Raw genomic sequence first — 41,997 nt, forward strand, 5'->3', positions numbered from 1 at the left:
CTGGCACTCCGCTTTCGCGAGCAAGCCCGCTCCCACATTTTTGACCGCGTTCGCCGTTTGATTATTTCAGGAGTTCACCATGCCCCAACTCGCTAACCGCCGTGCCGTGATCACCGGTGCCGGCAGCGGCATCGGCGCCGCCATCGCCCGTGCCTACGCCGTCGAAGGCGCGCGCCTGTTGCTGGCCGACCGCGATGCCGCCACCCTCGCCGAAACCGCCATCACCTGCCGCAACCTCGGCGCCGAAGTCCTCGAGTGCGTGGCCGATGTCGGCACCGTCGACGGCGCCCGGGCCAGCGTCGATGCCTGCGTCACCCACTACGGCGGCATCGACATCCTGGTCAACAACGCCGGCATGCTGACCCAGGCCCGTTGCGTCGACCTGACCCTGGACATGTGGAACGACATGCTGCGCGTCGACCTCACCAGCGTGTTCGTCGCCAGCCAGCGCGCCTTGCCTCACATGATCGCCCAGCGCTGGGGCCGGATCATCAACGTCGCCTCGCAACTGGGGATCAAGGGCGGCGCCGAGTTGACGCACTATGCGGCGGCCAAGGCCGGCGTGATCGGCTTCACTAAATCCCTGGCCCTGGAAGTGGCCAAGGACAACGTACTGGTCAACGCCATCGCACCCGGGCCCATCGAAACGCCATTGGTAGGCGGCATCAGCGACACCTGGAAACGCGCCAAGGCCGCCGAGTTGCCCCTGGGTCGTTTCGGCCTGGCGGACGAAGTCGCGCCGACTGCCGTGCTGCTGGCCAGCGAGCCGGGCGGCAATCTGTTCGTCGGCCAGACCCTTGGCCCGAACTCCGGCGACGTCATGCCATGAGCGGGTACTAAGCATGTGCGGACTTTGCGGCCTGCTGGGCGAAGACCTGCACTGGAGCGACCCTTTGGGCGATGAATTGCCGCGCCGACGCGAACGTCTGCGCCGCATCGCGGCGATCAACCAGGTGCTGGCGGTGTTCCGGCTCAAGGTCGAAGACTTCCAGGGCGCGTCCTATCTGCTGCTGGGCGCCACCGGCAAACAGGAACTGGCCAGCGGCCTGGATCAATTGTGGCGGGCGGCAGAGACCATGCTCGGTCGACCGCTGGACCCGTTGGACCCGCGCCTGCTCGATCATCTGGAACTGTAGGAGCCCGGCTTGCCGGCGATGGCGTCCTTGATATCGCCATCGCCGGCAAGCCGGACTCCTGCAGGGGCATCATTGAGGTAGAACTATGAGCATCGCGCTAAACGTCATCACCGGCTTCCTCGGCAGCGGCAAGACCACCTTGCTCAAGCGCCTGCTGCAAGGTGAAAGCCTCGGCGACACAGCGTTGCTGATCAATGAGTTCGGCGACGTCGGCATCGACCACCTGCTGGTGGAGGAAGTCGCGCCCGACACCGTACTGCTGCCCAGCGGCTGCGTGTGCTGTTCGATTCGCGGCGAGTTGAAAGACGCCTTGCTCGGCCTGTTGCAGCGTCGTGAGCGGGGCGAGATTCCGCCCTTCAAGCGGGTGATCCTGGAAACCACCGGCCTGGCCGACCCGGCGCCAATCCTCGCCACGTTGAACAACGACGTGCAACTGCGCGGGCGCTTTCATATCGGCCTGGTGGTGACGCTGGTGGACGCCAGCCACGCCGCCCTGCAAGAGCGCCTGCACCCGGAATGGCTGGCGCAAGTGGCCGCTGCCGATCGCCTGCTGTTGAGCAAGACCGACCTCGTCGAAGACTGTGGCCCGTTGCGCTTGCACTTGCAGGCACTGAACGCCGGCACGCCGATCCTCAATACCTGCGATATCGACAGCGGTGAACAACTGCTGCTTGGCGAAGGCCTGCGCAGTGCCGAGCCCGCTGCAGAAGTCCGCCGCTGGAAACTCCATCAAACCACCGCCGCCAACCACGGCGCTGCGCAAGTCTGTTGCCTGACCTTCGATCAGCCACTGGATTGGGTCGGTTTCGGGGTCTGGTTATCGATGCTGTTAAGATGCCACGGCGAACGTATTCTTCGCGTCAAAGGACTGCTCAACGTGAACGCCAGTAACGCTCCCATCGTCATTCATGGCGTGCAGCATTGCCTGCATGCCCCGGTTCACCTGCCTGCCTGGCCGGGGACCGATCGGCAATCGCGCCTGGTGTTTATCCTGCGCGGGCTCGACCCGACTCTGCTGCGGCGCTCCTTTGAAGTGTTCTCCAGAAGGTTCGCCGCATGATCACGCTTCGCGTCCTCGGCACCTCGGTGACCTTGCTCGAAACCTTGCGTGTGCGAGCGGAAAAAGAGCTGGGCATTCGCCTGGTGTACCAGGTGCATGATGTCGAGCAGGCCCAGCGCATTGCGGTGATGCAGCCTGACAGCTACGACCTCTACGACCAGTGGTTTCACAACGTCGACTTCGTGTGGCCGGCGCGGGCGATCCAGCCGATCGACACCCGGCGCATTGCGCTGTGGCACGAGATCAACGACCTGCCCAAGCGCGGACGCTTGTCCGCCAACGACCGTCTGGGCAGCGGCAGTGTGCCCAGCGAGCGCCTCTTCGTGCAGCACGACGGCAGCCTCGGCAGCACCGTCACCGAACGCATCAGCATGCTGCCCCTGACCCACAACGCCGACAGTTTCGCCTACCGCCCCGAGCGCTTGCCCGAAGGGTTCAACCGCGGCAACGAGAGTTGGGGCTGGTTGCTGGACCCGGCCTGGGGCGCACGCACTGCGTTGCAGAGCGACGCCGCCATCGGCGCCCTGGACGCGGCGCTGGCCGTGCAAGGCGCGGGCCTCGCGAGCTTCAAGGACATCGGCAACATGAGCATCGAAGAGATCGATGTACTGGCCGATATCCTGGTGCGTAAACAGAAGGAAGGCCACTTCGCGGCGTTCTGGTCCGATGACGAGGAAGCCGCGCAACTGATGCTCAGCCCGAGCATCGATATCCAGAGCCTGTGGTCACCGACCCTGATGCGCCTGCATCGGGCCGGGGTCAAATACCGCCTGGCGGTGCCCCGTGAAGGCTATCGCGCCTGGTTCGGCGGGTTGTCGCTGTCGCGCCATGCCAAGGGCCCGGTGCTGGATGCGGCCTATGCCTACCTCAACTGGTGGCTGTCCGGCTGGCCGGGTGCGGTGATGGCGCGCCAGGGTTATTACATCGGCAACCCGGCTCGCAGCCGTGATCACCTGAGCAGTGCCGAATGGGACTACTGGTACGCCGGGCTGCCCGCTCGGGAAGAGCTGTTGGGCAGCGATGGCTTACCGCTGATCGATGTGGGTGACGTGCGCGACGGCGGTTCCTATGAACAGCGCATGGGGCATATCGCGGTGTGGAACTCGGTGATGGATGAGCACAACTATCTCGTGCGGCGTTGGGGGGACTTCATGCGGGCGCGAACGTCGTAACGGCACCCTGTCGCCAAATTAATGACATATAAACTCCCGTATTTATTGGGTGCACTTCTTCTCTTGCGCAGCTAATCTGGATAATTCAAATATCCCTGTAAAAAGGATATTTATTTGACGCCGGTTCAGCTGTCGCGAGGGACGCGTATGACGAAGGGACGTTTCGGCTGGAGGGGGCAGGCGCTGCCAGAGGGCAACAGAATGAGGTGGCGCCATACGTTTCAAACCCGGATTGCCGGGGTGCTGGCGCTGCTGTTGCTGGTGGTCGTGGCGGCGGTGTATTTCGCGGTGAAGACCGCCACCAATCGCGCCGTGGAAAACCAGGCCCAGGTGCAGCTGGAAACCGGCAGCCAGGTGTTCGAACGCCTGCTCGACCTGCGTGGCCGGCGCCTGCAATACGGCTTGAACTGGCTGACGGCGGACCTGCCGTTTCGCCAGGCTGTCGCCGATGGCGAACCCGACGCGATTCTCGCGACCCTGCGCCGGCATGGCACCGGCCTGAGTTCCAGCGAGGTATTTGTGCTGGGGCTCGACGGCCGCGTGATGGTCAGCACGTTACCGGCGCTGACGTCCGGCCAGGCCTTTCCCTATAACGATGCCTTGCGCCAGGCCCGGCGCAGCGGCCTGCAAATGTTGATCGTGGCCCTGGATGGCCGGCCTTTCCTGCTGGTGCAACAGGAAGTCGTCGACCCCGCGCCGATCGCCCGTGTCGCCATGGGCTTTCCGATGGACGAAATCTTTGCCAGTGAATTGCGCTCCATGAGCAACCTGGAAGTGTCGTTCATCAGCGCGCAGCATGGTCAGCCCGGCGAATTGTTCAGTACTCAGCCCGAGGCGCTACAGGCGTCGATTGCCAGCGACCTGCAGGGCGCGTACATCACTCCGGTGGCGCAATTGAACCTGTTCCACGGCCAGCGCTATCTCAGCCAGGTGCTGCCGTTGGGCAACACGGCAGACGGTGGCGAGGTCCGGGTGCTGCTGCAAAGCCCGCTGGACCACGCCCTTGAATCCTTCGCGCCGCTGGACCGGCAATTTCTCGCGATCGCCCTGGTGGTGCTGCTGGTGTCGCTCGCGGGTGCGTTGTTTCTGGCGCGGCGGGTTTCACGCCCACTCAATGCGTTGGTGCAGGCGGCCGAACGCATCGGGGCCGGTGACTACCGCACACCGGTACAGGTGCGCAGCCACGATGAGTTCGGCCTGCTGGCCCAGGCCTTCAACGCCATGCAAACCGGGATCGCGGTACGCGAGCGACAACTGGCCCACAACGCCCTGCACGACCCGCTCACCGGCCTGCCTAACCGCGCGCTGGCCATGGAGCGCCTGGGCAGCGCCATCAGCGCTGGCCGGCCGGTGGTGTTGCTGTACCTGGGGATTGAAAACTACCGGGTGATCAACGAAGGCTACGGCCCGGAAGGCGTGGAAGAAATGCTCCGCGAAGCCAGCCGCTGCCTGCTGTCGAGCCTGTCGGCCAGCGACACCGCCGCGCGCATCACCGGCAGCGAGTTTTTGCTGCTGCTGGAAAACACTGCGATCGACCGCGCGGTGGCCCTGGCTGACCGCTTGTATGGGCTGCTCACCGAACCCCAGCGCATTGGTGGCGATGAATTGCGCCACGAAGTGAGCATCGGCATCGCCGCCTACCCGGCCGACGGCCAGCAGGTTGAAGAGCTGATCAGCCGCGCCGCGATTGCCCGCCACGATGCGGCAGCGTTCCCGGGTTACTTACAGATCTACCAGCAGGACCGCGACCTCGCCCATCAACGCCAGATCAGCCTGATTCGTGACCTGCGCCGGGCGCCGACGGAGGGCGAGTTGTACCTGTGTTACCAGCCCAAGCTCGACCTGCACCATGGCCATGTGCGCCAGGCCGAAGCGCTGTTGCGCTGGCAGCACCCGACCCTGGGCCTGGTGTCGCCGGCCGAGTTCATTCCCCTGGCCGAGCGCACCGGCAGCATGGGCAGCCTGACCCAGTGGGTGATCGAAGAAGCCATTCGCCAACTGGCCGAGTGGGCGGTGCGCGGGTTGGAGGTGCAGTTGTCGGTGAACATCTCGGTGGATGACCTCGCCGATGACGGCCTGGCCCCGCGGGTGACCGAGTTGCTGGCGCACTACCGGGTATCGGCCCGGCAACTGATTTTCGAAATCACCGAAAGCGCGATCATGCACAACCCGGCCCAGGCCCTCAGCGTGCTGGAGCAACTGCGCGCTTGTGGCATCAGCCTGTCGGTGGATGACTTCGGCACCGGCTATTCATCCCTGGCGCAACTGCAACGCCTGCCGGTGCAGGAATTGAAGATCGACCAGTCGTTTGTGCGCAACCTCGACAGCACTTCCGGCGACGGCGTGATCGTGCGCTCGACCATCGAAATGAGCCACAACCTGGGGCTCAAGGTGGTGGCCGAAGGGGTGGAGTTCGAGCCCAGCCTCAAGCTGCTCAAGCTCTGGAAGTGCGACACGGCCCAGGGCTATTTGATCAGCCGGCCGTTGAATGCCATGGCGTTTGAGATGTGGATGCGCCGCGAGCGCGTGCCGGTCTAGGGCGTCGGTGGCTGCACCGACGCCGGTCTTTCAGTGTTCCACCGTTGCATCGACCAGGCTTTGCAACCGTTCCCACAAGCCTTCGACGTGGTGGCGCTCCGTCCCCAGCGCGCCAATGGACACGCGTACCATCCAGCGCTCGTCGAGCACGGCGGGAGTGACGTAGGCGCTGCCTGAATGGTTGAGCTTTTCCGCCCAGGCCCGGGTGTAGTTATCCAGCGCCTCACCATCAAGGCCTGGTGGCTCGTGGCGAATGCACAAGGTTTGCAGGGTGACGGCGGCTACCAGTTTCCAGTGTTTGCTGCCTTCAATCTGTTCTGCCAGCCAGCGGGCATTCGCCAGGTCACGCCGCAGCCGGGCCTGCAGGCCGCTGACGCCTTGCTCGCGGATCAGGAACCACAGCTTCAGCGCGCGGAACCGGCTGCCCAGGGAGATCCGCCAGTCGCGGTAGTTCCTGACCTGGCCGTCAGCCTTGGACTGTAGATAGCTGGGGTTGGTGGTCATGATGCGAATCAAGTGCTCGGGGTCGCGTACAAAGTACACCGAGCAATCAAACGCCGCCCCCAGCCATTTGTGAGGGTTGAGGACCAGCGAGTCGGCGTTCTCGATGCCGTGCCACAGCGCGCGGCATTCCGGGAGGATCATCGCGGCCCCGGCCATGGCTGAGTCGACATGCAACCACAGGCCGTGGCGTTGCGTCAGGGCGCCGATGGCTTCCAGGGGGTCGATGGCCATGGCTGCCGTTGTGCCGGTGGTCGCAATCACCACACAGGGTCTGTTCCCGGCAGCCAGGTCTTGTTCGATTGCCCGCTCCAATGCATGCGGTGACATTGCATTGTGTTCGTCGGTTGCCACGGTACGGATATTGTTCTGGCCGAACCCCGCCAGGATCGCGGCCTTGTTCACTGAACTATGGGCGTGGGCCGAGGTGTAGACGATCAAGGGGGCGCCGCTGTTTTGCAGGCCATCGTGCATCAGCGCGTAGTAGGAGCTGCGTTCGCGGGCGCTGATCAGCGCCACCAGGGTGGAGGTCGAGGCCGAGTCCTGGATCACTCCGCTCCAGTTGGCGCTCAGGCCGATCATGTCGCGCAGCCAATCGGTGGTGACTTCCTCGATTTCGGTCAGGGCCGGGCTCGATTGCCACGACAATCCCACCACGCCCAGGCCGGTACTCAAGCAATCGCCGAGGACGGAGGACAGTTCCACATTCGACGGGAAGAACCCGAAGAAACTTGGATGCTGCCAATGCAACAGACCGGGCATGATCAGTGTTTCGACGTCGCCCATGATCTGTTCGAACGGTTCGGCTGTCTCAGGCGGGCTGGCCGGCAATGCGGACCTGATTTCTCCCGGGGCCGTGGTGGGTTGCACACCGCGTTGCTCGATGTTTTGTCGATAGTCTGCAATCAGGTCGATCATGGCGTGGCCATGTCGGCGGAATTCTTCAGGTGTCATATCAGGGTGTCCGTCAGGAAGAGAAATAAAGGCGTTAGCACCAGAAGTAAAACGGCTGGCCAGTGGTATAGCCGATAAACGACTGGATGCTGATGCGCTTGCCTGAATCGAAACCGCAAATGGCATGGGGACGGCGAGTATTGATAATCACCAGTTCGTTTTTCTGCGGCTGGATGCGCAGCGGTTTTTGCAAACGATCTTCGGGCAGTTCCGCCCCTTCGAAACGGATGACCTCGTCGTAGGTAAACGCCTCGGTATCCCAAATGACCAGTTCACCTCCGGAAGGGGGTACTTCGAGGTAAATATTCGCGCTGAATTGATGTTCCAGTTCGGCAATCGACAAGGGCAGGCAATCGACATGGGGGACTGTTTCGGAGAGGTGGGCTGTCTCCGGGAACATGGCGCGGATAATGCCGCAGAACATCGGCTGGCCCTGGAACGCCGCGGTTGTCGCGCCTTCTGGCCACACCTGCCGGATATGCTCCATCAGTAGATGGATGGGTGGTTTGCGCGGGGCACAGAGGTCATCGATCACGCAGCGCATGTGGTTGGCGTCTGCGTAGTATTTCTGTTGCGAATAGCTGTCTGCGGCCTTGCCGTAGGTGGAGTTGAACGGTGTTCCCCAGCGATGGACACCATAGAAATGCTGGACAACTTTTCCGTGCTCATAGGTCTCGTGGTTATATTCCTGGAGCGTCGCCGTTTCGTTGATATGTTTATTTAGTACTTCGCTGGTTTGTTCATTCGCGTAGTCAGGTACCCGGATGGCAAGTATTTCTCCGCGAATAAGTTTTTCCAGGCTGAGTGTGTCGAGTTGCTCAAGTGCCAGGATCCCGGGCGCCTGGCTATGCGGGACTGCAGGTATTGATTCAACGCTGTTGAGGTCCGTCATGATGAAAACTCCATGTTAGTTACAGCACGTCATATAGATAACGTTTGTTTGGCTGGGGATTTACTGGCGACAGTGAGCGTCGGATGGCGCAGGGCCAAAGTTGAGGGAAAGACTTTTGGGGAGGTATAGGACTTTTCCGAGTAAACTTTTAAATACATCGGCGCTATCGGATCGCTTTATTTCACGCATAAAAAAAGGCGGCTACCCACTTAGGTAGCCGCCTTTTTCTTACTGCCGGTTTTGCTTAATCCGGCAGTTTGAACGCCATCACATAGTCACCCTGCTTGGTGCCCAGGGAACCATGACCGCCGGCCATGACCAGCACGTACTGCTTGCCGTCCTTGCCGGTGTAGGTCATTGGTGTGGTTTGCGCGCCTGCTGGCAGGCGGCCTTCCCACAACTGCTTGCCGTTTTTCACGTCATAGGCACGCAGGTACTGGTCAAGGGTACCGCTGAGGAAGGACACGCCACCGGCGGTGGTGAAAGTCCCGCCCAGGCTTGGCACGCCCATGGTCAGTGGAATCGGAACCGGCGAGCTGTCACGCACGGTGCCGTTCTTGTGCATCCAGATGGTCTGGTGGTTGGTCAGGTCGACCGCGGCCACATAACCCCACGCCGGCGCCTGGCACGGCAGGCCCAGTGGCGACAGCATGGCTTCGAGGATCACGCCGTATGGCGCGCCTTTGTTTGGCTGCACGCCTTCGGTTTCGCTGACCCGTGGGCCTTGCTTGGCAATATCGGCAGCCGGGATCAGTTTCGATTTGAACGCCATGTAGCTTGGGTTCACGAACGCGATCTGGCGAACCGGGTCGACGGAAATGCCACCCCAGTCGAACACGCCGAAGTTACCTGGGTAAACGATCGAGCCCTGCAGCGATGGCGGGGTGAACGGACCGTCGTAGCGCATGGATTTGAAGTCAATCCGGCACAGCATCTGGTCGAACGGCGTCACGCCCCACATGTCACGCTCCTTGAGGGGCGGTGGCATGAAGTTCAGGTCGGACTTCGGTTGGGTCGGTGCGGTGTGATCGCCGGCCACTGCGCCTTGCGGTACAGGGATTTCATTGATCGGCACTACAGGCTGACCGTTCGAGCGGTCGATCACGTAGATGCTGCCTTGCTTGGTCGACGCCATCACCGCTTGCTTCACGCCGTCAGCGGTCTTGATGTCGATCAGCGAAGGCTGGCCGCCCACGTCCATGTCCCACAGGTCATGGTGAGTGAACTGGAAGGTCCACTTCACGTGGCCGCTGTCGATGTCCAGGGCAGTCAGGCCGGCGCTGTACTTCTCGGAGTCCGGAGTCCGGTCGCCGCCGTACTGGTCGGGCATCTGGTTACCCATCGGCAGGTAGAGCATGCCGAGTTTTTCGTCCACCGCGAACATCGACCACATGTTTGGCGAGTTGCGGGTGTAAGTCTTGCCCTCGGCCAACGGGGTGGTGTCGTCCGGGTTGCCGCTGTCCCAGTTCCACACCAGCTTGCCGGTGTGCACGTCGAACGCACGGATCACGCCGCTAGGCTCGTCGGTGGAGACGTTGTCGGTCACGTGACCGCCGATTACCACCAGGTTCTTGGTGACGGCCGGTGGCGAGGTGGAGTAGTAACCGCCCGGGGCGAAGGTGCCGATGTTGGCACGCAAGTCGATCTGGCCTTTGTCACCGAAGTCTTCGCACATCTTGCCGGTGTCGGCGTTCAGGGCGATCAGACGGGTGTCGGCGGTAGGGACGAAGATGCGTTTCGGGCAGGCATTCGGCGCGGCGGCCGGGCTGGCGCTGCCAGTCGGGCTCTGTTCCGAGGCATACACGGCATCATCGTGATACGACACGCCACGGCAGGTCATGTGCGCCCAACCCTTGAAGTTGGCAGCACCTTCGCTGCTGATCTTCGGGTCGAAACGCCAGATTTCCTTGCCGGTGTCCGGGTCCAGGGCAATCACCTGGCTGTGAGGCGTGCACACGTAGAGCATGCCGTTGACTTTCAGCGGGGTGTTTTCCGCGGTGGTTTCACCGGGATCGCCTGGGCCAGGGATGTCGCCAGTACGGAAGGTCCAGGCTGGAACCAGCTTGTGGGCGTTTTCCGGAGTGATCTGTGCGAGTGGCGAGTAACGATCACCGAAGGCCGAACGGCCATAGGAGTTCCAGTCACCATCAGCCTGGGCTGGCGCAGTGCTGGCCATGCCCGGTACCGCATCGCGGTCCAGCTGGCCTTTCTTGACCATGGCGCCCGGGTCGGTGAATTGGCTGGCCAATGCAGCGGCGCCGGCCAGTACGACCGCGACGCTCAGCGCGCCAGTGCCCAGCGGCGAGGCTTGGCCACGCAGCAACGGACGGCGGAACCACGGGAGCAGCATGACGATGCCGAGGGCAAACAGCAGGGCCAGGCGCGGTACCAGTTGCCACCAGTCCAGGCCGACTTCCCACAGCGCCCATACGGTGCTGGCAAACAGCACCAGTGCGTACAAGCCCAGCGCCGCACGGCGTGTAGCCAGCAGCAACAGGCCTGTGACGGTGATGCCGAGACCGGCCAGCAGGTAATACAGCGACCCGCCGAGCATGCTCAGCTTGATCCCCCCGGCCAACAAGGCCAGGCCCATTATCAGCAGCAAGATCCCCAGCAGCCTGGGCAGCAGGCGACTTGGACTTGAAGCACCATCAGTGCTCATAGTGTGGTTCTCCGTTACGTTTTGAATTGATTGCGCACAGTTCACTGTAGATGACGTTCCGGCGCAGGCTTGGTTCAGGGCTAATTCGTTTTCTTCAGAATTTACTTACAACGTCAGAATGAGCTTTGCAGCTTGATCCCGCCGATGAGTGCGTCATCCACCTGGGCCACGGCTCCGGGGTGACGGATGTATTGCAGGTTCGGGCGCACCGTCAGCCACTGGGTGACATGGATGCCGTAATAGAGCTCAGCGCTGTATTCCGTGTGTTGAATCGGCAGGTAGGACGGGTCATCGAAGTCGTATACCGCGTGGGCCTGGTTGCTTGCCTCGGCATTCTTGCGGTAGGCCGGGTTGACGTGCACCCGGGCCACGGCGAAACCGATATCGTCCTTGGCGCGGGCGTCGAACAGGCCCTTGTAGACCACGCCGGCTTGCACGTAGTTATCCACAGCGTTGGTTTTCTTGTCGTGCATCGTGCCGTTGGCGAACACGTTCAAGCCCCGCGAATGGTCGCTGGCCAGGCTGGTGACTTGCTGCTGCACCCCCAGCCACACCCCGTGCTTGCTGGAGGCGCTGCGATAGGCCTCGCCGCTGAGGGCTGCCGGCTGGTCGTTGCGGTCTTTATACACATCGCTGGCCTTGGCGCTGCTGTAGTAGTAGCCGGCGCGGTATTCGCCGGGCAGGCCGTTCAGCGTAGGCGTCCACACCAGCTCAACCGGGAGCAGGGCGCCTTGGGTGCCGCTGCCGCTGAGCTTGAAGCCGTTGCCGCGATCGAGGTTGGACGGGTTCTGTTCGTAGGCGCCGACCTGGGCGTACAACTCGGGCGTCAGGTGATATTTGACCCGCAACGCCCACTGGCTCACCGGCCAGTTGTACCAGATGCTGCCAACCCAGTTACCGACCTGCGAGCCGCAGAATGCGAGGTTCTGGAAGTCGCAGGGGAAGCTGTTGAAGTCTTCACCTTCGCCAAAGCGCCCGGCCTTGATGTCGAGCTTTTGGTCGAAGAATTTCTGCTGGTACCACATCTGCGTCAGGCGCCAGGTCTGGCCACGGCCCCAGACTTCCTGGGACGAGGTAAAACCGCCCACACGCGGATCGTTGACCCGGTCATTGGTGATGTTGTTGCCGCTGCGCTCGGTTACCGTCAACTGGAACTCGGCGTCGTGCCAGCCGAGGATCTTCTGCAGATCCAGGTGCGTGCCCAGGCCGAATTGGTCGCTGTAGCGCGCAGTGCGGTCGTGATCCGAGCCGCCGTGCAGGTTGCTGCCCATTTCGCCGGTGTAGTCGAATTTGAAGTCGTAGCCTTGTTGAGACAGCGCTGTCCGAGTGCCGCCGAAATCACCCAGCATCCACGGTGATTCAGCGTCAAAGGCAGGTGCGGCCTGGGCACAGTTGATCAGGCCGAACGGTAACAGCGCAGCGCACAGGCGCAGGTTTGGGAAAGCAGGCATAGGCAAAATGGGGTCTTAATATTTTATGGTTTTGAAACGCAAACAGCGGCCTGGCGCGTTCGCACAAGGGCGTTGAACACGGGCGGTCGATGGTTTGGTGGAATGATGAAACGTTTCAGTTTGTTGCTGACAAGGATAAAGCCCTGGCGCGGGGAGAGAAAGGGCTAAACGGAAGATGGATTCTTTCGGATTTGGTAATAGTGCGCTGGATCGTCGGATTTGGTAGCAATCTGTGCGTTGGTTTGTGTTTGAGGGCGTGGTTATCTGCGTCACCAAAACAGATGGGGGGTCGACATGGAAGGCGACGATAACGTGGGTGAGGCAAAGGCCGTAACAGCCGGGGAACTAGTCATTATTCTCGGTCAGTATCACAGTGCAATGTCCAGACTGGGCTCCGGGATCATCAGTTTGTCCGGTGCTCTGAAACACAGTGAAAATGCCGAAGTGAAAGAGGCGGCAGATGAGGCTTGGTTAAAACTGAATGAGTTTATCGATTACATGGACAGCGTCGCTGATGATTTAAACGCGTTGGCCAAGGAAAAAGGCATCCCAAATGGCGAATGACCTCAAGAATAATGTGAGTTATCTTCGACACGAGTATCGTCAAGCCTCTTCACTCGAGAGTACCCGCAAAAGTGGTGGAGGCAGCGGAGGAGGAAACGACTTGGAAAAGCGTATTGATACGATTGAAAAAGCACTTCCTGATATACGCGATCGGCTTTCGCGAGTAGAGACGAAGCTCGATGGCATAAAAGAACAGATGGTGACCAAGGCTGACCTGATCGCCACAAGGGCCGAGTTTCGTGAAGACACATCAGGGCTGCGTCTTGAGATCGCCAATTTCAGGACAGACATGCAATCAATGGAAACCCGTATCCTGAAATGGTTTGTTGGAACTGCGGGCGTTCTGTCTGCCATCGCCTTTGGCGTCGCCCGACTCGTCCACTGACGTTTTCCGTTCGAAGCCCGGCTTCCCGCCGGGCTTTCTGGTTTTTAAGCCAACTTCGCCAAACACTCTTCAAGAATATCCAGCCCTTCCTCCAGCACCGCCGCTTCAATCGTCAACGGCGCCAGCAGGCGGATGATATGCCGCGATTTGCCGCTGGGCATCAGCAACAAACCCGCCTCGCGGGCCAGTGCCAGCAGCTGGGTCAGTTGTTGTGGCGCCGGGCTGCCGTCGGCGTTGGCCAGTTCGATGCCACGCATGGCGCCCACGCCGGTCAAGCGGCCGAGGTAGGGGGAGAGCCTTTTCGAACACCATGATTCATAGCGACTGACGATCGCTTCTTCCTGCTGCGCGCCCCAACCTTGCAGGTGCTCGTCCGTCATTTCATCCAGGGTGGCCAAGGCCGCCGCGCAGGCAATCGGGTTACCGGAGTAGGTGCCGCCGAGGCCGCCTTTGGGCAGGTTGTCGAGCAATGTCTTGCGACCCACCACCGCACCCAACGGCACACCGCCGGCGATGCTTTTGCCCAGCAGGATCAGGTCCGGTTCGATGCCCAGGCGTGAGAAGGCGAAGCGCTGGCCGGTGCGGCCGAAGCCGGACTGGATTTCATCGGCAATCAACAGGATGTTTTTCTCATCGCAGAAGCGTCGCAGGGCCTGGGCAAATTCCACGTCCAGCGCCAGGAAACCACCTTCGCCCTGCACGGGTTCGATGATGAAACAGGCCACGTCGTCGACGTCGATTTCCACGCTGAACAGGCGGTCCATCGCCTTGAGTGCTTCGCCGCAGGTCACACCGTTGTCGCGGCTGGGGTAGGGCAGGTGGAACACCGGCCCCGGCAATACGCCGACTTTTTGCTTGTATGGCGCGACCTTGCCGTTGAGATTGAGCGTCGCCAGCGTGCGCCCATGAAACGCACCGTCAAAGGCGATGACGGCGGTGCGGCCAGTGGCGCCGCGGACAATTTTCAGGGCGTTTTCCGCCGCTTCCGCGCCACTGTTGGTGAGCATGCCACTGACCGGGTAATCCACCGGGATGAATGCGGTAAGACGGTCCATCAGTTCGATGTAGGGCGCGTGAGGCGCAGCATTGAAGGCGTAGTGGGTGAGCCTGGTGGCCTGGTCGCGGATCGCCTCCACCACACGCGGGTGGCAGTGGCCCAGGTTGAGCACGCCGATGCCGCCGACGAAATCGATGAAGCGCTTGCCGGTGGTGTCCCAGACTTCGGCGTTCCGGCCATGGCTGAGGCTGATGGGGTGGACGATGGAAATCGACTGGCTGATGGTTTCGCGGCTCATGGATCCGGGACTCAAGAATAGGATGCGTCCTTTTATCTAAGCCGTGAGCCGCCTTGCCCCGCAAACGAAATAAAGTCGCCGGGTCATTATTAAAAGTCGGGATGTGCTATGGCGAGGGAGCAAGCTCCTTCGCCACATCCACCATCCAGTTCAGGAACGCCTTCACTTTCGGGATCTCCCCGGCATGTTCGGCATGGGCGATAAAGTGCGCGCCGGCACTCGGCATTCTGTAATCCCAGGGGATCATCAGGCTGGCGTTCGCCAATTCCTCGGCCACCAGATACTGTGGCACCAACGCCACGCCGTACCCCGATTGCGCGGCGCGGATGCACATGTAGAACGTGTCGAAACGCGGCCCGTGGTAGCTGTTTTGCGAGTGCAGGCCCTGTTCCAGAAACCACTCGTGCCAGGCTTCCGGGCGCGAGGTGCATTGCAGCAAGGTGTGGCGGGACGAGGCGTCGCTGCCAGCGGCAACAAACCCGGGGGCACAGACCGGCACCACGGCTTCGCGAAACAACTCGATGCAAGTTGCCCCCGGCCACGCTCCCTGGCCGAAGAAAAACGCGATATCCGCCTTGGCCTGCAACACGTCGAACGGCTCCAGTTCGTTGCGCACGTCCAGGTGGATATTGGGATGGCGCGCGGCAAAATCCTTGAGCTTGGGCACCAGCCAGCGGTCACCGAAGGTCGGCTGGGTGGCGATGCGCAGCACTTCGGTCTCGCCACCGTAGGTGAGGATGTAGCGGCTGGAAATATCCACCTGGTTGAGGATCTTGCGTACTTCCTCCAGGTACAGCGAGCCCGCCGGCGACAGGTACAAGCGCTGGCGCACTCGCTGGAACAGCGGGTGGCAGAGCATCTCTTCGAGCTGTGCCACCTGCTTGCTCACCGCGCTCTGGGTCAGGTGCAGTTCTTCGGCAGCGCGGGTGAAACTCAGGTGGCGGGCGGCGGCTTCGAAGCACTGCAGGGCGGTCATCGAAGGGGTCAAGCGTTTCGAGATCATGAGAAGTTCATTCCAAATCGGAAGGAGCCTTTGCCTAAACGTCGTTTGTGGCCAAGGTGTAAAGCCGTTGATACTGACCGGCAACACTATAAACGGCGCGGGTTTGTGGCGCCGAATAATAAAGACCGACAGGGAGCGCCTTGCATGAAGCACATGAAATCCACGTTGGCGGCATTCACCGCCGCAGCACTATTGGGGCTGGCCGCAAGCGCACACGCGGGGGCGACCCTGGATGCGATCCAGAAGAAGGGTTTTATCCAGTGTGGGGTCAGTGATGGGTTACCGGGTTTTGGCGTGCCGGACGCCAACGGCAAGATGACCGGCATTGATGTGGACGTGTGCCACGCCGTCGCCGCAGCACTCTTTGGTGACGCGTCGAAAGTGAAGTTCAGCCAGTTGACCGCCAAGGAGCGTTTCACTGCGTTGCAATCCGGCGAGATCGACCTGATTTCCCGCAACACCACCTGGACCAGTTCCCGTGACGCGGGCATGGGCATGGTGTTCACCGGCGTGACCTACTACGACGGCATCGGGTTCCTGGTGAACACCAAGCTCGGTGTGAAGAGCGCCAAGGACCTGGACGGCGCGACCATCTGCATCCAGGCCGGCACCACCACCGAGCTGAACGTCTCGGATTACTTCCGCGCCAACGGCCTGAAGTACACGCCGATTACCTTCGACACTGCTGACGAAAGTGCCAAGGGCCTCGAAGCGGGCCGCTGCGACGTGCTCACCACCGACCAGTCGGGGCTGTACGCCCAGCGGATCAAGATGGCTCACCCGGATGAGTTCGTCGTATTGCCTGAAGTCATTTCCAAGGAGCCATTGGGCCCGCTGGTGCGCAAGGGCGACGACGAGTGGTTCAGCATCGTCAAGTGGACGCTGTTCGCCATGCTCAATGCCGAGGAAATGGGCATCACTTCGCAGAACGTTGAAGAGCAAGCCAAGTCCAGCAAGAACCCGGACGTCGCCCGTTTGCTCGGCGCAGACGGTGACTACGGCAAGGACCTGAAACTGCGCAAGGACTGGGTCGTGCAGATCGTCAAGCAAGTGGGCAACTACAGCGAGGTGTTCGAGCGCAACATCGGCCAGGGCAGCGTGCTGAAGATCAAGCGCGGCCTTAATGCCCTGTGGAGCAACGGCGGGATCCAATACGCGCCGCCGGTTCGCTGAGGTTTCACGAAGAAACCGTGTCCTTGCCCGCCGCCTTGGAGCGATACAACGCCTGATCGGCCCTGGCCATCAGGCAGGCGGGTGACTCATCGTTGCGTCGCTCTACCACGCCGAGGCTCAACGTCACCTTGAAACTGCCCACGGCGGGCAAGTCCTTGAGCGCACAGCGCATCCGCTCGGCCAATTCCCGCGCGGTCTCCAACGTGCTTTTGGGCACGATGACCATGAATTCATCGCCGCCCCAGCGGGCCAGCAAGTCGCCGTGGCGAATGCAGGCCTCCAGGCATTCCACCACGCGCACCAGGGTTTCATCGCCTACGGCATGGCCGTGCTGATCGTTGATGGGCTTGAAGTCGTCAATGTCCATGGCGATCAGCGACAGCGGCAGGCGAAACCGTTGGGCGCGAGCGCACTCTTCCAGCAGGACGCGTTCAAGGCGGTAACGATTGGCCACGCGAGTCAAGGCGTCGCGTTCGGCCAGGGAGCGATTCTCGTCCAGTTGCAACTGCAGTTGTTGATTGACCCGCGACAGCTCGCGGGTGCGCTCGGCCACCAGGGCTTCAAGGGATTGATTGCGGCGCTCCAGCTGTTCGATGGACTGTTTGCGCGCCTGGATACTGCGGTGGGCGCCGACCATGCGTGCCACCGAGCCGTCGTCGTTACGTGCGATCACGTAGCCGCGGTCTTCGATCCACAGGTAGGAGCCGTCTTTCTTGCGGCAGCGGTATTCGGCTTGATAGTGAGTGGTGCGGCGGTTGATGTAGTTATCAAACAGCACCATCACTTGGGGATAGTCATCGGGATGAATCACGTTTTCCCAGGTGAATACGCTGTTTTCCAGGGAGTGATGGGCATAGCCGAGCATTTCGTACCAGCCGGGGTTGCGGTAGACGAACCCGGTGTTGGCGTTCCAGTCCCAGATCCCGTCGCTGACCAGCTCCATGATGGCATGCAGCATGTCGGCGTTAAGGTCGCAAAAGTCCTTCCTTGACGGTTCGCTGCCGGATGTATCGTCCATTGCGCACTCCCTGCGTGGACTGGCTCCTGGGGCCAGCCAAAATTGATGCCGATACTCCGTGGCTGGCGGTACTGTACAACGGCGCCTTGGCGCTTAGAAGGGGGTCTTTGGTCTAGTGGGGATGTGGCTAAAAGCCACTACTTGCTTGGGTTCAGCTTCTGATCAGGCGCCGCCATCCTGGTCCTGGGCGCCCCATTGGCATTGTGCTGATAAATCGCCTCAGGCTGCCCCTGCCGGTTAAAAAACACCTGCCCGATCCCGGCAGAATTCCAGAGCCGTTCGCCCGCTTCAGCGTGTTCCGGAATATGCGGCACTACCTGCATGAGTCGGCGACGGGTGAACCAGTTCAGCGGTGAGCGCGGTGAGTAGAGCCATCGATTGAGACGGTCGAACCATTCCAGCAAGCGCGGCGGGAATTCGTTCTTGATGCCGCTGCTGGTGATCTGCCAGATTTTTGGACCGGCATTGCGGTGGCGAATCAGCACTTCATAGACGAACGAGTAGTGCACGTCTCCCGAGAGGATCACGTAGTTGCCCGGTGTGCGGGAGTGACGAAAGATGTTGAGGATCACCTGTGCCGCGCCGCGGTGGGCCATCCAGTTTTCCGCGTCCACCAGCAGCGGGTAGCCGCACCAGCTGAAGGCCTTCTGTACGGTTTCGATCAGCTTGACGCCGAAGATCGGCGCCGGTGAAACGATGATCGCGCAAGGGTGATCCAGCAGCTCCTGTTGCAGTTCGCTCAGCGCTTCCCAGTCCAGCAGGCCGGAGGGTTGCTTGAGGTTGAACTCGCTGCGCCAGCGCCGGGTACGGGTGTCGAGCACTACCAGTGCGGGGGTGGTGGGCAGCACGTAATGCCATTGCTGGAACTTCAGCAGGTCATCCACCAGCTCATCTTGAGCGACAGGCTGCAGGTAGTTGTCGTGGGCCTGTGTGGTGAGCGCCAGGGTTTTGCCGATCACCGTATCGAACGCATCCGGGTTATTGCCCCAGCCCTGGCACAGCATGTAGGCCAGCAGTGCGTTGCCGATGATGCGCTTGGAGAACGGATGCCCGTAGGCGGTTTCTTCCCATTGGGCGCTGAGGTTCCAGTCGTCGGTGATGTCGTGATCGTCGAAGATCATCAGGCAGGAGAGGTGGGCGAACACCCTGGCCACGCCACCCAGGCCGTCACGGAACGTGTCGATCTGCACTTGCTCGTGCCCATAGCGTACGTGCCCTTCGGCGCGCAGTTGCGGCGCTTGCGGTGTGATCAGCTGCCACGGTACGGGCGACCACGCCAGCAGGTACATCGCCATGACTTCGGCAAAAGTCACCAGGTGGTTGTCGGCGCTGCTGCTGGTGAAAATAGGCTTCTTCACCCCGCCAAAAAAACGCTCGCGCAGGGTCTCGTTGCTCTTCAGGGCGGGCAACAGGTCGGCTCGATGGTAGTAGCTGGCGGCATGCTCATAAAGCGCGGCGCTGTTGTCGACGACGGCACCGTCGAGGTGTTCGTCGAACAGGCCGAGGCGCGTGATCAGCGCATGAATGGCCCGCAGCATCGGCCCCGCGACATCGTCGGCGTAGACCTGGTCGCCACTCATCATCAACAAGGCCGGGCGTTCCTCCAGGGTGTTCGATTCGGCCAGCAGCCGGTCGACACACAGCAAACCGTCGGCTGCGCTGTGATGGGGCTTGCGGCAGGAACCGTGGACCAATTGGTGGATGCGGCTGTGCAGGACGAAATGCGGGCCTTGTGCGCCCGGGTAGAGCAGGTGCGGCGCCCATTCGGCGATACCGGCACGGTTTACCAGCAGGTCGTAGCCGATGCTCACGTCCTGGGGCAGGGCTTCCGCCAGCGGTACGTCGATCAGATGGATAAAGGCCTGGCGCCCGACGGGCACCACCTTGCATTGGCTGGCGTCCAACTCGATATCGAGCGCCGCGCCTTGGGCGACTTGCAGCCTCAGGGTCAATGCCAGGGGACGACTTCCCACCAGCCACATCACCAGGCGCCGCGGTTCCAGGCGTCGCAGCAACGGGCCGGCGAGTACAGCGGGAAGTGTGTCGGGGTGAGGCATCAAGGCAACGGCTCTGGGCAAGGTTGGGCCGAAAAGGTAACGCATTGAATGTCAGCGTTTTGTTAAGGCGCGATACCCGGGCGAGCGGCAAATTACCCGGCGCCCAATGGCCCGGCTATAAACCTTTCATCTCAAATCATGACTGCGTGGCGCAGGCCTCGCCTTCGGCGATCATCCAGCGCAGCACTTCGGCCAGGGCCACACTGTGCTGGCGCTCGACCCAGCGCACACCCTGCGGGCTGTACTGTTCGACATAGCGGCTCAGCACCAGGCGGCCCTGCTCCGACGACAGGCTCAGGCGGGTCTCCCGGCAGAGCAGGGCGCTGGTCCCGCGTTTACGAACCTGACGTTGCAGGACCAGTGAGCTTGATTCAGAAATCATCGCCGGCTCCCTGTGCACAATTATCGGCCTGAGGCGACGTCGCCCCCTGCTTGCCCTCCAGCACAAAGGCCGCGCGGTGTTCGGCCACCACGTTACGCAAGGCACTGTAGTAGTCCGGCAGCTTTTGCAGGCTGTCGGTCAGCGGCAGCAACGAGGCGCGCGTGTCCACTGTGCCACCCACCAGGCTGATGGTGCCCAGGGTTTGCGCGGTATCGCTGTCGCCCAGCGGCGCCACCAGGAAGTTCAGGACCTTGCCCGCCGCATCGCGGCTGTTGCCGGTGCCCAGCAACGGCAGTTCGACAATCGGCCCGTTGCCAATCCCCCACACGCCAAAGGTCTGGCCGAAGTCGGCGGTGTGGCGAGGGATGCCCAGCGGGTCCGAGACATCAATCAAGCCGACGATCCCCACGGTGGTGTTCACCGCAAAACGTCCCAGGGTGTTGATCGAGCGCCGTGGGTTGCCTTGCAGCAGGTCGTTGATGAAGACCTTGGGTTCGCTGAAGTTGCTGGCGAAGTTATGCACACCCTGCTGGAAAAACTCCGGCATGTATCGGTAGCCTCGGGCTACAGGCGCCAGGGCGTAGTCATCCACCGCGCGGTTGAAGGCGAACACGCCCCGGTTGACTGGTTCGGCGGGGTCATACACCGGGTAGGAAACCTGTGCGCAGCGTGTGGTACTCGTTACGTTGGCCGGGCTCGCGCAGCCTGTGAGGTAAGACACAGTCAGCAACAACACCGCCTGGCGAGCCAGGTGCTGGGGGTACGTCAGCGAGCGCATGGGGTCAGTCTCCGGGAAAAGGAAGCCGATGCTGGCAGCCGCAGCTTGCGCAAAGATGTCTGCTTTATTGCGCCGTTGACGCTTTATTGCACGATTGAAATATATGACGGGCCGCGTCGAATGGTTTTAGATGGCGCATCGACAAGACCAAGTGATGCCCATCGGTGAGCCATCTTTTAATCGTGGACGATGACCTCGAGGTCCTCGCCCTGCTGAAGAAATTCTTCCTGCAACATGGCTACACGGTCGAGACCGCCGCCAATGGCGCCGAGCTGTGGGCGGCCATGGAGCGTACACCTGCCGACCTGATCATCCTCGACCTGATGCTGCCGGGGGATAACGGCCTGTTGCTGTGCCAGCGCCTGCGCCAGCAATACGCAACACCGGTGATCATGCTGACCGCCATGGGCGAACTGAGTGATCGCGTGGTGGGCCTGGAAATGGGCGCCGATGATTACCTGAGCAAACCTTTCGATGCCCGTGAATTACTTGCCCGGGTGCGCGCCGTACTGCGTCGGGCGGGTGAAAACCGGCCGACGTTGGGCGACGTGTCGCGCCCGCTGATTCGTTTCGCCGGCTGGCAACTGGACCTGACGCGCCGTGAGTTGCGCTCGCCGGACCAGGTGATGATCCCGTTGTCGTCCGGGGAGTTCGACCTGCTGCTGGTGTTCGTCGAACACCCGCAGCGCGTGCTCACCCGCGAGCAATTGCTGAACCTGGCGCGGGGCCATAGCCACGACGCGTTCGACCGCAGCATCGACGTGCAGGTCAGCCGCCTGCGACGCAAGCTGGAGTTCGACACCAAGCGCCCGGCGATGATTCGTACCGTGCGCAACGGTGGTTACCAGTTCACCGTCGCGGTGACCCGCCCATGAGCCGCTTCAAACCTCGGGACACCGTGGCCCGCTGGATTGCCCTGACCATCCTGATTGCGATGCTCACAGCGCTGGCCTTCAATGCGCTGTTTGTGCAACTGGCTGGCGTTTGGGCCAGGCCGCCGTTGGGTGAAACCGGCCTGTTGGAGAAGGTCGCGGTGATCGTGCGGATGATCGAAGCGGCAGAGCCGTCCCAGCGCGCGCAACTGACTCGGGCAGTGGCCGATGACAGCTTCAATGTGAGTTGGTCGGCCACCCGCACAGGCATTGATGTGCCGGTTCTGGAAGACCCGGGGTTTCACTCCGACCAGGTGTTCAAGCAGTTGCTCAAGGGGCCGGAGCGGCGGATGGAAGCCTACGAACCGTCCGACTGGCCTGGCCCCGGCGGGCGCTATGCGCTGGTGGTGCAACTGGTGGATGAATCCTGGCTGATGTTCAGCGCGCCGTCGCGCAGCTGGGGCCTGGCGGAAGGCCCGCGAAGCCTGATCGTGCTGATGCTGGTACTGATTTCCACCGCGCTGGTCACGCTGATCGCCACCCGGCGCCTGGCCCGGCCGCTGCAGTATTTCGCCCAGGGTGTGCGACGTTTCGGCGCCGACTTTCGTGCGCCGCCTATCGAGCCGGTCGGCCCCCAGGAAATCCGCCAGGCGATTCTCGCGTTCAACGGCATGCAGGCGCAGTTGCAGCACTTCATCCAGGACCGCACCCAGATGCTCGCCGCGATTTCCCATGACCTGCGTGCGCCGCTGACCCGCCTGCGTCTGCGGGGGGAATTCATCGAAGATGCCGACCAGCAGCACCGCCTGTTCCGGGATGTCGACGAGATGCAGGCGATGATCAACACCGCGCTGGAATTCTTTCGCGACGATGCGCGTCTGGAACAGGCTACCCAACTTGACCTCGCTGAGTTGCTGCAAACGCTGATTGACGATTACCGCGACCAGTCCATCGACATCACCTTCAATGGCCCGCCACGGCTGGTGTATTTCGGTCGCCCGCTGGGGCTCAAGCGAGTGATGACCAACCTGATGGACAATGCGATCCACTACGGGCGGGCGCCGGAAATCGAACTGCAACCGAGTCCGGGCGTGGTGACGATACGGGTACTGGACCGTGGCCCGGGCATCCCGCAGGAGCAGCATGAGCAGGTGTTCCTGCCGTTCTTTCGGCTGGAAGGCTCACGCAATAAAAGTACCGGCGGGGTCGGTTTGGGCCTTTCCACGGCACGGGCGATTGTCCTGGAACACGGTGGAACGCTGACGTTGGAGAATCGCCCGTGTGGCGGGTTGGCCGCCGTGGTGGTGTTGCCGGTTTAGGAAGGCTTAAACCCTCACGGCAAATTGCCTTTTCCCAGATCAGTCAGATTACCGCTATTCGACTGAAAAATTTGCTGGTTGGAGCTGCTACGCGAGGGCTCATCGTTTGGTTTGAGGGCCGGCTGAACAGGTTGGACGGGTTGAGTGGCTTGAGGCGAATGAGTGGGTTGATTGAAGGATTGGATATGGAAAGCGCTGCCAATGATTGGAAAGGACATAGATGTTGGCTCTCATTAGAAAGGACGTGAAGTGTGCGCATTCACCTCCCTTTGAGTGCGTCCTGATCAGTGGCCCTGGCCCGGTCCGGCGTTCCGGGCCTTTGGGTTTCCATATGCTTCGCCGTCTCGATGAGGCGCCGTTTCAAGCCGGCTTGGGCACCGTAAACCGAAACTCGCTGCCTCGCCCCAACTCACTCTCAGCCTCGATCCGCCCGCCGTGGGCCTGCACGATGCCTTGGGTGATGTACAAGCCCAGGCCGCTGCCGGTGGGATTGTTTTCGGTTTGCGTCCAGTAGCGATCAAACACGTGAGGCAACTGATCAGGGGCGATCCCTTCGCCGGAGTCACGCACCGAAAACACGATCTCTTCGCCATTGCTCAACGCACTGATGCCGATATTGCCCTGGCGCGGGGTGAACTTGATGGCGTTGCCGATCAGGTTCGACAGCACCTGGAACAACCGTTCCGGGTCGGCATGGATTTGCAGCCCGGGTTCGGCATTGAAGGACAGGTCGATGCCCTTTTCCATCGCCAGGGGCGCGAGCAGTGAATAGGCCTCCTCGAACATCTGGCTCACGTCCAGGGCCACCGGCTTGACGGTGTAGCGCCCGGCTTCGATCTTCGAGGTGTCGAGCAAATCTTCCAGCAGCACATTCATGCGCCCGGCGGCTTGTTGCATGGTATCGATGGCCGAGGAAATCCGTCGCGAGGTGTGTGGGCCATCGGAACTGAAGGCCTTTTGCATCATGCCGCAGAGCATCGAGATCACCGTCATCGGGTTGCGCAGGTCGTGGGAAACCACCGCCACCAGTTCATCCCGGGCGCGCACCGCCTGTTGTTCACGCAGCACCTGGCGGGCCAGGTCATTTTCCAGGGCCGAGCGGCGCAGGTCGTTGGCGGCGAAGCGGTCACCGTGGCTCCATTTGGTGGAAATGCCGGCCATCTCCACCTTCCAGATTTCAAACGAGGTGCGTGGGCGAAGGTGCAGGCCCGCGTCGGTGCTTTCCAGGTCCAGGGGTTTGTTCGGGTCGCCGCTCCAGTTGATGTTTTCCTTCACTTCGGGACGAAACCACAACACGCCGTTGTCCACCGGCTTGGGCAAGCTCATGGCCAGCACGCCACTGGCTACGTGCTGGTATTCAGCCGCCGGCGGGTAAACCGAGGCCAGGTTATGGCTGGCAAACACCGACTGCCCGGCCTCTTGCAGCCACTTGTGCAGGGCGCGAATCTGCGCAGGTTCCGGGCAATTGCCGTAACGGTGCAGTTGCTTGTCTTCGATGATCGCCACACCGCCTGCGAGGGTCAGGTCCATCAGCAATTGCGGACGCTGCGCCAGGCCATCGAAGACGTTTGCGGGCGAGGCCTGCATGGCCTGGCTGAGCAAGGCCAGGGCCTCGACTTTTTCTTCGCGCTGGCGGCTTAGGTCCAGGGCCTCCATGGCGCTGATCTGCAACGACAGCACCTGGCCGATGGTCTGGCACGCGGTGCGCAAATCATTGGGCACCAGCAGCGGCTGGCGGTTGCCGCAACTGATCAGGCCCCAGAGTTTGTCGCCGGCCATCAGGGAGATGCTCATGGACGACAGCACCCCCATGTTTTTCATGTACTGGCAGTGAATCGGCGACACGCTGCGCAGGGTGGCGAAGCTCAGGTCCAGGGGCTGGCCGGTGTCCGGGCGCAGCCTGGGCACCAGCGGCACTGCCTCGTAATCGGCATTGGGGATGATCCGCAGCCAATTGGTGCGGTACAGCTCCCGGGCTTGTTCGGGGATGTCAGACGCCGGGAAGAACAGGCCGTTGAACAATTCCATCGACGGGGCGGACGCTTCGGCGATCACCTGGCCGTGGCCTTCCTCTTCGAAACGATAAATCAGCACCCGGTCGTAGCCGGTCATGGCCTGGATTTCGTTGACGCTGATTTCATACAAGGCTTGCAGGGTTTTCGCCGCCTGCAGGCGTTGAAGCATCTTGCCCAGGTTGCTGGTCCGGCCATTGAATGCCCGCGGCTGGAAGTCCTTGAGCCGTGGTTCGAACTCCAGCACCAGCACATCCTGATGGCGGTGCAGCAAGCCTTCGAACTCGGCGCCGTTGAGGGTCATGTGCAGCGGTGCGGCGTCGAAAAAGCTGTTTTGCGTGACCATGGCCCGGACGGCTTCGGCATGTTCAATGCCGATCAATGTGTGCAGCGGCTGGCCCAGCAGGGATTCCGGTGAGTGGTTGAACAGTTCGGCTACGTTGGCGCTCACCTGCACGATATGCAGGTCTGGCTCGGACAGGGTCAGCAGCGCACCGTGGGGCTGGATGGCCCCCGGGAAGCGGATGGGCTCGTCTGCACAGTTGGCAAGCAACTCTTCAAAATCTTCGGGTTTCATAGCAGTACCTCCTGGCTGTCGAGCCATTGCTCAAAGCAGCTGAATGTCGAGCGGGCCGCGTTCACGGCGCGCAGTTTGGCGTGCGCATCGAGGGGCACATGGCTCAGGTAGTCGAGAAAGTCTTTCCAGCGCCGCCCGGTTTCAGCGCCGTACACGTTGAGAAACGCGCCGCCGTTGTCGGCATCCAGTCCCAGGCGCTGGGCCATTTCCCGGCGCAGGATCTGCCCGCCCAGGGTGGCACCTTCCAACACATACAGCGCGCCCAGGCAGGCGGCCGGCGTGTCGAGGAGCGGTAGCGACAGGCAATGGGGAAGGGCGGCGATGGCTCGGGCGTCCAGGCCCAGGGCGTGGAGATCCGTCAGCAAGGTGGGAGTTTTGCGACGCAGCACCTGATCAAACCCCACGGGTATCAAGCCGCTGTCGTTCAGCGTCGTTTCCAGAGGGTTGTAGAACCCGTAATAGGCCTGGAGCAGGCGTTTATACCGAGTGTGATCGAGCTGCGGGGAGAAAAACGGCAAGCGCTTTTCCAGGGCGACGTGCAGTAAAGCGGTACCCGAGCGCAGGGCTTCAAGTACAGGGGGCGCACCAACGTCATGGGCCTGTGAATGCATTCAGTAAACTCGAACTGGGGGCCTGCTGGCCATGTAAGGTTGCTTAATAACTGACCGCAGGAGTCGCCGTGAAGTTCGCCTTGGCTGATATCGCGATGCTATCAGTGCATGGGCGAACCCTGCACCAGGGCCGACTGCACGCAGTCGATCAGGCGCTTGGTGGTCCACGGCTTGGGCAGGAACCGCACGGTGCTGCCCAACTGCGAGGCCATTGCGGTGTTGCCCGAGGTCAGCACCACCGGCAGCGTCGGCCAGCGATGGGCGACGACCTTGCTCAAGTCGTAGCCATTGAGCAGGCCGGGCATCTGGATATCGCTGACAATCAAGTCTACCGGATCACTGGCTCGTTCAAGAAAAATCATTCCTTCGTCTGCGGACGGGAACGAGGTCACCACCGCGCCGAAATCCTCCAGTACATCTACCATCAACGAGCGAATGATTTCGTCGTCTTCCAGCACCAATATCGATGGCTGAGCCATGATCCTTACTCCACCATCCGGGTTAAGTAAGGTGGAGTGGGGCGCCGTCGATTAGGTTCGATTGGATGTTTTTTTTGCGATGGGTGGTCATTTGGTTGTCTTTGAATTGCGTCAGGGCAGGGCGCTCCACTGGCGAAACCTGCTAGAAGCGTTCATCCAGCAGCGCCGGCAACGTCAGCTCCTTGACGAAACTGGCGCCGGACAGGCTCAAGACCATACGCACCACCTGCACCACGTCATGCACCGGAATCAATTGGCCCTCACCGCGCTGTTCGGCCTGGGTGCGTGAGGTGCTCAAGGAATCTTCGGTATTCAGATAGCCCAGGTTCAGGCAAGTGACACCCAGGCGTTGCTGGCGATAGCCTTCACGCAGCGCATCGGCGATGCCGCGCAAGGCGAATTTCGAGGCGCCGAACGCCACTTCGGGCCGGCCGCTCTGGGGCAGTCCCGAGGTCGAGCCTGTGAGGATGATGCGCGGCTGTGGGCTCTTCAATAACACCGGCAGCAGCCGCTTGATCAACAACAGCGGTGCGGTGATGTTGCAACTGACGATGGCTTCCAGTTGCGTGTCCTCGTCGGTGAGATAGCTGTACGCCGGATCAAACGCCCGCGCCTCCCAGATGCCCAGGTTATAGATCAGTGTGTCCAGCCCGCCTGCCTCCACCGCCTGCTCGATGACGTGCGCCGCTTGGCCAGGCACGCCAAGGTCTGCTTCCACCCAGCGCACCTCGGCGCCAGTGCTGCACGTCAAGGGATCAGGGCGACTGCGGGACACCCCGATCAGCGTATCCCCAACCCCGCCCAGCCCTTCCATCAAGGCCCTGCCCAATCCTTTGCTTGCACCGACCACCATGGTTTTCATCGCTTGTCTCCTGAACCGCTGTGCCGAGAGGAGCGGGCATGCAAGCAGAGTGGTGGGGTGATATCAATTGAGTGGCTGTTCCAGATGTTAATCTCAGTTGTTTCAACGATCCCGGGTTGCCTCATGCTGACTGTTATCCGACTTGCCGCCGCACCCGACGCAGTGTGTTTACCTGCAATAGAGCGCAGTGCGGCCCAGTCCTTTCGTGCGATCGAATCCTTGAGCTGGCTGGCCGATGCCGAGGTCATGAGTGTTGAACGTCATCTGCAGTTGATCGCGTGGGGTACGTGTTGGGTGGCGGTGGATGCTGCTGGCCAGGTCCAGGGTTTTCTCAGTGCACAGATGCTTGATGACGACCTGCACATCCATGAACTGTCGGTGGCGCAGGTCATGCAGGGCCGTGGCGCAGGGCGGCAATTGCTTGAGGTCGTGATGAATGAGGCTCGCTCGCGCCGGTTGCGGGCAGTCACCTTGACCACATTTTGCGACGTGCCCTGGAACAGCCCGTTTTATCAGCGGCTGGGATTTGAGCAAGCACATTCGCTGGCGCCGGATCATCGTTTGGCAGAGGCTCTGCGTGAGGAGTATCGTCACGGTTTTGCGCCGGGCAGTCGCTGTGCCATGTCATGGCAAGTCCCCAGCTGAACCGGCACAACGGATGGAAAGTTACCCATGAAGTACGTCGTATTATTCAGCCTCGCCCTGATTGCCGGTCTCGTCAGCCTGCCGGCAGCGGCGGCGGGAGACGCCGAAGCCGGTGGAAAGTTATTCAGCAAAACCTGCGGCGGTTGCCATAGCGTCGGCGAAAATGCCCGGGGCGGTTTCGGGCCGCAGCTCAACGGCATCATTGGCCGCCCGGCCGGCACGACCACTGATTACCAGTATTCAGATGCGATGAAGAATTCAGGCGTGGTCTGGACGCGGGACAAGCTGGCCGCCTACATCGAGGCACCGAAAAAGGTCGTGAGCGGCACCCGGATGATTTTCTGGGGGATCAGCGACCAGGAGAAGATCGATAACCTGCTGGCGTACCTTGCGACGTTCCAGGCGCAGTAATTCACATTGATTGACGGCACGCGTCCCGATAATGCCTCGGGGCCTTTCCTGTCACTCGCTTGAAGGCGTTGCTGAACGCACTTTCAGAACCGTACCCCAACGACTGCGCTAACACGCCCACTGACAGATTCCCCTCGCGCAACGCTCGTTGCGCAAGGCGCATGCGCCACTCGGTCAGGTACGCCAACGGTGGTACCCCGGCAACGCTCTTGAAGTAGTGCGAAAAGGTGGTGCGCGACATCGCAGCCGCCGTAGCCAGGTCTTCCAGTGTCCAGGCACGCCCCGGCTCGCTGTGTATCAAGCGCAGCGCGGGGGCCAGGCGCTTGTCGCTGACCGTGCGCAGCCAGCCTTCGGGTAATACGCCCGAGGTCTCGACATAGGCCCGCAGGATCTGGATAAACATCAACTGCGCCAGTTGCGCCGACGCCAAGCTTGCCCCGAGCAAATTGGCTTGCCCCTCATGTGCCAACTGGCCGAGTAGCCATTGCACGATTGTCGCTTGCGGCGACGTGGCCCGCACGTGGATCAGGGGCGGCAGCGCGTTGGCCAGCAGGCCGCCACTCTCCGGGTCCAGTTGCACGTAGCCGCCGATTTGCACACAGCCCTGGCCGTCACCGATTTGCGGGAAGCGGCCGGCGTCAGCGAATAATTGCCGCGCTTCCAAAGGCGCGACCGACACATCGCCTGCAAGCACAAACGAGCGTTGCGCACACAGCAGGAACACATCGCCCGCCTCAATCAACACCGGCGCCAGTTCGCCATCCATCCACAACCAGCACTGCCCCTTCACCACCCCGAAAAACTTGATCTTGTCCGGCGCGGGAAAACGCAGGGCCCAGGCGCCGCCCGCGCTGAAGCCGCCGGTCATCACCGATTGGGCATTCACGAACGTGAGAATCTCGGAAAACGGGTCGCTGGGCATATTCGTACTTTTACGCATGTAAATGGGATAATCGAGTATTCAGAGTACGGCTTTCGAGGGGTAGCGTGTTAACCACACGTCCAATTGGAGACTCTGTCATGCCCACAGTACAAAAACCGATCCACAGCGGCTATGGAGCAGCAACCACCGCCGCCGAAGTCATCCGGGGCGTCGATCTCTCGGGCAAGGTGGCGATTGTCACGGGCGGCTACTCCGGCATTGGCCTGGTCACCGCCCGTACCCTGGCTGCCGCGGGCGCCCGCGTGATCGTCCCGGCCCGTGACCTGGCCAAGGCACGCGCCGCACTCAAACCTTACCCACAGCTGCAACTTGAACCCCTGGACTTGATGGACGCCCAGTCCATCGAACAGTTTGCCGTGCGCTTTCTGGCGACAGGCTGCCCGCTGCACCTGCTGATCAATAACGCGGGCATCATGGCGCCGCCGCTGAGCCGCAATGCCCAGGGCTACGAATCTCAGTTCGCGACCAACCATCTCGGGCATTTCCTGCTTACCCAGCGCCTGTGGCCGGCCTTGCAGCGCGCCGAAGGTGCACGGGTGGTGACGCTGTCCTCACGGGGGCATGTGCACGGCGCCGTCGACTTTGACGACTGGAATTTCGAGCGCCAGGCCTACGATCCATGGAGGGCCTACGGTCAGTCCAAGACTGCCAATGCGCTGTTCGCCGTGCATCTGGATACGCTCGGTGCGGCGAGTGGGGTAAGGGCTTTTGCGGTGCATCCCGGTGGAATCATTACCGATCTGGTGCGGCACATGAAGCCTGAAGTCTTGCAGGCATCAGGCTATGTCGACGAGCACGGGAAACCGGTGATCGACCCTGAGCGGAACATGAAAACCCCGGAGCAAGGCGCGGCCACCAGTGTGTGGTGCGCGGTGAGTGGGCAGTTGGCGGGAATGGGCGGGGTCTATTGCGAGAACTGTGATGTGGCGGCGGCAGTGAGTGCGGAATCGGAAGAGCAGTTGGGTGTCAGGCCGTGGGCGGTGGATACCGGGTTGGCGCAGCGGCTGTGGATACTTAGCGAGCAGCTTGTCGCAGGGCGATAGGCCGCAGTGTGGGGTCAGCTCACTGACCCCATCGGCCCATCAAGAACCCTGCGGCGTTTCTCCGCGCGCCAAACGCGCATTGATATCGTCGATCACCGCCGGCAGTTCGACGATGGTGTCGATCAGGTAATGCGGCCGCGAGCCCTCGAATATCTGTGTAATGCGCGCACGCTCCAGCGCCAGCTCAGCAGCAGGCAGCGCCTCGTATTGCTCGTAGGTCAAACCCAGTGCGTTGCCGGAACAGGTCAACGCCACCGTCCACATGCCGGCGCTACGGCCTTCCAGGATCCCCGGCCAGGTGTCGTCGACCTTTACGCACGCGGCCACATCGCTGACCCCCAGGGCAATCACGTTGGCCAGTGCCTGCGCCGGATGCGGGCGCCCGTTGGGCACTTCGTCGGTCGCCACCACATGGTCGGCGACGTAGCCGTTCTGTCGCGCCAGCTCGACCACCTTGGCCATCACCACCGCCGGGTACCCGGAGCAGGAGCCAATCTTCAAGCCCTGCCCGCGCAGGGTGTTGATCGCCTCAAGGGCGCCGGGAATGACCGCCGAATGCAGCGCGATTTTCTCGATCTGCAACGGCATGAAGCGCTCATACAGTGCGGTGACATCCTCGTCAGTCGGCAAGCGATCAAATACCGCCCGATAACGCTCGGCAATCTGTGGCAGGTTGCACAAGGTGCGGATGTGATCCCACTTGCCCATGCCCATCGGGCCGCGGGCTTCCTCCAGGGAAACGGCGACGCCGAACTCGCCGAACGCCTCGACAAAAATCTGCGTGGGGGCGAAGGAACCGAAGTCGACGACGGTGCCGGCCCAGTCCAGGACCACGGCTTGCAGCTTGGAAGGTTGTTGGTAGTGCATGGCAAGTCTCCATTTTCAGGTGTGAGCAGGCCGTCCCTCTCTCAAAGAAGAGGTAAGCGCCTGGTGAGGGTTTAAACGGTCAAGACGATCAGGTGGCCGGGATCGGGCTGGCCTCGAATAGCTCGGCGATCATCGGTCGGTTGCGGCGGATGCCCAGGCAACACAAGTGGTAGTCGATGAAAAACGGATGGTCGACGAAGGTGATCGGCGTGGTGCCCGGGGTTTCGGCGTATTCCACGGCAGACACAAAGCCGATGCCGATGCCCTTGGTGATCGCGTGCACAATGGCTTCGCGACTGTTCAGCTGCATCACGCAGTTCACGGCGATGCCCTGGCGCTTGCAGCTTTCTTCAACCAGTTGCCGGGTGCGTGAGCTTTTCTCGCGCATCACCCACTTTTCGCGGCTGATCTGTTCCACGTGCACCTCTTTCTGCCGGGCCCACGGGTGGTCATCGCGCACCACCGCAATAATCGGATAGCGCCGGTACAGCTGGGTATCGAAGCGCTGGTCGAACTCCGAAAGGGCCAGGATCGCCACGTCGATATCGAAGTTGAAGAGCCGGTCCAGGGTTTCCTTTTCCGGGGAAAACGAGGTTTCCAGTTCGATGTCCGGGTGGCGCTGCATCAGCTCGTAGGTCAGGTTCATCGCGATCGGCGGCGACACCGCGCCCAGGCGCAGCAGCCCGGTCTTGCGCTGCTTGAAACTCTGCAACAGTTGCATGGCTTCATCCTCCTGGCCGAACAGCCCCTGGGTGATCCCGTAAAGGGCGTGCCCGGCGGCACTCATCTCGATAAACCGCCCGCGACGGTGGAACAGCTCCACCGAGAACTGCTTCTCCAGCCCGTTGACCTGCTCGCTGACCGTCGGCTGGCCGACGCTCAGGTATTCGGCGGCGAGGGTGAAACTGCCGGTCTTCGCCACCGCATGAAACGAGCGTAGCCACTTGTGGTACTGGTACATAACGAGTCCTGTTCCTGAGGTCCGCCGGGCCGGTCATCAACGTCGGATAAACAACGCCACCGCTGCGCTGCACAGGCAGGCCGAGGTCACGACGATGAAGATCAGCGAGGTATTGCCGGTACTGTCGAGCATACTGCCGATCAGCGGTTCCGCCAGGCCGGCGAACAGATAGGATGAGAAATTCATCACGCCCGTGGCCGTACCCGCACGCTTGGCGCCGACCAGGTCCGGGCACAGCGCCCAGAAACTCGACGCCGGGCCATACACGAAGAACCCGCAGAGGAACAACGCTACCAGGCCGATTGCGCTGTGGGGCGGCAAACTCCACATCCACAGGCTGGTGGCGGCGCCGAGGAACATGTAGAGCATGATCGCCAGGTAGCGTTTGGAGCCGAACAGCTTGTCCGAGACCCAGCCGTTGCTCAGGGCGCCGATGGCCATGCCCACCGGCAGGGCCACGGTGATCCACTTGGGGTCGATCATGCTGTCGCCGCTTTTCCAGTTGGCCCCGAGGAAGTGCACCGGCACCCAGACGATCAGGCCGTAGCGGGCGGCGTTCTGGAAACCCAGGGAGATCGCGGCGATGATCAGCCGCGGATTTTTCAGCACCGCCTTGTAGCGCTGCGCCGAGGATTCGACTTCGCCGTGGGCCACTTCATGATTCTTGTCTTCGGCATTCGCCACGCCGGTATCGGCCAGGGGCTCGAAGCCCATGTCTTGAGGCCGCTCGCGGGCCACCAGGTAGAAAATAATGCCGCCCGCCAACATCAACAGCACCGGCAGGCGGAAGATCCAGCGCCATTCCAGTTGGAACACTTCCAGCACCACGATGGAGGTGACGTACGACAGGACCGAGGCGCACCCGGCCGCGAACACATAAAAGCCATACACCTTGCCGCGCTCGCCGGCGCTCCACCAATTGGAAATCAGCCGGCTGCCGGGTGCCCAGCCGAGGGCCTGGAAGTAACCGTTGATGCCCCACGGCAGGATCAGCCCGGCAAAGCCGCTGGCGAAACTGGTGACCCAGTTGGCCGCGCAGGACAGCACCGCGCCCAGGGTCATGATGCGGCGGCCGCCGAACTTGTCGGCGAGGTTGCCGTTGATCGCCTGGCCAATCGCGTAGGCCCAAAGCATCGCCGCGGAGGCCCAGCCGAGGGTTTCCTTGGTCAGGCCGAACTCGGCCTGGATCCCGGGGATGGCAAAGCCGAAGGTCTGGCGGCCGGTGTAGAAAAACAGATAACAAAACATCGCCGCCAGCAGCATGCGCCACTGGGCTACGCGAAACGATGAGGTACGGACGGCAGGAACAGGCAGCACGTGTGCACGATTCATGATGTTTTCCTTATTGTTATTCGCCCCGGCGACCGCAGCCGCTGGGGGGCACTCTTGATAGGTGCAACAGGAAACGACTGAATTACGGTGAGTCTAGGCCGCTTGCGCGCCGATGAAATTCTTGCCGCGTGCGCCTTGCAGGGCGAAGCGGATCATCGCCTCGGCCTCGGTGGCATTCACGCCGTAGTCGGCAAATTCGGTCTTCACGTCCAGGCTGTGGAGGAAGTCGCGCAACTGCGCCTGGGCCTGCTGCAGGTCGGTGCCGAATACCCGTTGCAGGGTGCGGTCCCGCGCGGCGTCGTGCCCCCATGCCAGGCCCAGTACCAGCGGCAAAGTGAAGGAACAGGCGATGCCATGGGGCAGGCCGTGGTGCAGAGTCATCTCATAAGAGATGGAGTGGGCGAGGGCGGTCTTGGTGTTGGAAAAAGCCAGGCCGGCTTTCAGCGCCGCCAAGGCCATGCGCGAGCGCAATTCCTGGTTGCCGAGGTCACGCCGCAAGCGCGGCAGGCATTCCAGGATGTCTTCGATGGCGGAGATGGCGAAGGTGTCCGAGACTGGGTTGGCGTTGACGTTCCAGATCGATTCCAGCGCATGGGACAAGGCATCCAGCCCGGTGGACACCGTGACCCCGGCCGGCACCGTCAGCATCAACTGCGGGTCGATGATCGCCACTGTCGGCCAGGTGCAGTCCAGGTGCAGCGAATACTTCTTGAGGCTGGCGGAGTCCCAGATCGTCGCCCATGGCGTGACTTCGCTGCCGGTGCCGGCGGTGGTCGGTGCGGCAATCAACAGCTTGTGGCGGGCCGGCGCGAAAGGTTTACCGGTGGCCAGCAACGCCAGCAGCTCGTCGAAATCCCCGGACTCGGTCCCGACGATCAGGGCCTTTGCCGTATCAATTGCACTGCCACCGCCGACGGCGACCACCACCTGGCAGTCACCGGCCTGCAGCCAGAAACGCTCGTAGGTGTCGCGCAGTTGGGCCACGTCAGGGTTGGGCTGTACGTCTTCAATGACGTACACCAGGCGCTCACCCAGCAGGTCCTGGATGCGGTCTACCAAACCGAGCCCGCGGGCTTCGGGAAAGGTCACGAGGGCGACGGTCTGGCCTTCGGTAAGAGCGGCGAGTTCTTGCAGGCAGCCCCAGCCGAAGCGGGTGTCTACCGGGTTGTGGAAGCGGGCAGTCATGGCGGGTTCCTGGTTTTTGTTATTGGAAGTGCCGCCATAGTCGGGGGAGGGTGAGGTGGACCTCAAATCGATAGATTGTGGGGATGGATTGGCTGGGCCGATAGTACAGCCCAACCGTCAGGTGACTTCAGCGCACGTTCCGGAACAACATCAATCGCGCACTCTCATGCAGGCCACGGGTCAGCCCCTGCAACCGCTCAAACTCCTCGGGATACTGCTGAGCCACATTGTCCCTCGGCGTTTGCGACGCCAGGTCATGCAGGGTCGGCGAGCTGCCGTCGTGCTCCATTTGCAGCAGGAAGTCCTTGGTCACGCCGCCGATCAGCGGGAACGTGCCCTCGCGCAATACCAGCGGCACCACGCGCTCGCCTTCCGGCGCAGGTTGCTGAATATCCCGGCCCATCGCGCCATTGCGGAACGGTATGCCCGCCATGCCGGCCACGGTCGGCAGCAGGTCCGCCAGGCCGACGGCTTCTTCGATCACCCGGGGTTGCAGGCCGGGCGCGTGGATCATCATCGGCACGTTGTTGCTTTCCAGCCCAAGCTGCTCGAATGCCGGCGCCATGTGCGGAATCTGGCTGATTCGGGTGTTGTGGTCGCCGAAAAACACGAAGATGGTGTTGTCGTAGTAACCGCCAGCCTTGGCGATTTCCATCAGGCGGCCGATGTTGAAGTCCAGCAGGCGCACGGCGTTGTACTGCTCGACGCTGCGGCTGCCTGCGGCCTGGACTTGTTCCACGGTGAGGTCATGCACCTTGAAGCCATCGTTGGTCTTGGGGATGGTGAACGGGCGGTGATTGCCGGAGGTTTGCAGGTAGGCGAAGAACGGTTGGTCCTTGGGGATGGCCCGCAGCAGTTCGTCGCCTTCCTTGAACAGGTCCAGATCCGAAACGCCCCACACGTCCACCCGTGGCGAGCGCCAGTGGCTTTCGTCATACAGCTTCACGCCGTCGATGCTCTGGCGGATCAAGGCGTTGATATTCGCCCAGCCGGCATTGCCGCCGATCATGTAGAGCTTCTGGTAGTCCTCGAACGCATTGATCAAGGTGTGTTGCCGGGTGATCAGCGGGTTGCGGGTTGCCGTCTCCTGGCGGGTAACGTCGGGCACGCCGGTGATGCTCGCCCACACGGTTTTGGCGGTGCCGGTGACGGGCACGTAGAAGTGTTTGAAGAACCAGCTTTCCTTCGCCAGCTTGTCGAGGTTCGGCGTGGGGTTCAGCGGGTTGCCATAGGCGCCCACGGCGCTGGTGCCGAGGGACTCGAGCATCACGAAGATCACGTTCGGCGGGCGCTCGCCCTTGAGCCGATAAGGCTGCACGGCTTGTTCACGGGCGAAGTTCAACTGCTCGGGGTCGGGCTGGCTGACCCCCAGATAATTCGCGACTTGCGGGTAATGCTCTCGCACCCGCGCCTCATCGAATTGCGACTGGCCGACCTTGAGGGTGTCGTACAGAAACAGCACCGGGTTGAGGCCCACGGCGGCGATCTGGTTGTTGCCGGAAAAGAACGCGTCGCTCCAGCGCAGGGGCACCGGGTTTTCGATATTGAGGTTGGCGACGCGGCCGAGCAGGGCCAGCAATACCGCGATCACGCCGACGGTGGCCACGGATGCGATGGCCAACTTGCCAATGGGTTTGCGTTCGCCATCCAGGGTGATGCGTTCAAGGCGAACCAGGGCGTAGGTCCATAGGCCGACGGCGGCAAGCCAGCTCAAGGTTATCCACAGCACCGGGTAGGTTTCCCACACCATCTGTTGTGAAATCTGCGCGTCTTCCAGGTAACGCAGCACCGTGGCGTTGATGCGCACACCGAGGTAGGCGTAGTGGCCGAAGTCGATGATGTACACCAGCCCGACGATGGCCAGCGCCAGCAGCAGATAACCCCGTGCCAGCCAGCGCAGGGCGGGGACAGTCACCAGGTTCCAGCGTGGCAGCCAGGCGAGCAGTGCCAGGGGCAACAGGATCAGCACCGCCAGGCGCAGGTCGAAACGCAGGCCGATGCCCACGGTTTCCAGCAGTGCGGGCTCCCTCAGGCCGACCCCGGAAAATCCCCATACAAACACCAGCCGCAGTGCCGCCAGCAACGCAAATACCAAACCGATCGCGCCCACGCCGTAGCGCAGGCGGCGCGAGTGCAACCATCCCATCATTGACCTCTGTGCAATTTTAAAAGAGGGCGCCAGGCAGCCATCGCCAGCATCCACAACCCGGCCACCAGGCAGTAGCCCGTCAGCAGTGGGTCGATCAGATAGTCCCAGTAGTTTTCCGAGGCCTTGAGCCGCAGCGCGAACGCCAGGGTGCCCGCCGCGAGCATCCACACCGCCAGCGTATTACGCAGCCAGAGCATCAACAGTGCTGCCGCGCCTATCAGCACGATCATCGGCCGAGGGTTGAAACCCCAGCGGTAGGGGTCGAAATACGTAAGGCCCATCGTTGCCGGGTACAGCACCAGGCTCAGGATGCCAAACAGCAGCAGCACCTGGACCTTCAGCGGGCGCTGGAGCGGCTGCACCACACCCAACCGGCACAGGCTGACCCACGCCAGCAACACCAGGGTGCTGATGGCCAGGTCATCGGTGAAGCTGCGCACATACGCCGCCAACGGCAGTTCGTTGACCGGGATAAAACTTACCACCACCAACACCGGCAGCAGCCAGGGGCGCCAGGGTGTTGTGACGCGCAACAGGCTGAGCAGCACAAAACCCAACAGCACAAAACTCAAATGCGCTTGCCATACAGAAACCATCACAGGCGCTCCGACAGCCAGGCTTCGTTGAAGCTGACATGTTTGATAAAGGTGTTATTCCACGAGTACACCAGGTGGTACATGCCGTCCGGGCTGCGGCTGAAGTACGGGTACTCGTATTCGAAATCGCAGCCACGGGGCTTGCACACCCGGTAATCCAGGTTGCTGAGGAAGCGTTGCTCCAGGGGCAGGCGCAGCGCACCGCTGGAGGCGCGGAAGCCTTCGCCGATGATTTCCTTGTAGGCCTCGGGGGAGAACGGTTGGCCCAAGGGGTCGGGGGATTGATCCAGTTCCACCACGGTGCGCCACTGATTGAGCTTGGCATCGGTGCCGTACAGGCTGAGCTTGAAGCGGCCGTCCTGCAGGTCGTTGAGGGCCACGAGCAAACCGTCGCCTTCAGTGCTAACGGCTGCCAGCGAGGAGTTGGGATTGGACGGTTCCAATGGGTAAGGCTCGCTCCAGGTTTGGCCGGCGTCTTCGGTGCGACTGGCGAGGACTCGGTGATGGGTTTCGCCGGCGTAACGCAACATGGCGATGGCGCGTTGGCCGTCCTGCGGGACGATGGTCGGCTGCAGCGAGTTCTTCCCACGGCTGATACGGAATTTGTCGACCACCGCACCGTCGGGGCTCAAGTACAGGTACTCGGCGAATTTGCCCATGAACTCGTGGTACACCGGCACGCCGATGGAACCGTCGGCGTGGAATACCGGTGCGGCGCGCACCAGCGTGCTGATATTGAAGAAAGGCGAGGTGATCAGTTGCCGAGGGGCCGACCAGTTCGTCCCCAGGTCATCCGAGACCATCACGTTGATCGCGCTGGTGGCCCAGCCGCCTACCGACACCGAAACGTAGAACATCCACAGGCGATTGTCCGGTGCCAGGGCGATCACCGGGTTGCCCAGCTTGCGGATGTAGCGGTGCGTGCCGTCGCGCGTGCTTTCGCGGGTGGCCAATACGTGCTCCGGGCCCCACTCGGCGCTTTTCGCGTCAAAGCGCGCGGTGCGCACCTGCACATCGGCGGCGCCCTCGCGGGACCCGGCAAACCACACGGCCATCAGGTCGCCGCCGGGCAGGGCGGTGACCGAGGAGGAATGCACAAAGTCATTGAGCTGCGAGGAGACAAAGCGGCTGCTGTATTGCGGGGCGGCCTCTGTTGGCGAGCTGTCCTTGGGGCCTTGGGCAAACGGCGCCAATACGTGGGGCGGATGACTTTGCCAGGCAGCGAAAAACACCACCAGCAGACTGCAGATCATTAAAAGCGGGCGCATAGAGAACCTGTCGGGAAAAAGGATTACTGCGCACGGTCATCCGGCAGGCGCCTCCTGCGGCCGGTGAGCATGGATAACGGCAGGTTGTCCCGCACCTGGATACTTTCAAACAACGCCGCCAGCACATGCACGCCTACCAGGCCGGCCAGTACATTGGCGGCAGTTTCGTGCAACAGCAGCGGCCAATCGGCGCCCCACAGGGCGTCGACTTCCTGCATCAAAAAGCCACTGGCACCGATAGCCAGCAGCGCCAGCAACATCAGAATCATCACCAGCGCGCCAATGGGCGAATGGCCCAGGCGGTGCTGCGGCCGGCGGTTGAGCAGTGAACGCACATGGCCCATGAGCCGTTCCGGTGTTGGCCAGAAGTCCGCCCAGCGCGCGCTGCGCGGACCGACAAATCCCCACACCAACCGCACCAGCAACCAGGCCATGGCGTAATAGCCCAGCCATACGTGCCAGTCGTCGCCTGCTTCGTTGAAGAAGTAATTGGCCACAAAGACGCCGGCGATGGAGAGGTGAAACACCCTCACCACCGGGTCCCAGAGGCGCAGGGAGGTTGCTGGCATCAGCCCTTGATCTCTGTCTTCACGGCCTTGCCGGTGACTGGATCGTGGTAGATCTCGACCTTGCGCTTGTCCTTGTCAAAGCCATAGATCTCGTAGCAGTTGCCGTCAGTAACCTTGAACTTGCTGATCTCGTAGCCCTGGGCCTTGAGTTGCTCCTGAAAGGCCTTCTGGTCCTGCCATTGCGAGCGCTCGGCAGTGGTGCATTGCGGGCCGGCGAAGGCCATGGGGCTGGCGATAATCAGCGACAGCAAGAGAATTTTGCGCATGGAAGCACTCTCAGCAGATGTGGGAGATTTCACTGTGCAAAACCAACCTTAGCGAAAGCTTAGTTGGCAACGGCCCGTAACATCTTTCCCGAAATAGCCTCGACGGTTACACGGCATCATGCCGCCGGTTACTCCAGAGAATCAGTTATGCGCCTGCTCCTTGTCGAAGATGATCGTGCCCTTGGCCAAGGGATCCGCGTGGCCCTGGGCGCCGAAGGCTACACCCTGGACTGGTTGCAGGATGGCGTCAGCGCCTTGCACGCGTTGCGCACCGAAAGCTTCGACCTGCTGCTGCTCGACCTCGGCCTGCCGCGCCTTGACGGCCTCACACTCCTGCAAACCCTGCGCGCCGGGCAATACGACCTGCCGGTGCTGATCCTTACCGCCCGCGACGGCACCGCCGAGCGCATCGCCGGCCTGGACGCCGGCGCCGACGACTACCTGGTCAAACCCTTCGACGTCGAAGAGTTCAAGGCCCGTGTGCGCGCCCTGTTGCGCCGCAGCCAGGGCCGCGCGCAACCATTGCTGGAGCATGCGGGCGTGAGCCTGGACCCGGTGACCCAACAGGTCAGTTATCAAGGCGAGGACGTTGTGGTCACGCCGATGGAATACCAACTGCTGCACCAACTGATGGTGCGCCCCGGCAAAGTCGTCACCCGCGAGCGGTTGTCCCGCGCGCTGTACGGCTGGCAGGACCGCGTCGAAAGCAACACCCTCGAAGTCCTTATCCACAACCTGCGCAAAAAACTCTCCACCGAACTGATCCGCACCGTGCGTGGCGTGGGCTACATGGTGGAACTCAAACCATGAATTCGGTCCGCGCGCGCATCCTCATTCCGGTACTGGTGCTGATCCTGCTGGGTGATGGCCTGATCAGTTGGCTCGTGCTGCGGGACAGCCACCACGAAATCGAAGAAGTCTACGACGCCCAACTCGCCCAAAGCGCCCGTTTGCTGCAAGGCGTACTGCGCCAGCGCGATCCCGGCGATGCCGACTGGGACCGCCTCTACCAGGCTTTCGATCAAGCCATGAGCCGTGTCGGCGAAGACGGCGCCGCGCACCCCTACGAAACCCGCCTGACCTTCCAGGTATGGCGCGCCGACGGCCAACTGCTGGTGCGCTCCACCGACGCGCCGATCCTCAACGCACCGCCCACCACCCTCGGGCCTCACGACCTGATGGAAAACGGCAATGACTGGTGCGCGTTCATGCTCGCCGACATGCAACAAGGCCTGCTGATCTGGGTGGGCGAGCGCGACGACATTCGCCAGGACGTGATCCAGCGCATCATCCGCCACACCCTCTGGCCCATCCTGATTGGCGTGCCGCTGCTGGCGTTGTTGATCTGGCTGACCATCGGCTGGGGCCTCAAGCCCCTGCGCGCCATGGCCCAGGCCATTCGCGGGCGGGACAGCAATACGTTGCGACCGCTGCAACTTGAACCGTTGCCGGCGGACCTGGAACCGATGCAAACCGCGCTGAACCGCCTGCTGGTGCAGGTGGATGACCTGCTGGAGCGGGAGCGTCGGTTTATCGCGGACGCGGCGCATGAACTGCGCACGCCGTTGGCGATATTGCGCATTCACGCGCAGAACGCCCAGAGCGCGGAAACCGAGGAGCAGCGGCGAGAGGCGTTGGACTTCCTGGTGAATGGCGTGGACCGGGCGACGCGTATTGGCAGCCAACTGCTGACCATGGCGCGCATCGAGCCGCAGTTGAACAACACCGTACGAGTGCGTGTGCCGTTGACGGAGTTGGTGCGCGAAGAACTTGCGGAACTGACGCCCTTGGCGATGGAGAAAGGCGTTGAGTTGGTGCTGGAAGGGGATGAGGAATGCTGGATTGAAACGGACCCGATAGCGTTGGCGATTGCGCTGCAGAACCTGGTGACCAATGCGCTGAATTTCTCGCCGGCGGGGAGTGAGGTGAGGGTGGTGGTGCGGGAGGAGGATTCGGGCGTGGTGCAGCTGTGTGTGGAGGATGCGGGGCCGGGGATTGATGAAGGGGAG

Annotated in this window: 39 protein-coding genes; 15 read left to right on the plus strand and 24 right to left on the minus strand. The window is 61.9% G+C overall.

Features of this window, described 5'->3' with window-relative positions:
- Window positions 1-79: 79 nt before the first annotated feature.
- The 5 genes from HX786_RS13825 (at window position 80) to HX786_RS13845 (ending at window position 5,906) form a co-directional block, all read left to right on the plus strand.
- Entirely contained in the window at window positions 80-829 is a 750-nt protein-coding gene (locus HX786_RS13825) for an SDR family NAD(P)-dependent oxidoreductase (RefSeq protein ID WP_177020385.1), read from the plus strand.
- Between the two features lie 13 nt (window positions 830-842).
- Window positions 843-1,136, plus strand: a complete 294-nt coding sequence (locus tag HX786_RS13830) for a hypothetical protein (RefSeq protein WP_087695160.1) — start codon at window positions 843-845, stop codon at window positions 1,134-1,136.
- An 85-nt stretch (window positions 1,137-1,221) separates the two neighbouring features.
- On the plus strand, window positions 1,222-2,196 hold the full coding sequence (locus HX786_RS13835; protein WP_102605932.1) for a GTP-binding protein: 975 nt from the start codon (window positions 1,222-1,224) through the stop codon (window positions 2,194-2,196).
- Window positions 2,193-3,368, plus strand: a complete 1,176-nt coding sequence (locus HX786_RS13840) for a PotD/PotF family extracellular solute-binding protein (protein WP_102368164.1) — start codon at window positions 2,193-2,195, stop codon at window positions 3,366-3,368. The genes HX786_RS13835 and HX786_RS13840 overlap by 4 nt, the downstream gene beginning before the upstream one ends.
- A 201-nt stretch (window positions 3,369-3,569) precedes the next feature.
- Window positions 3,570-5,906: a bifunctional diguanylate cyclase/phosphodiesterase gene (locus HX786_RS13845; protein WP_008438502.1), complete on the plus strand. Its 2,337-nt coding sequence runs from the start codon at window positions 3,570-3,572 to the stop codon at window positions 5,904-5,906.
- Between the two features lie 30 nt (window positions 5,907-5,936).
- On the opposite strand, the gene HX786_RS13850 is transcribed toward HX786_RS13845, so the two are convergent.
- From HX786_RS13850 to HX786_RS13865, 4 genes are all read right to left on the minus strand, one after another.
- Window positions 5,937-7,361, minus strand: coding sequence for a pyridoxal-dependent decarboxylase (locus HX786_RS13850; RefSeq protein WP_177040125.1), 1,425 nt, complete (start codon window positions 7,359-7,361; stop codon window positions 5,937-5,939).
- 34 nt (window positions 7,362-7,395) lie between these two features.
- Entirely contained in the window at window positions 7,396-8,253 is an 858-nt protein-coding gene (locus tag HX786_RS13855; RefSeq protein WP_177081136.1) for a 2OG-Fe(II) oxygenase, read from the minus strand.
- 244 nt (window positions 8,254-8,497) lie between these two features.
- Window positions 8,498-10,915 (minus strand): glucose/quinate/shikimate family membrane-bound PQQ-dependent dehydrogenase, encoded by a 2,418-nt coding sequence (locus tag HX786_RS13860; RefSeq protein WP_008438499.1) that lies wholly within the window; start codon window positions 10,913-10,915, stop codon window positions 8,498-8,500.
- Window positions 10,916-11,028: 113 nt separating this feature from the next.
- Entirely contained in the window at window positions 11,029-12,366 is a 1,338-nt protein-coding gene (locus HX786_RS13865) for a carbohydrate porin (protein WP_102605931.1), read from the minus strand.
- A gap of 294 nt (window positions 12,367-12,660) precedes the next feature.
- Here HX786_RS13865 and HX786_RS13870 point away from each other — a divergent pair, with 294 nt between their 5' ends.
- Window positions 12,661-12,930, plus strand: a complete 270-nt coding sequence (locus HX786_RS13870; RefSeq protein WP_102368168.1) for a hypothetical protein — start codon at window positions 12,661-12,663, stop codon at window positions 12,928-12,930.
- A gap of 100 nt (window positions 12,931-13,030) precedes the next feature.
- Complete coding sequence (locus HX786_RS13875) at window positions 13,031-13,315, plus strand: CCDC90 family protein (protein ID WP_250884721.1); 285 nt, start codon at window positions 13,031-13,033, stop codon at window positions 13,313-13,315.
- A 44-nt stretch (window positions 13,316-13,359) separates the two neighbouring features.
- Here HX786_RS13875 and HX786_RS13880 read toward each other — a convergent pair whose 3' ends face one another.
- Both HX786_RS13880 and HX786_RS13885 read right to left on the minus strand, forming a co-directional pair.
- Window positions 13,360-14,610, minus strand: coding sequence for an aspartate aminotransferase family protein (locus tag HX786_RS13880; protein WP_178912223.1), 1,251 nt, complete (start codon window positions 14,608-14,610; stop codon window positions 13,360-13,362).
- A gap of 106 nt (window positions 14,611-14,716) precedes the next feature.
- A complete protein-coding gene (locus HX786_RS13885; RefSeq protein ID WP_102605928.1) occupies window positions 14,717-15,613 on the minus strand; it encodes a LysR substrate-binding domain-containing protein in 897 nt (298 codons plus the stop codon).
- Between the two features lie 144 nt (window positions 15,614-15,757).
- Here HX786_RS13885 and HX786_RS13890 point away from each other — a divergent pair, with 144 nt between their 5' ends.
- Window positions 15,758-16,786: an amino acid ABC transporter substrate-binding protein gene (locus HX786_RS13890; protein ID WP_008438485.1), complete on the plus strand. Its 1,029-nt coding sequence runs from the start codon at window positions 15,758-15,760 to the stop codon at window positions 16,784-16,786.
- A gap of 4 nt (window positions 16,787-16,790) precedes the next feature.
- On the opposite strand, the gene HX786_RS13895 is transcribed toward HX786_RS13890, so the two are convergent.
- From HX786_RS13895 to HX786_RS13910, 4 genes are all read right to left on the minus strand, one after another.
- Window positions 16,791-17,804 carry a diguanylate cyclase gene (locus HX786_RS13895; RefSeq protein ID WP_023659140.1) on the minus strand — a complete coding sequence of 338 codons (1,014 nt, stop codon included), beginning with the start codon at window positions 17,802-17,804 and terminating at the stop codon, window positions 16,791-16,793.
- A 137-nt stretch (window positions 17,805-17,941) separates the two neighbouring features.
- Window positions 17,942-19,861 (minus strand): alkaline phosphatase D family protein, encoded by a 1,920-nt coding sequence (locus HX786_RS13900; protein ID WP_177069708.1) that lies wholly within the window; start codon window positions 19,859-19,861, stop codon window positions 17,942-17,944.
- 136 nt (window positions 19,862-19,997) lie between these two features.
- Complete coding sequence (locus HX786_RS13905; protein ID WP_178912224.1) at window positions 19,998-20,243, minus strand: hypothetical protein; 246 nt, start codon at window positions 20,241-20,243, stop codon at window positions 19,998-20,000.
- Window positions 20,233-21,021 carry a VacJ family lipoprotein gene (locus HX786_RS13910; protein WP_178912225.1) on the minus strand — a complete coding sequence of 263 codons (789 nt, stop codon included), beginning with the start codon at window positions 21,019-21,021 and terminating at the stop codon, window positions 20,233-20,235. The genes HX786_RS13905 and HX786_RS13910 overlap by 11 nt, the downstream gene beginning before the upstream one ends.
- Window positions 21,022-21,185: 164 nt before the next feature.
- Here HX786_RS13910 and HX786_RS13915 point away from each other — a divergent pair, with 164 nt between their 5' ends.
- Together HX786_RS13915 and HX786_RS13920 are read left to right on the plus strand one after the other, a co-directional pair.
- On the plus strand, window positions 21,186-21,896 hold the full coding sequence (locus HX786_RS13915; RefSeq protein ID WP_177123260.1) for a response regulator: 711 nt from the start codon (window positions 21,186-21,188) through the stop codon (window positions 21,894-21,896).
- Window positions 21,893-23,212 carry an ATP-binding protein gene (locus HX786_RS13920; protein ID WP_178912226.1) on the plus strand — a complete coding sequence of 440 codons (1,320 nt, stop codon included), beginning with the start codon at window positions 21,893-21,895 and terminating at the stop codon, window positions 23,210-23,212. The genes HX786_RS13915 and HX786_RS13920 overlap by 4 nt, the downstream gene beginning before the upstream one ends.
- Window positions 23,213-23,572: 360 nt before the next feature.
- On the opposite strand, the gene HX786_RS13925 is transcribed toward HX786_RS13920, so the two are convergent.
- The 4 genes from HX786_RS13925 to HX786_RS13940 all read right to left on the minus strand — a co-directional run bounded on the left by HX786_RS13925 (window position 23,573) and on the right by HX786_RS13940 (window position 27,753).
- Window positions 23,573-25,801: an ATP-binding protein gene (locus tag HX786_RS13925; protein WP_178912227.1), complete on the minus strand. Its 2,229-nt coding sequence runs from the start codon at window positions 25,799-25,801 to the stop codon at window positions 23,573-23,575.
- Window positions 25,798-26,412: a biliverdin-producing heme oxygenase gene (locus tag HX786_RS13930; RefSeq protein ID WP_177069715.1), complete on the minus strand. Its 615-nt coding sequence runs from the start codon at window positions 26,410-26,412 to the stop codon at window positions 25,798-25,800. The genes HX786_RS13925 and HX786_RS13930 overlap by 4 nt, the downstream gene beginning before the upstream one ends.
- 101 nt (window positions 26,413-26,513) lie before the next feature.
- A complete protein-coding gene (locus tag HX786_RS13935; RefSeq protein ID WP_003210361.1) occupies window positions 26,514-26,891 on the minus strand; it encodes a response regulator in 378 nt (125 codons plus the stop codon).
- 142 nt (window positions 26,892-27,033) lie between these two features.
- Window positions 27,034-27,753 (minus strand): SDR family oxidoreductase, encoded by a 720-nt coding sequence (locus HX786_RS13940; protein ID WP_102368176.1) that lies wholly within the window; start codon window positions 27,751-27,753, stop codon window positions 27,034-27,036.
- A gap of 123 nt (window positions 27,754-27,876) precedes the next feature.
- On the opposite strand from HX786_RS13940, the gene HX786_RS13945 reads away from it, so the two are divergent.
- Window positions 27,877-28,398 (plus strand): GNAT family N-acetyltransferase, encoded by a 522-nt coding sequence (locus HX786_RS13945; protein WP_177035663.1) that lies wholly within the window; start codon window positions 27,877-27,879, stop codon window positions 28,396-28,398.
- A gap of 27 nt (window positions 28,399-28,425) precedes the next feature.
- Window positions 28,426-28,809 (plus strand): cytochrome c family protein, encoded by a 384-nt coding sequence (locus HX786_RS13950; protein ID WP_003210355.1) that lies wholly within the window; start codon window positions 28,426-28,428, stop codon window positions 28,807-28,809.
- A gap of 1 nt (window position 28,810) precedes the next feature.
- On the opposite strand, the gene HX786_RS13955 is transcribed toward HX786_RS13950, so the two are convergent.
- Window positions 28,811-29,731, minus strand: coding sequence for an AraC family transcriptional regulator (locus tag HX786_RS13955; protein WP_003210353.1), 921 nt, complete (start codon window positions 29,729-29,731; stop codon window positions 28,811-28,813).
- A 98-nt stretch (window positions 29,732-29,829) separates the two neighbouring features.
- On the opposite strand from HX786_RS13955, the gene HX786_RS13960 reads away from it, so the two are divergent.
- Window positions 29,830-30,795, plus strand: coding sequence for an oxidoreductase (locus HX786_RS13960; protein ID WP_178912228.1), 966 nt, complete (start codon window positions 29,830-29,832; stop codon window positions 30,793-30,795).
- Window positions 30,796-30,834: 39 nt separating this feature from the next.
- Here the strand turns inward: HX786_RS13960 and phnX are convergent, their stop codons facing one another.
- The 9 genes from phnX to HX786_RS14005 form a co-directional block, all read right to left on the minus strand.
- On the minus strand, window positions 30,835-31,662 hold the full coding sequence (phnX, locus tag HX786_RS13965) for a phosphonoacetaldehyde hydrolase (RefSeq protein WP_178912229.1): 828 nt from the start codon (window positions 31,660-31,662) through the stop codon (window positions 30,835-30,837).
- A gap of 88 nt (window positions 31,663-31,750) precedes the next feature.
- Window positions 31,751-32,623, minus strand: a complete 873-nt coding sequence (locus HX786_RS13970) for a LysR substrate-binding domain-containing protein (protein ID WP_087695146.1) — start codon at window positions 32,621-32,623, stop codon at window positions 31,751-31,753.
- Between the two features lie 36 nt (window positions 32,624-32,659).
- A complete protein-coding gene (locus HX786_RS13975; RefSeq protein ID WP_003210345.1) occupies window positions 32,660-33,955 on the minus strand; it encodes an MFS transporter in 1,296 nt (431 codons plus the stop codon).
- Between the two features lie 93 nt (window positions 33,956-34,048).
- Window positions 34,049-35,140, minus strand: a complete 1,092-nt coding sequence (gene psrA / locus HX786_RS13980) for an iron-containing alcohol dehydrogenase PsrA (RefSeq protein ID WP_178912230.1) — start codon at window positions 35,138-35,140, stop codon at window positions 34,049-34,051.
- Between the two features lie 127 nt (window positions 35,141-35,267).
- Window positions 35,268-37,286 (minus strand): LTA synthase family protein, encoded by a 2,019-nt coding sequence (locus HX786_RS13985; RefSeq protein ID WP_177008164.1) that lies wholly within the window; start codon window positions 37,284-37,286, stop codon window positions 35,268-35,270.
- Window positions 37,286-37,885, minus strand: a complete 600-nt coding sequence (locus HX786_RS13990) for a hypothetical protein (protein ID WP_087695143.1) — start codon at window positions 37,883-37,885, stop codon at window positions 37,286-37,288. Before HX786_RS13990 ends, HX786_RS13985 begins: the two co-directional genes overlap by 1 nt.
- Window positions 37,885-39,153 carry an exo-alpha-sialidase gene (locus HX786_RS13995; protein WP_256348682.1) on the minus strand — a complete coding sequence of 423 codons (1,269 nt, stop codon included), beginning with the start codon at window positions 39,151-39,153 and terminating at the stop codon, window positions 37,885-37,887. The genes HX786_RS13990 and HX786_RS13995 overlap by 1 nt, the downstream gene beginning before the upstream one ends.
- 23 nt (window positions 39,154-39,176) lie before the next feature.
- Entirely contained in the window at window positions 39,177-39,722 is a 546-nt protein-coding gene (locus tag HX786_RS14000) for a cytochrome b/b6 domain-containing protein (protein WP_003210336.1), read from the minus strand.
- A complete protein-coding gene (locus tag HX786_RS14005; RefSeq protein ID WP_003210334.1) occupies window positions 39,722-39,988 on the minus strand; it encodes a PepSY domain-containing protein in 267 nt (88 codons plus the stop codon). Before HX786_RS14005 ends, HX786_RS14000 begins: the two co-directional genes overlap by 1 nt.
- Window positions 39,989-40,135: 147 nt before the next feature.
- Between HX786_RS14005 and HX786_RS14010 the strand changes: the two genes are divergently transcribed.
- On the plus strand, window positions 40,136-40,798 hold the full coding sequence (locus tag HX786_RS14010) for a response regulator (RefSeq protein WP_178912231.1): 663 nt from the start codon (window positions 40,136-40,138) through the stop codon (window positions 40,796-40,798).
- The coding region (locus tag HX786_RS14015; protein ID WP_178912232.1) for a sensor histidine kinase at window positions 40,795-41,997 on the plus strand (1,203 nt) is incomplete at its 3' end. The genes HX786_RS14010 and HX786_RS14015, both read left to right, overlap by 4 nt.

Origin of the sequence: Pseudomonas sp. 21615526 (assembly GCF_013386245.1) — a bacterium.
Taxonomy (GTDB): Bacteria; Pseudomonadota; Gammaproteobacteria; order Pseudomonadales; family Pseudomonadaceae; genus Aquipseudomonas.

What these genes read in the sequence shown, in the direction of transcription:
- HX786_RS13970 (WP_087695146.1), bottom strand. Translation starts at nt 32,623, where the DNA reads ATGTACCAGTACCACAAGTGGCTACGCTCGTTTCATGCGGTGGCGAAG.
- HX786_RS13850 (WP_177040125.1), bottom strand. Translation starts at nt 7,361, where the DNA reads ATGACACCTGAAGAATTCCGCCGACATGGCCACGCCATGATCGACCTG.
- HX786_RS13840 (WP_102368164.1), top strand. Translation starts at nt 2,193, where the DNA reads ATGATCACGCTTCGCGTCCTCGGCACCTCGGTGACCTTGCTCGAAACC.
- HX786_RS13960 (WP_178912228.1), top strand. Translation starts at nt 29,830, where the DNA reads ATGCCCACAGTACAAAAACCGATCCACAGCGGCTATGGAGCAGCAACC.
- HX786_RS13880 (WP_178912223.1), bottom strand. Translation starts at nt 14,610, where the DNA reads ATGAGCCGCGAAACCATCAGCCAGTCGATTTCCATCGTCCACCCCATC.
- HX786_RS13845 (WP_008438502.1), top strand. Translation starts at nt 3,570, where the DNA reads ATGAGGTGGCGCCATACGTTTCAAACCCGGATTGCCGGGGTGCTGGCG.
- HX786_RS13830 (WP_087695160.1), top strand. Translation starts at nt 843, where the DNA reads ATGTGCGGACTTTGCGGCCTGCTGGGCGAAGACCTGCACTGGAGCGAC.
- HX786_RS13995 (WP_256348682.1), bottom strand. Translation starts at nt 39,153, where the DNA reads ATGCGCCCGCTTTTAATGATCTGCAGTCTGCTGGTGGTGTTTTTCGCT.
- HX786_RS13895 (WP_023659140.1), bottom strand. Translation starts at nt 17,804, where the DNA reads ATGGACGATACATCCGGCAGCGAACCGTCAAGGAAGGACTTTTGCGAC.
- HX786_RS13825 (WP_177020385.1), top strand. Translation starts at nt 80, where the DNA reads ATGCCCCAACTCGCTAACCGCCGTGCCGTGATCACCGGTGCCGGCAGC.
- HX786_RS13935 (WP_003210361.1), bottom strand. Translation starts at nt 26,891, where the DNA reads ATGGCTCAGCCATCGATATTGGTGCTGGAAGACGACGAAATCATTCGC.
- HX786_RS13910 (WP_178912225.1), bottom strand. Translation starts at nt 21,021, where the DNA reads ATGCGCTCGCTGACGTACCCCCAGCACCTGGCTCGCCAGGCGGTGTTG.
- HX786_RS13870 (WP_102368168.1), top strand. Translation starts at nt 12,661, where the DNA reads ATGGAAGGCGACGATAACGTGGGTGAGGCAAAGGCCGTAACAGCCGGG.
- HX786_RS13885 (WP_102605928.1), bottom strand. Translation starts at nt 15,613, where the DNA reads ATGATCTCGAAACGCTTGACCCCTTCGATGACCGCCCTGCAGTGCTTC.
- HX786_RS13835 (WP_102605932.1), top strand. Translation starts at nt 1,222, where the DNA reads ATGAGCATCGCGCTAAACGTCATCACCGGCTTCCTCGGCAGCGGCAAG.
- HX786_RS13925 (WP_178912227.1), bottom strand. Translation starts at nt 25,801, where the DNA reads ATGAAACCCGAAGATTTTGAAGAGTTGCTTGCCAACTGTGCAGACGAG.
- HX786_RS13955 (WP_003210353.1), bottom strand. Translation starts at nt 29,731, where the DNA reads ATGCCCAGCGACCCGTTTTCCGAGATTCTCACGTTCGTGAATGCCCAA.
- HX786_RS13945 (WP_177035663.1), top strand. Translation starts at nt 27,877, where the DNA reads ATGCTGACTGTTATCCGACTTGCCGCCGCACCCGACGCAGTGTGTTTA.
- psrA (WP_178912230.1), bottom strand. Translation starts at nt 35,140, where the DNA reads ATGACTGCCCGCTTCCACAACCCGGTAGACACCCGCTTCGGCTGGGGC.
- HX786_RS13930 (WP_177069715.1), bottom strand. Translation starts at nt 26,412, where the DNA reads ATGCATTCACAGGCCCATGACGTTGGTGCGCCCCCTGTACTTGAAGCC.
- HX786_RS13950 (WP_003210355.1), top strand. Translation starts at nt 28,426, where the DNA reads ATGAAGTACGTCGTATTATTCAGCCTCGCCCTGATTGCCGGTCTCGTC.
- HX786_RS13990 (WP_087695143.1), bottom strand. Translation starts at nt 37,885, where the DNA reads ATGGTTTCTGTATGGCAAGCGCATTTGAGTTTTGTGCTGTTGGGTTTT.
- HX786_RS13900 (WP_177069708.1), bottom strand. Translation starts at nt 19,861, where the DNA reads ATGCCTCACCCCGACACACTTCCCGCTGTACTCGCCGGCCCGTTGCTG.
- HX786_RS14000 (WP_003210336.1), bottom strand. Translation starts at nt 39,722, where the DNA reads ATGCCAGCAACCTCCCTGCGCCTCTGGGACCCGGTGGTGAGGGTGTTT.
- HX786_RS13865 (WP_102605931.1), bottom strand. Translation starts at nt 12,366, where the DNA reads ATGCCTGCTTTCCCAAACCTGCGCCTGTGCGCTGCGCTGTTACCGTTC.
- HX786_RS13905 (WP_178912224.1), bottom strand. Translation starts at nt 20,243, where the DNA reads ATGATTTCTGAATCAAGCTCACTGGTCCTGCAACGTCAGGTTCGTAAA.
- HX786_RS13920 (WP_178912226.1), top strand. Translation starts at nt 21,893, where the DNA reads ATGAGCCGCTTCAAACCTCGGGACACCGTGGCCCGCTGGATTGCCCTG.
- HX786_RS13940 (WP_102368176.1), bottom strand. Translation starts at nt 27,753, where the DNA reads ATGAAAACCATGGTGGTCGGTGCAAGCAAAGGATTGGGCAGGGCCTTG.
- HX786_RS14005 (WP_003210334.1), bottom strand. Translation starts at nt 39,988, where the DNA reads ATGCGCAAAATTCTCTTGCTGTCGCTGATTATCGCCAGCCCCATGGCC.
- HX786_RS13855 (WP_177081136.1), bottom strand. Translation starts at nt 8,253, where the DNA reads ATGACGGACCTCAACAGCGTTGAATCAATACCTGCAGTCCCGCATAGC.
- HX786_RS14010 (WP_178912231.1), top strand. Translation starts at nt 40,136, where the DNA reads ATGCGCCTGCTCCTTGTCGAAGATGATCGTGCCCTTGGCCAAGGGATC.
- HX786_RS13985 (WP_177008164.1), bottom strand. Translation starts at nt 37,286, where the DNA reads ATGGGATGGTTGCACTCGCGCCGCCTGCGCTACGGCGTGGGCGCGATC.
- phnX (WP_178912229.1), bottom strand. Translation starts at nt 31,662, where the DNA reads ATGCACTACCAACAACCTTCCAAGCTGCAAGCCGTGGTCCTGGACTGG.
- HX786_RS13890 (WP_008438485.1), top strand. Translation starts at nt 15,758, where the DNA reads ATGAAGCACATGAAATCCACGTTGGCGGCATTCACCGCCGCAGCACTA.
- HX786_RS13860 (WP_008438499.1), bottom strand. Translation starts at nt 10,915, where the DNA reads ATGAGCACTGATGGTGCTTCAAGTCCAAGTCGCCTGCTGCCCAGGCTG.
- HX786_RS13975 (WP_003210345.1), bottom strand. Translation starts at nt 33,955, where the DNA reads ATGAATCGTGCACACGTGCTGCCTGTTCCTGCCGTCCGTACCTCATCG.